The following is a 44,392-nucleotide window of genomic DNA, read 5'->3' as shown; positions in this document are numbered from 1 at the left end:
AGGACATGATCGACGCCATGGACGCGCACCACATCCCCATCGGCGCCCAGAACTATCTGCTGTCCCTCCTCGCCCCCATGGAGCCGCAGATCGTCACGGCCAATGGGCCTCTGGGCTAAGATGGGCATAAAGCATTCCTCCTCACCCAGCTGAATTTGGGTTTTTAGAGGGCTTCGTGCCCTCTTTTTTGCATCCATCCCGAGCGAAATTTCGTAAACCGTGTGCTGGTTCTTTCTGACTGCAAGGAGAGTTGTGATGAAATCCGTATCCCGTCGTGAATGGTTGAAGTCTGCCGCCAAGATCAGTGCCGTTGCCGTTGTGGCTCCTCTTGTCTTTACCGCACGCGCCAACGCGGCCGACAGTGATCTGCAGAGCAAGGCCTCGGTGAGCTATCAGGACAAGCCTGAGGGTAAGGATATGTGCAGCAACTGCGCTCACTTCGTCCCGGGGCCGAAGCCGACTGCCGATGGCACCTGCAAGGTGGTGGCCGGTGAGATCAGCCCCCATGGCTACTGCTACGCCTATACGCCCATGGCGAGCTGAAGCAACGCTCCACGCTTGTGGTGCAGGGAAGGGATGCCCGGGGCATCCCTTTTTTTATGGCGATGGCATTGATCTCGGCGCTTGTCAGGCTGGCGGCGCAGGGTTAGGCTCCTGGCAGATACGCTGGAGACGAGCCTCGGTGAACCGGAGGCAAGGAGCCCGCGAGGCTGGGAAAAGGGGGCGTGGCGGTGAGTGATCTACGGGCGTGGCTGGAAGTCTTTTCGTGCGTGAGCCGCATTCCCTTTGCCGAAATGGAGCGTGTGGACGAATCCACCGATGAGGATTTCCTCGGGCGCATGGCCGACTGCCTGGAGGGAAGTCCCCTGTTGCACAGCGTGGCCATAGGGCGTGCCGATGCCGATGGCGTTTTGCGCCCCGTGGCGGCAGCTGGTCCTTTTCGGGCGCAGATTCTGGGTGATGTCCGGGTCTTTTTCGCGCCGGACCACCCTCACGCCCGCAGCGTCTCGGTGCGCGCGTTGCGCGAAGACCGCACCCTGGTCGTTTCGGACTATCTTCACAGCGAGTATCTGCAGCATCCAAGCCTTGCGGGTTGGCGCGAGACCCTCGCGAAAATCGGCATCCGCTGGCTGGCAGCCGCTCCCATCGGTGGGCAGAAGACACCCTGGGGGGTATTGGTATTGGCCGGCACCGGCAAGCTGCCGCCTGCGGAGCTGGAACTGGCCTCCACCATCCTCGCCCGTTTCATAGCCGATAGCCTCCGCCTGCGTGAGGCGCAGCGGCGAACCCTCGGGTTGCATCGACAGTTGCAGCAGGTGGCGGAACGCGATCCGCTGACGGATCTACCCAATCGTCGCGCCCTGCAGCGGGCGTTGGCTTTGCCACGGGCCCTGGACGGGGCAGGGCGTACGGCGGTGGTGATGCTGGATCTGGACGACTTCAAGGTCGTCAACGACGAGCTGAGCCATCAGGCGGGGGATCTCGTGCTGCTGACCCTGGCGGAGCGCCTGCGCGCCAGTCTGCGTCGGGGAGATTTCGTGGCGCGTTACGGTGGTGATGAGTTTGTGCTGATATTACAAGGCTGCGCCGAACGCAACGCCGCGGAGGAGGTGCTGGCACGCTTGGAGCAAGCTCTGCTGCAGCCTCTGTCGGTGGCGGGTCGAGAGTGGACTCTGAAGGCCAGCATGGGTGTCGCCCTGGCCGTGGACCATCCCGCCCAGGATGCGGAACGCCTGCTGCGGCTGGCCGATCTGGCGCTCTATCGAGCCAAGGCGCTCAAGGGTCAGCGCAGCCGCAGCTGGTGTTTCGCCAACGCCGAGGACTCGCCCAGGCAGGGTGCCGCCCTGTGTTCTTCCTCGCCCGCGGAGATAGACGATGACACACGCCCCTGACCCGATACTTCTGGTGCTCTGCAGCATCCCGGACTCCGATACCTTGGCACGCGAGATGGCTGGAGCGCTGCTGGAGCAGAAGCTCGCCGCCTGCGTGCACTGCCTTCCCCCAGGCCTGTCCCTCTACGTCTGGAAGGGGGAGTTGGAGGAGCAGCGCGAACGGACCTTGCTGATCAAGACACAGCCGCAGCGCTATCCCGAGCTGGAACGGGCTCTGCTGGCGCTGCATCCCTATGAGGTGCCGGAAATCCTCGCCGTGCGCGTAGATGCAGCGCTGGACGCCTACGCTGGCTGGCTCGGCGCCGCCTTGACCTGAGCGGTGCGCGACCCTTGGCGCAGTGGCGCGGATTTTGCTGCCGCTGTCGGTATCGTGCATAGTCGCCGGAATGGCGTTCAGGAGGCGTAGGGAATGGGCATAACGGGATCGTGGATATCGAGGGGGCGTGCCCTTTGGCACAACGGGCTGGCGATGCTTGCGCTCGTGGGGCTCCTGCTGATCCCCGTGCTCGCGACCGCCGGTTTTCTCTCCCCGGATCAAGCCTTTCAGTTTGCGGCCAAGGCCGATGGTCCAGGCCGTCTGCAACTCACCTGGACGGTGGCGCCGGGGTATCACCTCTATCGCGATCGTATCCGAGTCTCGCTGGCACCGAGCACCCTGCACCTGCAGAAGATCGACTTGCCCGCGGGCAAGGAACTGGATGATCCCGCCTTTGGCCGGGTGCGCGTGCTGGAAGGCCAGAACACCGTGATTGCCCATTACACCAGCGATGGCCCCCTCCCTTCGGTGCTTCAGGTCAGCAGTACCTTCCAGGGCTGCGCCAACGCAGGAGTCTGTTATCCGGAGCAGCACAAGACCATCGACGTCGATCTCGGCACGGTGGCAGCGCCCACGGCGAGCGCCGCCGCGCCCGCGACCACCTTGGCGCCGAGACCGCAGAGCAATGCCGGGGCGCTGGCCGGGGCGCTGCAGGACCGCTTCTGGCTGACGCTGGGACTCTTCTTCCTGTCGGGATTGGGGCTTGCCTTCACTCCCTGCGTATTCCCCATGATCCCCATCCTGTCGGCCCTCATCGTCGGTCAGAAAGATCACCCCGGTCGCGCGCGCGCCTTTTTCCTGTCCCTGGCCTATGTGCTCGGCATGGCCCTGACCTACACCCTGGCGGGTGTCCTCGCGGCCTTGACGGGCGCGTATTTTCAGGCCTTCTTTCAGAGCCCCTGGGTGCTGGCGGCCTTTGCCGGGATATTCGTGCTCCTGGCCTTGTCGATGTTCGGCTTCTACGAACTGCAGATGCCCAGCAGCATCCAAAGCCGCCTGTCGACGGTGGGTCGGGGCGGCCATCTCGTCGGTAGTTTCATCATGGGGGTACTGTCGGCCCTCATCGTCGGGCCCTGCGTGGCGGCACCGCTGGCAGGTGGCCTGCTGTTCATTTCCCAGACCGGTAATGTGCTCCTGGGGGCGCTGTCACTATTCGTGCTGAGCCTCGGCATGGGTATACCGCTCTTGATCATCGGCACTTCGGCGGGCCACCTGCTGCCCCGCGCCGGCCCCTGGATGGATGCCACCAAGGCGGTTTTTGGCGTCCTCATGCTTGGGGTGGCCATTTGGCTGCTTGCGCGGATCTTGCCGGGCAGCATCAGTCTACTGCTCTGGTCCGCCTTGGCCGTCGTGTCGGCCGTCTATCTCCGCGCCCTGGAGCCCCTGGGGCCCGATGCCCGCGGCTGGCACTATCTGCGCAAGGGCATCGCCGTGCTCGTGCTGGCCTATGGCCTCATTGCCGGCTACGGTGCCCTGACCGGCCACAGTGACCCACTGGAACCCCTTGGAAAGGGGACAGCCGCTGCGGCGGCGAGCTCCAATGCCCAGGTGGCGGCGAACGACGCGGCGCATTTTACCGTCGTTAAAAGTCCTCAGGCGCTGGATAGTGCGTTGGCGGCTGCCCAGGGTAAGCCGGTGCTCATCGACTATTGGGCCCAGTGGTGCATCGAGTGCACGCGCATGGACAAGGTCACTTTCAGCGACCCCAAGGTACGCGCGGCGCTGGCAGGCGATGTGCTGATCCGGGTCGACGTCACGGCCGACAATGCTGCCAGCAAGGCGCTCCTGGAGCGCTTTCACCTGGTAGGACCCCCGGCCTTCATCCGCTTGGACGCCCACGGCCACGTGGTGAAGGTGCAGGAAGGCTACCTCGGACCCGATGCCTTCCTGCGCTGGCTGAAGTCCTGACCTGCGCTGTAGCCTTCTCTTCCCCCTATAGCCGGCGCGGTGCAAGGAGAACCGTACTCCGGTCGGAAAGTGCGTAAGAGTTGGAGCCTGAACAACGATATCCGCAACGTGGCGACAGACCTCTCAGTGCCCGCCGCGAGCGAGGGCTCCGCCCTTGAGGATGTAAAGCGTACCGCAATAAGGGCAGCGCGCCTCACCGGTCTCCTCGATCTTCAGAAACACCCGCGGGTGGCCGTCCCAGCTCGGTGGGCGCGGGCAGTACAGCGGCAGATCCTTGGATTCCACCTCCACCAGCTTCTGGGCACAGCAGCGTACTTTCGAATCCATGTCAGCCTACGTGATGCAGCCACTCGGGGTGGTCGTCGCGCTTGCCAGAAACCGTATCGAAGTAGCGGCTCTGGAGCATGGTCGTCACTTCGCCGCGGCGGCCGTTGCCGATGATACGATCGTCGATCTCGCGGATGGGCGTCACCTCGGCCGCCGTGCCGGTGAAAAAGGCTTCGTCGGCAATATAGAACTCATCGCGGGTGAGCTGCTTCTCGACGATGGGCAGACCAGCGTCCCGGGCAAAGCGTAGGATGGTGTCGCGGGTGATGCCCTCGAGGGCGCTGGTGAGCGTCGGGGTGTAGAGCACACCGTCCCGCACCATGAAGACGTTCTCGCCGGAACCCTCGGCCACATAGCCCTCGCGATCCAGGAGCAGGGCCTCGTCGTAACCGCCGCGGTGGGCTTCGCTGTGGGCCAACATGGAATTCATGTAGTTGCCCGTCGCCTTGGCCTTGCACAGGTGGATGTTGACGTGGTGGCGGCTGTAGGAGCTCACCTTGACGCGGATACCGCGCTCCAGAGCCTCCTGTCCGAGGTAGCTGCCCCAGGACCAGGCAGCAATGAGTACGTGCGCCTTCAGACCCTTGGCAGCGAGACCCATGCCTTCCGCCCCGTAGAAGACCAGCGGGCGTATATACGCGGATTCCAGGCCGTTGGCACGTACCACTTCCTTGGTGGCGGCGTCGATTTCGGCCGGGCTGAAGGGAATCTCCATCTGCAGGATCTTGGCGCTGTTGAACAGGCGTTTGGTGTGTTCGGGCAAGCGGAAGATGGCCGCGCCGCGAGGAGTGGCGTAGGCGCGCTCGCCCTCGAAACAACCAAGACCGTAGTGCAGGGTGTGGGTGAGCCCGTGCACCGTGGCCTCGCGCCAGGGTAGAAGCTTGCCGTCCATCCAGATGAAACCGTCGCGATCTGCCATTGACATCCGTTAATTCTCCTCTGCGGCCCGCGGGCCAAGTGCTTCTCGCCAGACCTCGAGCACGCCCCGGGCGGCTTTGCGCAACGCTGCCGCCTCGGGATCGACGTCGGCCACGCTGCGGCTGACCAGGGCGAGCCAGCGGCGATTTTCGCTGTAACGAAAGAGGCTCAAAGCCTCTTCCAGGGTTTTTGCCCGGGCTGCAGTCCAGACCCCCGCCTCCTGCAATGCGGCGATGAGCTTGCGGGTGTTGCTGTGAGCACTGAGCTGCGGTGCTCGGGCACAAGTGGACAGCATAGCAAACTGCACGAGAAATTCGATATCCGTGAGGGCGCCGGGACTGAGCTTCAGGTCAAACCGATGCGCTGGGATCTGCTTGGCGTCCTGGATGCGTTGGCGCATCGCGATGATGTCGTGGGCAAGGTTGCCGGCTTCGCGTGGCCGGCACAGGATCTCACGGCGCAACTGGGCGAAGCGCTGACACAGATCGGGGCTGCCGGCGATGGGACGGGCGCGGCACAGGGCCTGATGCTCCCAGGTCCAGGCCGACTCCCGCTGATAGCGGGCAAAGGCGGTCCAGGAGCTGACCAGAGGGCCGGACTGGCCCGACGGGCGCAGGCGCATGTCGATTTCGTAGAGGATGCCTGCCCGGGTGGGGAGGGTCAGGATGTGGATCAGGCGCTGTCCCAGACGCGCATACCAGGCGCTGGCAGACAGTGGTATGCGGCCGTTGCTCTCGGCGTCCGGCGGAGCATCGTAGAGAAAGACGAGGTCAAGGTCCGATGCCAATCCCATTTCCCGCCCGCCAAGTTTGCCATAGGCGATGACAGCGAAAGCTGGCTTATGATCCTCGTCGCAACCGCCCGCTTCGACACCCAGCGATCCGTGCCGCTCCCGCAGGTCCGCCTCGGCCCATTGCAGCGCCTGCTCGATGGCGATTTCCGCCAGTTCGCTGAGGCGCTCGCCCAGCTGCATGCTGTCCAGTCGACCGCTCCAGAAGTCGGCGGCCAGCAGCAAATACTCGCTATTCTTGAAGCGGCGCAGCGCATCCATGCGCTCTTCCGTGTCCGTGGCGCCCGCAAGCTCCGCGGCGAGCTCCCGGCGCCACAGGGTAGGGTCGTGCTCCTGCCGACTGAGCAGGTCATCCAGCAGGATAGGATGCCGCACAAGGGCTTGGGCAAGCCAGGGGCTGTGCAGGAGGTCGGCAACGCTGGCGAGAAAGTCGGGATTCTCTGCCAGCAGTGCCAGATAGTGGGCGTGGGGCAAGAGGGCTTCCGTAAGATCCAACAGGCGCTGCAGACCGACGTCGGCCGGCTGGAAACTTCGACAAAGATCGAGGTATCGGGGTAGGAGCTGATCCAGGCGTTGGCGCCCGCGTTGGGACAGACGCAGTGCTACGTTGCGCGATTGGGCAAAACGTCGCAGACGCTCCCAGACGGTTTCGGGATCTTCAAATTGCCAGGGCGCCAGCAGGGCGCGGGCATCGAAGTCCGGCGCGGCAACCTGCGCCGTCTGCCATAGTTGGTGGGTGGGGTCGTCACGGTATTCCGGACCCTCCAGCAGCAGATCGTGAAAAAGCGCGTGGACCTGTTCTCGCCGCGCGCGAATCTCGTTCTGCAGATGGGCGGGGTCGGAGTAGGCCAGGGCGCAGGCCAGGCGCTGCCAGGCCAAAGCATCGTCCGGCAGTTGCTGGGTCTGACGGTCCTCGACCATCTGCAGGGCATGCTCCACCCGGCGCCAAAGCCGATAGCTGGACTCCAGGAAATCGGCATCGGCGGGTGCCAGGAGCTGCGCCGTGCGCAGGGCCTGCAGGGCTTCCAGAGTATTGGGCTGGCGCAGGCCAGGTAGGCGACCGCCGTGGATGAGCTGCAGTGCCTGGCAGACGAATTCGATCTCGCGGATGCCGCCGCGCCCTTTTTTGAGATTTCGGCTGTTGGGGCCCTGTTCCAGATCCATCAAGGCCTTGACCTCGCGCATGCCGGCAAGGGCGGTGAAGTCCAGATAACGGCGATAGGCGAAGTGGCGATTGTCGGCCAGCACCTGCTCGCCAAAGCGCAGATCGCCCGCCACGGGCCGAGCCTTGATCCAGGCAAATCGCTCCCAGTCGCGCCCGTGGGCCTGGTAGTACTGCTCCAGGGCGGCGGCGCTGACGCAAAGTGGGCCGACATCGCCAAAGGGGCGCAGACGGGTATCCACGCGAAAGACGAAGCCGTCGGCAGAGTTGCTGTCCAGGGCGCGGATGAGCCAGCGCGCCAGACGCTGAAAATATTCTCCGAGATCCAGAGGCAGGGGGCCATCGCTCTGCCCGCCCTCGCCGTAGACAAAGAGCAGATCGATGTCCGAGGACAGATTGAGCTCGCGTCCACCGAGTTTGCCCATGGCCAGAATAGTGAAGGGGACGATGGCACCGGCCGCGTTGCGTGGCTGGCCGTGGCGCTCTGTCAAGAGCTTCTGACCGAACTCCAGGGAGCGGCCAAGACAGGCCTCGGCGAGCTCGGTGAGGGCCGTGAGCGTGGCATCCAGGCGTTCTGGCCCCCAGAGATCCTGCCAGATGATCCGTGCCATGGCCCGCTGTCGGTCGCGACGCAGGGTCCGGAAGAAATCCTCCTCAGTGCTGGCGACGGCGCTGGCTTCCAAGACCACCGGTGCCGCTTCGAGGTCCAGGATCCAGAAGGGTTCACGCTCCAGCAGGCGACGCCAGTAGGGACTGGCGCAGGCAACGCGCGCCCAGTGGCCAGAGACTTGGTCGTCGAGGCGCGCCGAAAGAGTGGCGCGTGCCGGGTCGTCCAGCGCTTCCCAGATCGTCTGCATCGACGCCAGTACCAAGGACCCCTCCATGGCGAGGGCTTCGGCCGCGACACGGCAGGAAGGGGGCAAGGGAAGGCTGGGGGTGATCATGGAACTATCGTCGCAGGCAGACGCGCTGCGGGCAAGGGCAAGGGCTGCTGCTGCAGCGTCGATCGCTGTCGCCCGCATGGCGATACCGGCGCGCCCCGCCTTGTGGTAACGTCATTCCTTGATCTTGGCTCAGGAGAGGTCCAGCGTGCTCAAAAGCATGACGGGTTTTGCGCGAGTGGAGGCTCAAGGCCCCTGGGGAAGTCTTGCCTGGGAGCTGCGCAGCGTCAATCACCGCTTTCTGGAAGTCTCCATGCACCTGCCGGAGGCCTTCAATGCCCTGGAGGGGGAGCTGCGCAGTCGGGTGGGCAAGGCTCTGGCCCGCGGACGGGTGGATGTGTGGCTGCGTTATCAGCCGGCGGCGGGGAGTAATCTGCAGCTCAATACCGCTCTGGCGGCCGAGCTGCGGGGGCTGCTGGAGGAGCTGACGGATCTCTGGGATCTGTCGGATTACAGCGTGTCGCCTCTGGAGCTGCTGCGCTGGCCCGGCGTCGTGCAGTCGGGGAACTCGGAATCGTCCGAGCTTCCGGCCATGGCCCTGCGCCACTTCGATGAAGCCTTGGCGCAGCTGCAGGAGACCCGGATCCGTGAGGGACAGGCCCTGAAGGATTTGGTGCTGCAGCGTCTGGACGCCATGCGTGCTCAGGTGGTGGCGCTGCGCGCCGTGCTGCCGGAGATCGAGACGATCCTGCGCGAACGTCTCCGTGCCCGATTGCAGGAACTGGCGCAGCAGGTCGAACCCGGTCGCTGGGAGCAGGAGTTGCTCTTCTACCTGCAGCGTCAAGACGTGGCGGAGGAGCTGGACCGTCTGGACACCCACGTGGAAGAATTGGCGCGCATCTTGCAGCGGTCGGAGCCTGTGGGGCGGCGGCTGGACTTTCTGGTGCAGGAGCTCAACCGCGAGGCCAACACCCTGGGCTCCAAGGCCGGTGACCATCGGCTCACCCGTGCGGCGGTGGAGTTGAAAGTATTGATCGAGCAGATACGGGAGCAGATCCAGAATGTGGAGTGAGGGACGGGCGCTGCCATGGAACGCTGGCGCAGGATCGGGTGTGAGCGGGGGCGCGGGATCATGAGCCGCGCTGCCGGGATCCTATGGATATTGTCGGCGCCCAGCGGTGCAGGTAAGACCAGTCTGGCCCGCGCTCTGGTAGCGGAGGTGCCCAATCTGCGCAGCTCCGTCTCCTACACGACCCGGGCGCCGCGTCCTGGAGAGCAGGATGGGGTCGACTATCATTTCATCAGCAAGGAAGCCTTTGCGGCCATGGCCGAGCGTGGTGAATTCCTGGAGTATGCCCTGGTGCACGGCAACAGTTACGGTACCGGCGAAAGCTGGGTCAAACAGCAGCTTTTTCAGGGTGTCGACTGTCTGCTGGAAATCGACTGGCAGGGGGCGCGGCTGGTACGGGAGCGACTTCCGGACTACGCCCAGAGCATCTTCATCCTGCCGCCTTCCCTGTCGACTTTGGAGGAACGCCTGCGCGGACGTGGCCAGGACAGCGCCGAAGTCATTGCCCGGCGACTGGCGGCCGCGCGGGAAGAATTGCTACATTACGACGAGTTCGACTATCTGGTGGTCAATGCCGACTTTGCCGCCGCGCTGGCAGATCTGCGCTGCGTGATTCGGGCAGGGCATCTGCGCCGGGAGCAGCAGCAGTTCACCGAAAGAGAACGCCTCGAACATCTTTTGGGTGGTGCATAGCCACCCCTTATCTGTGGAGTAGTGGATCATGGCACGCATTACGGTAGAAGATTGTCTGGACAAGTTGGACAATCGCTTTGAATTGACCTTGGTAGCGGCACGCCGGGCACGGCAACTGGCCGCGGGCTCGACGCCTCTGGTGGACGTGGGGCGGGACAAGAATACGGTGGTAGCCCTGCGCGAGATTGCGGAGGGCCTGGTGGGTCGCTCGATCCTCGATGAGCAGGATCCGCCTCCTCTGAGCAGCTTCCCTGGTGCCAGTCGGCGGGAAGCCCTGCGGGTAGAGGATGCAGCCGGCGACTGAACGCCGCGATCCCGTGCCGCGGCCCGTGGAAACCGAGCCCGGTGCGGTGCTGCGCCTGCCGCCCGTGCGGCCGGTGCTGGACGATCCCTGCGCGCCCCTGCGCGAGCTGCTGCGCGGCTATCTCCCAGTGACGGAGGTACAACACGCCCGTGAAGCCTACGAGTTCGCGGCCAAGGCGCATGGCCAGCAGACCCGTCGCAGTGGTGAGCCCTACATCCACCATCCGGTAGCCGTCGCCTGCATCCTGGCGGAACTACAGCTGGATACCGCCAGTATTCAGGCGGCCCTGCTGCACGATGTCATCGAAGACTGCGGAGTCAGTAAGGAAGATATCGCCGCTCGCTTCGGCGCGGAGGTGGCAGAGCTGGTGGATGGTGTCAGCAAGCTCGGGCAGGTGCGCTTCGAAACCCGAGAAGAGGCCCAGGCGGAAAATTTCCGGAAGATGTTCCTGGCCATGTCCCGCGACATCCGGGTGGTACTCATCAAGCTCGCCGATCGCCTGCACAACATGCGCACCATGGGGGTCATGAGCGCGGAGAAGCGCCGCCGCATCTCCCGCGAGACCCTCGACATCTATGCGCCCATAGCCCAGCGTCTCGGCATCCAGGCCATCCGTATCGAGTTGGAAGAACTGGCCTTCTCGCACCTGTATCCCAAGCGCTGGCACGCCCTGGGTGAGGCGGTGAAGGCAGCGCGCGGCAACCGCAAGGAAGCCGTGCAGAAGATTGAGCAGATCATCGCCGAGCGCCTGCGTCAGGAAGGCATCGTCGGCGCGGTCAGTGGTCGCGAAAAGCACGTCTACAGCATCTACCGCAAGATGCAGGCCAAAGGATTGCCCTTCAGCGCCATTCACGATCTGCACGCTTTCCGCATCATCGTCAACGATGTGGATACCTGCTACCGAGTACTGGGTATCGTCCACAGTCTCTTTCGACCACTGCCCGGGCGTTTCAAGGATTACATCGCCATTCCCAAGTCCAATGGCTACCAATCCCTGCACACCGTGCTGCTGGGCCCGTTTGGTCACCCCGTGGAGATCCAGATACGCACCGAGGACATGCATCGCGTGGCCGAAGCGGGGGTAGCGGCGCACTGGCTCTACAAGAGCGGCGCTCAGAACGCCCACGCCGAGGCTCAGGCCCGGGCCTGGCTGCAGCGTCTGCTGGAACTCCAGGCCCAGGGTGGCGATTCCCAGGAATTTCTGGAAAACATCAAACTCGATCTCTTTCCCGATGAGGTCTACGTCTTTACCCCCAAGGGCAAGATCCTCAGCCTGCCGCGGGGAGCGACGGCGGTGGATTTCGCCTATGCCGTGCACACCGACGTCGGCAATCGGGCGGTGGCGGCGCGCATCAACGACATGTTTGCGCCCCTGCGCACCTTGCTCAACAACGGCGACAAGGTCGAGATCATCACCGCGGCCTCGGCTCGGCCGCAGCCCGGTTGGCTCGACGTGGTCGTCACCGCCAAGGCGCGCACGAGCATCCGCGCCTACCTCAAGACCATCCAGCAGGATGAGGCGGAGATGCTCGGTCGTAACCTCTTGGACAAAGCCTTGCAGAGTCTCGGCAGTAGCCTTGCCGATCTGGGCGAGGGAGCCCTGCAGGACCTGCCCAAGGCCTTTGCCAAGGCATCGGTGAGCGAACTGCTGGCGGCGGTGGGTATGGGCGAGATCTTTCCTCTGGTCCTCGCCCATAAACTGCAGCCGGAGGAAGACCAGGGCCGTCTCAAGCAGACGGCCAGGCGCCTGGGGCAGGCCGTCAGCCAGCTGTTGCCGGGACGGTCCGCCAGTGGGGGGGTGCGAGAGCCTTTACTCATTCGCGGCACCGAGGGACTGCCCGTCACCCTGGCCCGCTGCTGCCGACCCATTCCCGGCGACCCCATTCTGGGTTTCATCACGGCGGGCAAGGGCATCGTGGTGCACACGCACGATTGCCACAACATCCGCGAGTGGCGCAAACGCCGTGATCGCTGGGTGGACGTGCAGTGGGACCCCAAGGTGCAAGGTGAGTTTCCCGTCACCATCCGGGTGGTGGCCGAAAGCGGGCGCGGCGTGTTGGCGCGAATCGCCACCCACATCGCCGACGCGGACGCCAACATCGATCGGGTGGATATCGAACCGCAGGATGGACTCTACACCGGCATAACCTTTACCATCCTGGTCCACGACCGCAATCATCTGGCGCGAGTGGAGCGCAACCTGCGTACCTTGCCGAGCATATCGCGAGTACAGCGCATCAAGAGCTGAAACTGGGTCTGGCCGGTAGCTGGCGCTGCCGCCGAGACACCTATCCAGAGCACAGAGGAAGATCGTCCCATGAAAACACAAGCCATCACCACCAATCAGGCGCCTCAGGCCATCGGCGCCTACAGTCAGGCCATGATCCACGGAGACCTGCTCTATCTATCGGGGCAGATTCCGCTGGACCCCGCCACGGGCAAGCTGGTGGAGGGGGATATCGCACTGCAGATACGTCGAGTATTGGATAACCTGCAGGCGGTCTGTGTTGCCGCGGGAACCGAGCTGCAGGCGGCCATAAAATTGCAGGTCTACCTCACGGATCTGGCGCATTTTGCGGAGATCAATCAGGCCATGGAAGCGGTGTTTTCGCCTCCGTATCCGGCGCGGGCGGTGATTCAGGTGGCCGCCCTGCCGCGTGGAGCGCAGGTCGAGATCGACGGCATCGTGGCCTTGCCGAGCGCCGGATGATCCTGGATCCTGCGCAACTGCATCGGCCCATCGGCGAACTGCTGCAGGATTACCCGCAGCTGCGCGATCTGCTCGCCCGGCGCGGCATCCACTGTGAGGAATGCTTCATCGCCGACCGCGAGACCCTGGCCGGGATGGCGGCCATGCACGATCTTGATCTGCAGGAACTCCTGCGTGAGCTGGATTCTGGCTCGGGCGCGTCCACCGATTCCTGACTTCCGTGCCCCGTCGCGTGGCCTCGCCCTGCGTCCGTCTGGATAGCCCCATCACCGCGCTGCGGGGGGTCGGCCCGACTTTGGCGGCGCGTCTGACCCCTCTGGGTATCTCCCGGGTCGAGGATCTGCTCTTTCACCTTCCCAGCCGCTATCAGGATCGCCGCCAGCTGCACGCCATCGGCCAGTTGCGACCGGGACAGGAGGCGGCGGTGCTCGGTGAGATTCTGCACATCCGCCCCCAGAGCGGTCGCCGTCCGCAATGGTGTGTGGCCCTGGGCGATGACCGAGGCGGGGTCCTGCGTCTGCGCTTTTTTCACTGGGTTGGAGCCATGCGCAGCCAGTGGCGGCCCGGTCGTCGCCTCTGGTGTTTCGGCGAGGTACGCGGCGGTGCCTTTGGGCTGGAAATGGTGCATCCGGAGTGGCAGCTGGCGGATGGGCCGGACTTTTACCTGCCCGATCGTCTCACGCCTTTTTATCCCAGCGTCGCCGGCATCACCCAGACGCACTGGCGTGCCTGGACCGATGCGGCCCTCGCGCAGCTGGACGAACTGGTCGATCCCTTGGCAGAGCTGCTTCCCGCGGGCTGGCCCAGCCTCAAGGACAGTCTGTACCGCCTGCATCGCAGCGAGGAGGGCGTTCCAGGTGATGCCGACCCAGCGCGTCAGCGTCTGGCCCTGGACGAACTCACGGCCCACCATCTGGCCATGCTCCGTGAGCGCCGCGCCCAGCGCCATTTCTCCGCCCCTGTCCTGACGGCACCTGGCAGCTACTGGGAACGGCTGCGGCAGGCCTTGCCCTTTGCGCCTACGGCGGCACAACTCCGAGTCATTGACGAAATCCGCCAGGACCTGGGTCTTTCCGCGCCCATGCGGCGTCTGGTGCAGGGCGACGTCGGGTCGGGCAAGACCCTGGTGGCCGTCGCAGCACTGCTGCAGGCGGTGGAGGCAGGCTATCAGGTCGCTCTCATGGCACCCACCGAGATCCTCGCCCGCCAGTTGCACCATCGTTTGGAAGACTGGCTGCAGCCTCTGGACCTGCGTGCAGGACTGCTGCTCGGTGGCATTTCCGCCAAGGAGCGACGCGATCTGATCGGGGCCCTGGCTAGCGGTGAACTCGTCGTGGTCTGCGGTACCCAGGCGCTGTTTCAGGAGGGGGTGGAGTACGCACGTCTCGGTCTCGTCATCATCGATGAGCAGCACCGCTTCGGCGTCGAGCAGAGACGCCGGCTCATGGCCAAGGGTTCGATGCCGCACCTGCTCATCCTCACGGCGACCCCCATCCCCCGTACCCTGGCCATGACCCTGTACGCCGATCTCGATCTGTCCATCATCGATGCCCTGCCACCCGGGCGCACGCCCGTGACCACGGTGGTGATGCCCGACACGCGCCGCAGCGAACTGATCGCGCGCATGCGCAGCGTCCTGGCGGAAGGACGCCAGATCTATTGGGTCTGTCCTCTCATCGAGAACTCCGAACTGCTGGAGCTGCAGGCGGCCGAGGATAGTTACGCCGAACTGTGCCACGCCTTGCCGGATATCCGTATCGGCCTGGTGCACGGACGTCTTCCTGCCGAAGTAAAGCAGCAGCGGATGCAGGACTTCGTCACCGGAACCACGCAGATCCTGGTGGCGACCACGGTCATCGAGGTGGGCGTGGATGTGCCGGGCGCGAGCCTCATGGTCATCGAACACGCTGAGCGCCTGGGCCTGTCGCAACTGCATCAGCTGCGCGGTCGCGTGGGGCGGGGTGCGGAGCAGAGCACCTGCATACTGCTCTACCGTCCACCCCTGTCGCCGCGGGCACGCCAGCGCCTTGCGGTGATTCGCTCCAGCAGCGATGGTTTTTTCATCGCCCGCAAGGATCTGGAAATGCGCGGTCCGGGAGAATTGCTGGGGGTGCGCCAGAGTGGAGAACGCACTCTGCGCATCGCCGACCCCATACGGGACGAGGCACTACTGGAGATTGTCCCCGATTTGGGTGAGAATCTGCTGCGCACGCAGCCGGAGGCGGCCGCCGTCCTCATCCGGCGCTGGCTTGGCAGCACCGTCGCCTACGGCGACGTCGGGTAGACCCTGGGTTTGGAGGAAGATAGTCCATGAGCAAGGCCGCGCTCTGTTGGCGCGCACTATGGGTGTGCGCTTTCCCGGCACTTTTAGCGGGCTGCGCCAGTCAGATGCCGCCAGCGGAGGTGCACTCCGTCGCCTGGTATGCGGCGCGCATTCCGCCGCCGGTGGTACCGACGGTGAGTGCTCCCACGGTATCCGTTCAGCCGGCTCCGGTGCCTCAGGAAGTGCACATCGTGGTCGACACCCGTGATCGGCAGCTACGCATCTATAAGGGCGAGTCCCTCCTCGAAACCTTCCCTGTGGCCATCGGCTTCAACGGCGCCGCGCCGCGCCGTACCCGCGGTGATGACATTACACCGGTGGGGCATTACCGGATCGGCTATGTGCGTTTCGGCACCCGCTACGGCCCCTTCATGCTGCTGACCTACCCCAATCGTGAAGACGCCCGCTGGGGCCTGCGCGAGGGCATCATCAACCAGCGTCAGTACGATGCCATCATCACCGCCTTGGATCGCGGCGAGACTCCACCGCAGAACACCCCCCTTGGCGGCTACATCGGTATCCACGGTATGGGCCCACAGTTTTCGGACGATCCCGATTCCAAGGTCTTTCCGGGTCGCTGGACAGCCGGTTGCGTCGCCTTGTCCAACTGGGACGCCCGCCAGCTCGCCACACTGGTGCGGGTGGGGACTCCCGTTGAAATCGTTGGACAGGTCCCAGGCTATCGCGGCAGCACACCGGCCGAGCGGCGGCCCGCCGGTCTGCAGAGTGTAGCCGATACACCGGAGAAGCACCTGGACGATCTCCTAGCCTCTCTCCAGCACGGCGCAGCTCCCGCGCCTCAAGCGGCCCGTCCCTAGACACCCCGAGGATGTAGCGGGCTGCGGGACTCAGGGGGCTTCGTTCTGGCCGGTGGCCGTGCGTGCTTCCATAAAAGCCTTCTGGAAGGCATTGGCTTGGGCGACACAGTCCCCCAAGGCTACGCCGCCCTGCCAGTTGCCCAGCAGATCGAGATTGGGAAGTCGCCGGCAAAGCTCGTGAATGCGCGCTATGCGCTCCCCATGACCCAGGGCGTACTGGGGGATTGCCCGCGGCCACAGAGCACAACGGTGATAGCTGGGGTCGCCGCGGATACCCAGTATGGGGCGCAGGTCCCGCAGAGCCTGCGCCTCCAGTTCGGCAGGGCTGCGCTGCGATATATCCTGCTGCGCGCCGCCGAGAAAAGCCGTGAGCAGGACCATGCCCTCCGGCGCACGCTCCGGGAAAAGGGTAGAGGAGAACAAGACGCCGAGAGTCTCGATGCCGAGACGGCGTGGAATGAGCAGACCGAATCCATCCAGGGGATGCGCCACCGCCTCGCGGGGAAAGCCCAGGGCAATGGTAGCCACTGCGGGATAGAAGATGGAGTCCAGTTCATCGGCGAGCTCTGCCGCCAGCGGCCGCAGCAGACGGGCAATTTCTGAGGCGGGCAGGGCGAGCACCAGATGTCGGCACTCCAGCTCCCCGCCCGTGGTCTGCAGCCGCCAGCCCTCTTCACTATGCTGAATCCCGATGACGGCCCGCGACCGCTGTAGACGGTCCGGTGGCAACGCGCCCGCCAAAGCCATGGGGAGTTCCTGTAGACCAGAGCGAAAGGAGACGAGGCGACTGCCAGTGCCTTTCTTGCCAGTGCGTCGGTTGCGCAGGGCGGCCCGCAGCAGTGAGCCCGACTCCGCCTCCATGGACGCAAGGCGGGGCAGGGCCGCCGATACAGAGAGTTTTTCCGGGTCACCGGCGAAGACCCCAGAGACGAAGGGGTCCACCAACCAAGCGAGGGCCTCGGGGCCCAGGCGTCGACGGACAAAGTCGGCGATGCTCTCGTCGTCATGAGATGCTGGGCGGGCAGCCCGCCAGGGCTCACTCAGCAAGCGCAGGCGTGCCGACAGGCTCAGCAGGGACGAGGACAGGAGCACCCCCGGTCCCAGGGCCACCGGGCGGCGCTTGCGGTTCAGCACGAAACGGCGGCGGGCCAAAGGGTTGGCCTCCACCACCCGGTCTTCCAGACCCAGCCGCCGAATCATATCCGGCAGAAGCTCGCCCTTCACCATCAGCGAGTTGGGTCCCAGATCGCGCAGGAAGCCACCTTCGGCGCGGCTGCGCACGTTGCCGCCTACCTCTCCCTCGGCCTCTAGCAGCAGGGCGGGGATGCCGCGCTGGTGCAGGTACCAGGCGGCGCTGAGCCCGGTGAGACCAGCGCCGACCACGATCACTTCTTCTCTGGGCACGACTGCGCCTCCTCTGTCGCCTGGGCCGAGCCGCGATACCAGGGGCTATCCAGATACCAGCGTTGTGCGTGGCGCAACAGGGCGATGAGCACCGCGGTCACCGGCAGGGCGAGGAGCAGCCCGGCAAAACCGAAGAGTTCGCCGCCCGCCAGCACCGCAAAGATCACGAGCACCGGATGCAAGCCGATGCGCTCGCCCACCAGATAGGGAGTATAGACCATGCTTTCGAGAATCTGCCCTATGCCGAAGACCACCCACACCCCGACGATGGGCAGAAAGGCGCCTGTCTGCACATACATCGCCAGGGTTGCCATGCTGATCCCGCTGATGACCCCGAGGTAGGGCACGAAGCTCAGAAAACCCGCCAGCAGGCCGATGAGTATGGCCGTCTGCAGACCGACGATGGACAGACCGATGGCGTAGCTGGTGCCGAGGGCCAGCATGACCAGGATCTGCCCGCGCAGAAAGGCCATGAGCATGGCGTTGGCGTCGCGGGCCAGGAGTTCGACCAGAGGTAAGCGACGGCGTGGGATCAACTCGCGGATACGCTCCAGCAGACCGGGCCAATCGCGCAGCAGATAAAAGCCCAGCACGGGAATGAGCACGATATCCAGGAGAGTGGCGAGGATCCCACTGCCCGAACTGACGGCTATGCGCAGACTTTTTCCCAGCCAATCCGCGAGTTTCTGCGCATTGGCCGAGGCGTAGTGCGTGACCGTCTGGCTATCCAGGTGGATGCCCAACCGCGCCGACAGCTCTGGAATGATCTGGCGCTGCAGCAGCTCTGCATACTGGCGGGTATAGTCCAGAAAAAGCAAAGCCTGGTGGCGGATGGCCGGAAGCAGTGCCGTGACGACTCCAGCCACCAGCAGCACGACCAGCACAAAGACGAGGGTGGTGCCGGCACTGCGGGGCAGGCCCCAGCGCTGCAGACGGCTGACCAGCGGATTGCCCAGATACGCCAGGATGCCGGCAATCAGGAAAGGTGTGAGGACCGCACTCAGGCGGTAGAGCACATAGGCCCCGGCCACAAGACCTGCCATGACGTACAGACGTTGCAGAACGCTTGCCGAATTCACAGCCTCGCCCGCCGATGGCGCGTCCCTGGTCATGGGCACCGCCGCTCAGTGCAGACCGTGGCCGGCAGCTTCCGCGGCCGCCAGCATGATCTCACGCACTTCCGGCGTGTAGTCCCCTTGCAGTACCTGCTGCCGTCCCTCCTGAAAGAAGAGGGGCGCATCGGCGGGCAGATAGCGTTGCAAGGCCGCAAAGGCGGTTCGCATCTGTTCGGGGTCCTGGGCGCGGGTGGCGGCGATGGCCCAGTTGAACAGCAGAATCCGCCACGGACGCTGTGGGTCCTGACTTTCCAGGTCCGCGGCATAGTCCGTGGCCGCGGCTTCGGCAACGGCTCCCATGAGACGCGCGAGGCTTTGCAACGGTTCCGGATCCTTTTCGGCGTTGGCCAGGATCGCCAGCCCGTTGACCACCGGCTCGAGGGTGTGGATGGGCTGGCCCTGCTGCACCAACCAGGCAGCAACGGCGACGCTCACCACTTCCATGGCCGCCTTGGCCGGACGCTCACCCAGGCGATCGGCCCAGGTCGCCAGATCCAGGAGCAGGCCGATGGTCAGGTCACCAATCCGCTCCGGTTCATCCTCGGGCAGGGACGGGTCCCAGCTGGCTACGTCTTTCTCGAGGACCAGGAAAAGTTGACGCAGAGCATCCACCAGCTGCGGTGGAGTGACTTGCTCACCCGTTGCAATCTTGCTCTCGGCAAACTTGGCCAAGAGGGGCTGGGCAAACTGCTCGAAGCGGGATTTGGCTGCAGAAATATCCAATACGGATGCCACGTCATGCTCCTTTGCTGCGACGAGGTCGAGACACCTCGCCATTGTGTCAGGAAGGAAGGGATTATGGCTAGACGCTGGGTAATGGTATCCTTGGATCCTGTACGAATCTTGGAAAGTCTGACCCGCCCATGCAGCTCACCCACACCACCGACTCCTCGCCGCGCTCCCGCGTGGATCTGCACATGCACTCCACTTTCTCCGACGGTAGTCTGCCGGTGGACGAATTGGTGGCCCGAGTGGCGGCCGCCGGAGTCGAGGTCATGGCCCTCACCGACCACGACAACACGGCCGGTGTGGCCTTGGCCGCGAAGGAAGCCCAGCGCCACGGCCTGCGCCTCATCCCCGGCGTCGAGATCTCCAGTGTCTGGGAGGAGCAGGGGATCCATATCGTCGGTCTCGCCATGGATATCGAACATCCGGCCTTGCAGCGGGGTCTGGAGCGTATCGTCCAGCTGCGCGACCAGCGGGCCCTGGAGATTGCCGAGCGTCTGCAGCAGCAGGGTATCGCCGGAGCATGGGATGGCGCACGCGCCATTGCCGGCAGTCCGTTGGTGGGGCGCGCCCACTTTGCCCAGTGGCTGGTGCAGGCAGGTCATTGCAAGGATAGTCAGGACGCTTTTCAACGGTATCTAGGGCGTGGCAAGCCGGCTTACGTTCCCAGCGACTGGATTCCCATGGCCGAGGCCGTGGGTTGGATCCGGGCGGCGGGCGGCGAGGCGGTGCTGGCGCACCCGGGTCGCTACAAGCTGAGTGGAGCGCGTCTCAAGCGCCTGCTGGAGGATTTTCGTGCCGTCGGCGGCGCGGGCCTTGAGGTCTGCTCTGGCTCCCAGGCCGCTGCAGACCGCGAGCATCTTGGACGTCTCGCCATTCGTCTCGGCATGGCAGGCTCCGTCGGTTCCGACTTTCACGGCCCCAAACTCGGCCACGCCGAGATCGGCCAGCTGTTGCCCCTGCCCGATGGCGTCGAGACCATCTGGGATCGTCTCGGGGTCCCCGTGGCGGTTCCTTTCCCCACCCACTGAGTGAGGAATCTCGGGAGGACGCGGTCGTGAACGCCGGGCATGTCCGCACGGGTCCCTGGGGGACCTTGGTGCTTCTTTTGATCTATGCCGGGGCAGCCTATGCTCTCAGCCCCTTTGCCGGGCCGCTGCTCATGGGCGCCGTGCTGGCGGTGGTCGGCTGGCCCTGGCAAGTACGTCTGGAGCGCTACCTGCATCTGCCGCGCTGGTTTGGAGCGCTCCTGCACGCCACCGCCTGGGTTGCCGTCATCATCATTCCCGCCGTGGCCATCGTCGATTCCGTCCTACCCGAACTCCACCTGTTGGTGCTGCGTTGGCAGACCGGCATGCCCCTGCTCACCTTGCCCATCAGCCTGCAACAGCTCCCCTTCGTTGGAAACTGGCTGTCCGCGCATCTGGCCGAGATCAATGGCGCATATCTGTCCAATTTTTTTCGCCAGCATGCCGACATCATCACGAGTTCCCTCGGGCAGCTCTGGTTCTTTACCCTGCATACCTTCTTTGCCGCGCTGACGGTATTCGCGCTGACCTTGCATGGCGAACGCATCCACGAGATGCTGCAACTGGCTGCCAGTGAACTCTGGGGGCGGGATCGCGGCGAACGCTTTCTGCGCGCGGCACGAGAGGCGGCACGTTCGGTTCTCATCGGCCTCATCGGTGTGGGGGTGATCGAGGGAATCCTCATCGGCGCTGCCTTCGCTGTCGCGGGCCTGAAGATGTGGCCGCTGTGGCTGGTGGCGACGGCTCTCATCTCACCCATCCCTTTCGGCGCGACCACCGTGGTCGGGGCGGCGACGCTGTGGCTGGTGTTCTCCGGCCATTGGCTGGCCGGACTCATCATCTTCGCGTGGGGTCTGGTGGTGATCACCGTGGCCGATCTCGTGATCCGCCCCCTGCTGACGGGATCTCAGGCCCAGGCCCCGTTTTTTCTGGTGTTCTTCAGCATCCTCGGGGGTGCCGAGGCCTTCGGCTTGATTGGGCTGATCATCGGCCCTATTTTAGTATTGTTGGCCCGAGGTATCTGGCGTTCCTGGGAGCGGCGGGTACGGCTCGGCGCCTGAATTCGATTCGGCAAGACGCTTTTGCAAGGGGGTGTGGCCGTGGATTATCAAGTGTTGGATCAACAGTACAATCAACTCCAGCAGCAGACGCAGAACAACATCCAGGCGCTGCAACAGGTGGCGCAGCGGGTTCAGACCGTAGTCCCGGACAACACCACAGCGCGCGAACTGATCCTGGAGCTGCGCAATCTGGCCATGAATCTGCAACAGCAGCAGCAGAGCACCGCCATGCTCCTGCAGCAGCTCAGCATGCGCATCCAGCAACTGGAGATGCAGCTGCAGTCCATGGGCCAGGCTGGGGTCAACCCCAATCCCATGGCGCAGCGGGCCTGGAACCAGCCCATGCAGCCCGGCATGGGTAGCGGCTTCCTGGGCAACGTCGTGACAGGCCTGGGGCTTGGTGCCGGATTTGGGATTGCCGAAAACGTCGTCAACGACATCTTCGATTCCTTTTGATGTACTTACTCCGCCGTAGCGCCACGCATGTAGCCGGTGTCGTAGGCCAGCGTGGCTGAAGACTGGGCGGTGGGCGTGCACGCCGTCGCCGCCGCCATCGACGCCGGCGAAGTAGAACAGCTTTGGCTAGCCAAAGAGCGTGCCGGCGATCGGCGTATCCAGGACGTCCTCGCCGCTGCCGAGCGGCAAGGTACCGCCCTGCGTTGGGCGGCGGCGGCAGAGCTGGATCGCCTGGGTGTTGGCCACCAGCATCAGGGTCTGGCTGCCCGCCTGCTGCCTGCACCGGCGCGCAAGCTCTCGGAGGTGCTGGAGAGTATTCCCGCCCCTGGCCTGTTGCTGATTCTGGACGGTATTCTCGACCCCCACAATCTCGGCGCGTGCCTGCGCAGTGCTGAAGCCGCCGGGGTACACGCCGTGCTCCTGCCCAAGGATCACGCCTGCCCCATCAACGCTACGGTGCGCAAGGCGGCCGCCGGCGCGGCCTCCCGTCTGCCCGTCGTGGTGGTGACCAATCTCGCGCGTAGCATCGCAAGCCTCAAGGAACAGGGATACTGGATCGCTGGACTTGCCGGGGAGGCCAGTGCGGATCTGTACCAGGCCGACCTGCGCGGCCCCCTGGCGCTGGTCCTGGGCAGTGAAGAAAAAGGTCTGCGGCGCCTGGTCCGGGAACACTGCGATTTTCTCTGGCGCATTCCCATGTCCGGGGCGATAGAAAGTCTCAACGTCTCCGTCGCCGCTGCCCTGGCCCTTTTCGAGGCGCGCCGGCAGCGGCAGGCGCAGGCAAAGACGGACGAACTGCGCTAGAATAGAGTCCCCGGCACGGAGGAGCATGGTCTTGCAGGCGGCTCTGGTAGATTCCCATTGTCATCTGGATTTCGACGATTTCGCGGAGGATCGTGAGGCGGTACTGGCGCGCGCTCGCGCCGCTGGCGTCGAGCACCTGCTCATCGCCGCCGTGACTCCCAGCCACTGGTCACGGGTGCAGGCGCTGGCAGCGGAACAGGCGGGCATCTGGGCCGCGGCCGGGGTACACCCCAACGAAGACCCGGCGTCCACACCGGAACTCGAAGTCCTTCTGGATGCACTGGCGGCACCCAAGGTGGTAGCAACGGGGGAGACCGGACTGGACTATTTCCGCAGCGAAGGCGACCTGTCCTGGCAACGGCGCCGCTTCGCCCTGCATATCGCTGCCGCACGGCAAAGTCGCAAGCCCCTCATCGTCCACACCCGTGCTGCCGCCGCCGATACCCTGGAGCTTCTGCGCAGCGAGGGCGCTCGAGATGTGGGCGGGGTGATCCACTGCTTTACGGAGGATTGGGATTTCGCCCGTGCGGCCATGGACCTCGGCTTCTACATATCCCTATCGGGGATCGTCACCTTCAAGAAGTCCACGGAGCTGCAGGAGGTCGCTAAAAAGATCCCGGCGGATCGGCTGCTCATCGAGACCGACGCCCCCTATCTGGCGCCCGTACCGCAGCGTGGCCGGCGTAACGAACCGGCCTACGTGGTCCACGTCGCGGAATTTCTGGCGCAGTTGCGCCGGGAGGATCCGCAGGCGCTGGTTGCCCAGACCTACACCAATTTCTTCCGCTGTTTTCCCGCTGCGGGAGTGGCGGCGTGAGCCTGCGCGTACGCTTTCTCGGTACGGGTTCCAGTGCCGGTACCCCGCAAGTAGGCTGCGACTGCGCCGTCTGCCGCAGTGACGATCCGCGCAACCGGCGTAGCCGTGCCAGCATTTTGGTGGAGGCCACGGATGTAGCACTGCTCGTGGACACCGGTCCCGACCTGCGCCAGCAACTGCTGCGAGAAAACATCCGCGCCCTGACGGCGGTGCTCTACACGCACTTTCACGCCGACCATATCAACGGTATTGACGACCTGCGAGCGTTCAACTTTCTGCAAAAACAGGTGCTTGACTGCTACGGCGACGCGCGCACGGGCAAGGAGCTGGAAGAGCGTTTCCGTTATTGTTTCCTGCCGCCAGATCCGGCCTGGGCCAAGCCCTCTTTGCGTATGCACCCCATTGAGGGTCCGCGGGACTTCGGGCCGCTGCGCGTGACTCCGGTGCCCGTGCTGCACGGATACCTCCCTATCTACGGCTACCGCTTCAACGACGTCGCCTATCTCACCGATCTCAAGAGTATACCCGACAGCAGCATGGCCTTGTTGCAGAATCTGGATATCCTTATTCTCGACTGCCTACGCGAGGACGAACACCCAACCCACATCAATGTCACCGAGGCCATAGCACTGGCCCAGACTATCGGCGCGCGGCGCACCTATTTTACCCACATGACCCACGACCTCGGCTTTACCGCCCTCGCCGAGCGGCTACCCGCGCGCATGTGGCCTGCCTACGATGGTCTTGAGCTCTACTCCGACATCGGGATTTCTTGACCCTCAGGCGGCGAGTGGGTATGCTACGCGGACTTTTCCCCGGTAGCTCAGTCGGTAGAGCGGGTGACTGTTAATCACTAGGTCGGCGGTTCGAGCCCGTCCCGGGGAGCCAGAAAAACAACGGTGAAACAAGCACAGGCGCCATCCAAGTATGGATGGCGCCTTTTTGCGTTACCCATCCCACCAGGTTTTTTGATCGTGTCCAGCCTAGGTATGGCTCGCCATACACGAAGGGGCGGAAGACACCGACGCGCGGACGTGCCCAAGCCATGGGCGCACTTCCTGGACGGATTAGCCACAGTCGCCATGCCGATCTGAGTGGCCCCGCCAGCCCGACTCCCCGGTCATCCGCGTAGCGATGTACGAATTAAACTGCTATAACATTGATTAATAATAACTTTTTATATAGAACGCGTTTCATAACAGTGTCATATTTCGCTGTTACGCTAAGTGGATAGGGTGATTGCGAAGATAGTAGAGGGAGCGTTCTACATGACGGACTACTGGCTCCGCCTTTTTGGCAGAGGCGGATCGGATCCGAAGGATTCGGTCAAAAGCATAGCACTGAGTCTCACGCCGCCCAAGGGGGTGGACGTGTTCTATCAGTCGCCCAGCCTTGACCGCCGCTATCTGCGCTCCGTCACCGTTTACCGGCTGCGGCGACAGCGTGGAGTCGGACAGTTTGTGCTGGAGCCATGGTGGCGTAAACCGAACTCTTCCTGGCCACGTCTGCCGCGCGAATTCATCACCTGGGTGCAGCGTTCCCCGATGGGTGATACGCGTCGGTGCTGGCGCGATGACCAGACCCTTTGGCAGATTCGGTCGGTCAGCAACAGTGCCGCCTGTCTCGCCGCCATCGTCCGGTTCCGTGAGGGCTTGCCGCCAGCGCTAGCGCAGGAGGCCGCCGATGCCATACTGCGCGACGTCTGTCAGCACGTGCCCTTCCTGCCCGAGATCGAAGCCTGCGAGCTCCCCATACTGCGTGCCTACATGCAGGGACAGGAGCCCGCGCAGATCGCGGCCAGCGGTGCCTACGACGAGAAGACCGTGCGCAGCTGTCTTCGGCGAATGCGCGCGCGCCTTGCCTTGCCATCCCGCGCCGACCTGCGCGGCGCGCTCTGGGCGGTCTACGCTCGTCGCCGCAAGCTGTTTTTTGCCGACGAGGTGGCCAGATATGTCCTCCTCTCCGGGCTCGCCTTGATGATCTGCCTCAGCTCCGCGTCCCCGGCCTTGGCGGGCGACGAGGACGCACCGGAATGCCGCAGTGAGCGGATCGCCCGCGACGAGGGTCGACCGGAGGGCCGAGATGGTCTCCGCCGCTCTCAGCCAGAGGCATCTCACGCCGAGTCCCTTGCTTTCCGAAACTCGCCCGGTTTTTCAGGGGCCGCGCCGCGGCCGTAAACGTACCGACACAGTGCAGGAGGGAGTAGTGATGTTCATTGGTTTCATGAAATCGACCCGCAACCAGCGCGGTCAGGGGATGACAGAGTATCTCATCGTGGTGGCCCTTATCGCCATCTCCGCCATCGCCGTGTTCTCCAACTTTGGTCGCACCATGCGCAATCAGGTGGGTGGGATTGCCCATGAGCTGGTGGGAACGGATTCCACCAAATATGGCGTGAAATTCGCCAAGAAAGACGCCGGCTATGCCAACGACGCGGCGAGCAAGCAGAAGACCATGGGGGACTATTCCTCGACCAATATCCTCAGTAAGCAGAAGTGATTTTTGTCTTGCGTAAGCAAGGTCCTGTTGTACTCCCACATCGTTCTATGGAGGTTGTCATGAAGCAGAAGTTTATCGCTGTGCGCAAGTCCGTTCGGGAAGCCGGTCAGGGCATGACCGAATACCTTATCGTGGTGGCCCTCATCGCCATCTCCGCCATCGCCGTGTTTTCTTTCTTCGGCCAGACCATGCGCCATCAGGTGGCTGGTATCGCTTCGGAATTGGCGGGTGATGACTCCTCAACGAGCGTCAGCAACGCCAAGGGCACGGCGAGCAAGGCCAATAGCCAAGGTACCCTGCCCAAGAACATGGGCGATTACAGTTCTGCGAAGGTTCTGAACACCAAGTGATCGAAGCAGGCGTGTAGAGACGCAGAAACGTGGCGACCGTTCGTGCGGTCGCCCTTTTGGAAGAGGAAGCACTGCCTGAGCTTTCTGCTCCAAAAAGGCGGCGATAAGAGGCTCGCGAGGGATGACGATGAGCAAGCTTAAACCGCGGTTTTTCGGGAAGAAGACCGCATCAAGGGAACACGGTCAGGGCATGACCGAATACCTCATCGTGGTGGCCCTCATCGCCATCGCGGCCATCGCGGTATTTTCCCGCTTTGGTCAGACCATGCGCTACCAGGTGGCAGGGATCGCCGGCGAATTGGTAGGCAAGGCCCCACCGGACGCCGGCAAAAGCGACAGCGCCCAGGGCAAGGCGCGCAAGGCTGCGGAGGCGGCCAACATCCAGAAGAGTATGGGCAACTACGGGGCGACGGCCGACCTCGGTAAGGCCGGAAAGAATTGAGTTGGTCAAGCGGATGGCAGGATTGGATGGACGGAGGAGAACCGATATGGCATGGATGCGATTGCTGAGGAAGAGGTTCCGATCTCGGGGCGAAAGGCGGCCGGTCGCGGCGGACGAGTCCGGTCAGGCGGCCTTGGTAGCGGTCTTGCTCATCCCCGCCGCCATCGCCGGTGTGCTCCTCGTCTTCAACACCGGCCAGCTCACGGCCAACAAACTCAAGGTCCAGAACGCCGCCGACGCCGCCGCCTTCTCTGCCATGGAACTCCAGGCCCGGCAGATGAACCTCGACGCCTACCTCAACCGCGCCATGCTCGTGAACGAGATTGCCATCGGTCAGGCTGTGAGCATTGTCTCTTGGTCCCGCTACCTCGAACACGTCGCGGACAACATCAAATATCCATTTGCTGCTTACAAAGGTGCGGCGCGACTCCTTGACATCGTTCTTCCTGGAGCGGGGAGCGCGTTGGTACGACTCTTGGATTTTTACCAGAAAGCGATCGAGGACACCGCAAAATTAACCGCCGAGGCAGGAAACCGTTATGGTAGCTTTTACGTTGGCGCGGGAAATACCTACGACGCCATTTATGCCGGCGCGTCCCAAATCCTCAACGCCACTTTTAACGTGTCCACTCCCGGTGGACCTGTGGCCAAAACGGTGGAGCAGATAGTACGGCTGAATGCCGGAGACAGGGCGCGAGCGCTGAACTACACCCCGGCAGGGCTAGTCGCATTGAATGCGCCTTATTGGAACGCGCGACGCAACTACGTGACGACCTGGGGTGGTAGCGCCGACGGCGGCCGAAATGACCCCGGCGGGCGCGCACGAATGGCCAGTATGATCAACGAGGGCCGCGGCGAATTTACCAGAAATCGTAGTCACCATGTAGGTCCTCCCTTGTCTTTCCCTCCCATCCTTGGTTTTAGAGCGGGTACCGACAAGCAGGGCGGCAGTCAGTTTGCCAAGGACGAAAACGGCAACTACGTCTGGTCTGGCGCCGATACCATTAAAACGCAGATCCAAATGCGCAAGTTTATCCTCTTCGGTGGATGGAAAACTTTGTACGGAGAAAGTTGGGGCTGGGGTGGTACCTGGTCCTTCCCCGGTCGGGGGTCTTTCGATTATTACCAGTCTGCGGACCGCGCTTGGTCGTATCCGTATATGGAGGGTGCCCAGAGTGCAGACAATAAGACCATGCTTCAACGTGATGGTCAGGTATACAACGACGCCTGGCGTCAGGACTCGCGCGGCATGAATCGTGTGGTGGCCGACTATAGCGATCGCTTGGTCGGGGATTATATGCCGAGTTTTGGAGTTGGCCGGGGTGCTCATAAAGGGATAGCGACATATCGCGATCTCAAGTGGGAGACGACGGATTCCCAGGGCAAACGGGTCACCCGAGAAAAGGTGGATCTCACGGACACCGCCCCGCGCTTCGTGGTGGTAGTCGACCTGCCACGCGGCGCGGTGCGCGATTCTGTCACGGCGCTAGGGATTAGCAGCGATCCAGACGCCGGCAACGCCCGCCTCGGCTGGCTCAACATGCACCTGGAGACCAAGGGTGCCGGCCAGAACGAGGGCGTTCGCGCCGCCGCCGCCGCCCAGGTCTACTTCCGTCGCCCAGCGGAACTCTGGCCGCGCAGCGACGGCTTGGACGAGCGCGCCAACCTCTTCAGTCCGTTCTGGTCGGCGCGGCTGGTCGATCTCACGCAGCAAGAGCGTGCTGCCATTGCCGCTTTGAATCTGGCCGAGTGAGAGAGACTAAGAGGACAGAGAAGCATGCGGCGTAAAGCGTTCCTGGTGCGGGGGTTCCTGTTAGCGTCGCTCGCCGCCGGCGCGTCGGCTCCGGCATGGGCGTCGCCTTATCAGGAAGAAATTGCCAAAATGAAGGCGGAAACGGACGCGATCATCGCGTCTTTGCAGAGTATTCCCACAGCGGCACCGGAGAGTGCCATCCGTGTGAAGAGCAAAGGTGTCGGCGATCCCTACCCAGCCGCCGATCGCCTCGTCCGCGAGAATGGAAGCCGTTACCTGGATGAAAGACCCGAGGCGATGCAGGGATGGGATCACTCGGGCGCTTTTTTCGTGGGGTCTGCGGACCCCAAGTTCGACAAACTCGTCGCGCTCTGGGAAAACGACGCCCGTGATTGCAGGCCTTTTGCGGCCCATCTCCCAGGCGTGGAAATCAGTTCAGACCTACACGACTTTGTGGTTCCCCTGAGGGAATTGCAGGCCTATCTTGCCTTACAAGGCATTTTGTTCGCGCCCTTCGGGATGAGAGACTGGGAAACGGTTCGTTTTTCCGCGTATTTGGAAGCGGATTTCTACAAGACAAATCCAGTGCGTCGGGAACATGTGAAAAGTAAACTCCAAACCTTTTATCGAATCATTCCGTTTGTGACCACGGGAACGCCCGAGCAAGTGACCAAGGCTATCGTCAAGTTGGCGGAACAGCGTGGTTACGAGGATGTGACCCCGCGCAAAGCAAAAGGATGGGTGGCGGGTTATCATGCTTCGCTTTTGAAACAAAGAGTCACTCCAAATGTCCATAATGGCGCGTTGTTAAGCATTAATGAGTACGATGACACCCTCCCGATAAAAAGCATTCATTGCTTGGTGACTGACGATTTTGGTCGTTCCTGGCTGGACAAGCGTAATCCAAAGACCGGCGAACCATACGCCCAGCGCGACCTTTCATTTGGGTACGTCGTGCAAACTTCGGCGATCCCGCTGGGTAAGGGAACGGAGTTCTTTACCAACGCCTATATCGACGAGCGTCTGGCTCGTGAAAGGAAGATGACTCCAGAGCAGGTGATGGCGGAACGCGAGGCGTTAGCAGAGAGAACTTTCCGCGAAGCGGCAAAGAAGGCGCCCAACTTTCAGCGCTTTTGGGCGGAAGTTCGTGACCAATATAAGAAAGTGGAAAAAGTCGCGGCACAGGCCGAGATAGTCCAACCTGATCTCATTCGTCGGGAGCTTCCTAAGGCGGGTGTGCCCATGGACTTTGTCAATGGGCTAGCCGACTACGCTCGGGAAACTTATCGCGCGGTGCAACGCGCTTCCCACGCTGGAGCGGAGTACGTGGAAAAGCTGCTGCAGTCGATCTGGCAATGAGCGCGCGCGAAGGGGAAGCGCGGGCAAGGAGTCAGCTGGAGATGGGAGCTGGGCGGGTCGATGGGGCAAAAGAGTTCGGGGAGTGGAGGCGCTCGTCGTGCCTTAGTGGGGAGAGTTTCCTTGGAGCTCGCGTTCGAGGCCGTTCCGGGCGCGGGGAGCATGGGGAGGTTTCGGGCTGTGGGTAAAGGATTGGGCAGGAGGGGGCGATGTCTTCTTTAGGGCTGGTAAAGCGTTTGTCGTGGCGCTGTGCGTCGCGGCCCGGGCCGCTTCTTGGCGGAGAAAAGGGTCAGGCGCTCACGGAAACCGTGGTCGTTGCGGGGTTTGTTCTCGTACCGCTGCTGATTCTTGGGGTTTACGTGGGTAAGTGGGCCTATCTTCAGGATCGTACCATCGAGGCCGCCCGCTACGCGGCGTGGGAGCGGGTAGTCTGGCGGACGGAGCCACCAAAGAATCGGGAATGGATAGCGTTGAAGTCCGACGCCGATCTAGCCAATGAAATTCGTGTCCGCTACTTCGGTGGCACCCGCGAGCGCATAACGGCCGTAGCGGGCAGCGCCAATGGCGCGGACGCCGCAAAGGGCTCAAGCCGCGATCCGCTTTTGCGCAAGCACGACGGAGATCCTCTCTTGGTAGAGCGGGAACAGAACGTCACCGTGGCGACTCGTCAAGAGGCTTTTGACGGAGGATGGACCAACGGAGTGATGAACACCTTGAATAGGGTTACCGGTAATCCCATGGAGATGACTGGGCCGACGGTGGCCACCGTTAGCGCCACAGCGGCGGGGCTACCGCAGAGGCTTTTCGCACAGGTAGGACTGGGTAATCCGCTGACTTTTCGTGCCCAGGCGGCGGTGTTGACCGATGCCTGGACGGCCAACGGTAGTCGGGAGGAGGAGAAGCTTCTTCGGGACGGGTTCATGAAACGCCTGGAGACGGTGTCCCACGGAAAGATCCCCTTCACCGTGCTGTCCCGATTCCTGTACGTCCTTGGTGTGCCGCTTGGATATTTGTTTCGCGAAGCGCAGTATCATTATTCCGATCCGGACGCCAACCGTTTAAAAATAGATACAGAGCTTCAGTTTGGCGATCGCTTGCAGCCGGCGCCAAAGATACCCAATTACACGGGTCCGTGAGCCATGCGGCGTAGGCGATACGTATTTCTGGCCAGCCTGATGGGCGCGATCTTCCTTTGGTCCGGTGCCTTGCGTGCGGAGGAATTGCCGCTGTGGCCCCTTCCGGAAGGTTTTCGTACGGCAAGCATCGGTGATGATCTGCGCCTCAACGGCGTACCGGTGCGCGTGGCCCTCTTCAGCGGCATCGCCAGCGAGCGGGATTTTCGCCGGGATATGGAGCGCGAGTGCCGACAGCGACGGGGCGTCTTCCAGGCGCTCCCGGACGGTTTCCGGCGGCTGTGGTCCTGCGTGCGGGAGCCTTATTCTCAGACCTTGCGCTGGCAGTCCAAAAGCGGACGCATCGAGGGTGAGCTCTCCACGATGCGCCTCGATGCCAGCGTCAAAGAAAGCCCACTGCCTATCGCTTTGCCCCAGGACGCCCAGGTGATCTCGGACCTCGAAAGCCGCGATGGCTCCACCCGAGGTCGGGTGATCCTGGTGGAGAGCCGCTTGAGTGTTCCGCAACTGCGCGCGGAGCTGCTTCGCAACGCGGCAAGCCAAGGTTGGAAACCTGTCGGGGATCTGAGCGAGCAGCGCGAACGCCTGAGTCTGCGCAAGCCCGGGGCCTCGCTGGATCTCGCCTTCCCCAGCGATCACTCGAGGGGCACAAAGGTCGTCTTGGTGTGGCAGAACCGTTGATTACTGAGGAGTTCTCATGTTGAAAAAGTCTATCCCTGTGAATTGCACCAGCAGCCAGAGCGGACAGTCCATAGTCGAATATCTCGTCGTGCTGCTGGCCATCATCGTTGCGCTTCTCGCCCCTTTACCATCGCTCGTCCCCGGCAAACTTCCCGGCGATGCCTCGGTGCTGACCCAGCTTTCCGTGGCCTTGCGCGGTGCTTATGCCGATTATTCCTGGGCCGCCTCACAGCCCGTTGTCGACTGATAAGAAAAAGGAATCCGAGTGTCTACCCAACTACCTAACGATTTTGATGGCGTCAATGTGCAGAAAAAGCCCGCGCGAGCCCTGGGCGGCTGGTTGATCCTCCTGGTGGCCGTGTTGGCCGGGCTTGGCGCTGCTTATCTGGCAGTACATACCTTGCGCTCGCGCGAGGAAGCCGCCCTGGAGAACATTCGCGCCAGCCAGAAGCAAGCCACCATCCGTGTCGTGGTTCCCACCCGCGATGTCCCGGCCGGTGCGATCCTCGATCTCAGTATGGTCGCGGCCCGTCCCATTCCTGCCGACACGGCGCCCAGCGATGTCATCACTCCGGAAAGCTTCGACAGTTTTGCCGGTCACCGGGTCAACGTTCCTTTGCAGGAGGGGCGGCCCATTCTGGCCTCCTATCTGAGCGGCCGCCGAACCTTGGCCGATCTCATCGCTCCGGACAAGCTTGCCATGACCTTTTCCGTGGACAACCTCAGTAGTCTCGATGGCATGCTGCAACCGGGCGATCACGTCGATGTTCTGTGGTTTTACACCGGGGAGGGCGAGAACGGGCGTGGCGATGGCCGCATGTCTGGCCGCGCGCTACCCGCCTCCTGGCCTAATGCCGGTGGTTCCTATGGCGGCATGGAGGGCGCGCCGGAGGGACTGGAGTTTGCCGGTGCGCAGACGGGTGGACCGCTCTTATTCCGGGCGGGTGGGAACACAAGCGAGAGCCAGCTTCCCAAAGAAACCGTGCGCTATCTGGAGCGCGACCTCAAGGTCATCGCCACCGGGAATCGCACCGTCGGGGACGATTCCGCCGCCAACTTGAGTAGCGATCCCGCAGAAGCAGGGCGGCCCGCACAGTTCGGCACGGTGACTGTCGAGTTGACACCGGAGCAGATTCAGAAATTGGCGATGGCCAAACGCCTGGGTTCGCTGCAACTCGTATTACGCAGCCACGATTCCAAGGTAGTGGCTCCGGCAAAGGTGTACAGCGTCCGAGATATCCTGGGAATCCGGGGGCGTTCGGGAGGCAGCCTCTATGCAGCCGACGCCATAGAGTACATCGTCGGCGGAACCGGCACCAATGGCCAGCTCACTGCCCGCCTGGACGTCCGCAATCTGCGTCGCATTGCGGAAGCCACTGGACGAGGAGCCGGTCGTCCTGGCAGCGACTCATATGGGCTAAGGCAAGCTGCGGGCCCCAATCGTCCGATTCCCATCGACGAATTACTACCACCGGTCAACCCCAATGCTGGACGTTAAAAAAGGAAGTCTCATGCAACCCGTGAAAAAACTCGTAGCCCTCCTCCTGCTCCTCGGTTTCGGTGCCTCTGCCAGTGCAGCGGAGGATCCCAACATCGACCTCTACGCCGGTCAGGTCAAGGTGCTACCGACCAAGCCCGTGAAGCGGGTGGCTATCGGTAATGGCAAGGTGGTGAGCAGTACGGTGGTGGATGGTAAGGAGCTGCTTTTGCTGGGCGAGGCCGAAGGGGAAACCAGTCTGCGGCTATGGTTCAAAGATGGTAGCGAGGCAGCGTATCGGGTGATGGTGGCACCCAAGAATATCGGACGTGCCGCCGAGGAGATGCGGGAGCTCCTGGGCAAGGAGCACAAAGACGTGCAGATCCGTATCGTCGGCGACAAGATCGTGGTGGACGGCAAAAATATCCCGCCCGCCCTTATGTCGCGCATCTCAGCCTTAGGAGGGCTGTACCCCAACACCATCGTCCTGGCCACGGCCTCGCCCTTCCAGATGGAAAAGATGGTGTGGTTGGATGTGAACATACTGGAGATTCGTAAGAGCCTCCTGGAGAATTTTGGCGTAGACTGGACCAAGCAGATTGCCGGTCCCTTTGTGGGTTATGGCAGAGACTTTATTGGGCCAAGAAATGTGCCGACGATTCCGCTCGGTCAGGATCTCACGCAGCCGCCGGTGGCGGGATCCGGCATACGTCTGACGCCGCCCCCCCCGGGCCTGGATGGCGTAATAGATTTGGCCAATCTCGCGCGGCCCATCGGCGGCGCGCTGAACGTCGGCATCATCACCGGTATGCTTTCCAAGATCAATTTTGCCCTCAGTAATGGGGATGCCTACCAGATCGCCAATCCACAGCTGAGCGCCCGCAGCGGTGGAAAGACGAGTTTTTTGGCGGGCGGCCAGATTCCCATTCTGCAGGCCTTGTCCACCGGTGGCGCCGCGTTCCAAAACGTGACCTTCAAGGATTACGGCATCCAGTTGAACTTTGCTCCCCAAGTTGACGACAACAATAACATCACCATGAAGGTTTTGGCCGATGTGTCGGAAATCGATCCGGCGACCAGTGTGGTACTCAACGGGTTTTCGGTACCCGGATTCACCACTCGGCGCAGTGAGGCCGATATCAACGTCGGCGATGGACAGACCATGGTTATTTCCGGCTTGGTCAATCCTAAATCGGCAAAAAATGCCTCCAAGCTCCCCTGGCTGGGAGATATCCCGATCCTCGGTAATCTCTTCAAATCGACCGAATTTCGGTCCGGTAACACGGATCTCGTGATTCTGGTGACACCGCGTGTGGTGAGTGCGGCGTCGCTGGAGAACATTCGCCAGGTATCTCGTGCCGTGGAATTGAAAGAGGAGTACCGCAAAAGTCTGAGCAAGGACTCCGTGACCCGCGAGGCCGTGGATCGCACTTTGGGGTCCAAAACGCCTTATCCGGAAACCCAGGCTGTCCCAGCGCCGAAGCCCTCGCTTCCGTTGGTGGTCACCCAGCCCCCTAGTAATGGCGACACACAATGAGGAGTAGATCATGTTTCGAGTGATTGCCGAGCATGCCAAACATGGCCCGCTGCAGGTTCGACCGCACGAGGGCGTCTGTCTCATCGGACGATCGGCGGAGGCACACGTTCGTGTCGAGGGTTGGAACATCGGCAAGGAGCATGCGCGCATCTTGCGTCGTGCAGATGGTCCCTATGTCGAGGCCATAGGTCCCTTGGCATCCATCAGCGTCAACGGTGAGAAGGTGCGCTGGTACGGCCCCTTGAAAGCGGAGGACGTGATCGAGTTGGCCGGAGTTACCCTGCGCATACACCACGAGGCGGAGTCGACGGAGCCGGCACGGGAAACGGTGACCGCCCCTGTCGAAGCCATGGCGTCGGATGGAGTCGGTGCCTCTTCCGACTCGCCTGCCACGAGCAGGGCAACAACGACGATGGGAGAAACGCCGCCCCCGGCGGCGCGGACGCAGGAGATCGCGAAGACGCCGGTCGATCCCCAGTGGATGCGCTGGCGTCTCGCACTGGAAGAGCGGGTGCGGGCGCAGATGGATCTGCGCCGTATGGATCTGACGGCCCTCAGTCGAGAGGAGTTGCAGCGCGTGGTATCGCAGTTGGCCACAGACACGCTTCAGGGCATGCGGGTTCCGCCGGAACTGAATCGCGAGCGCCTCATCAAGGAGGTGGTCGATGAGGCGGTCGGTCTTGGACCATTGGAGGACCTCTTGGCCGACGAGACCATCACGGAAATCATGGTTAACCGCTACGACGAGGTATTCATAGAGCGGGGAGGGCGCCTGGAGCCGGCGCCGACGGTTTTCAGCAGCGAGCAGGCGGTGCGCAATATCATCGACCGTATCGTCGCGCCCATTGGCCGCCGTATCGATGAGAGTTCACCTTTGGTGGACGCGCGTTTACACGACGGCTCTCGCGTCAACGCCGTGATTCCACCCGTTGCGCTCAAGGGTGCCAACATCACCATCCGAAAGTTCAGCAAGAAACGTTTACAGATGGAGGATCTCATCCGCTTCGGTTCGGTGGAACCGCGCATGGCGCAGTTCCTTCAGGTGGCGGTGGAGCAACGCAAGAACATCATCATCTCCGGTGGTACGGGTTCGGGCAAGACCACTCTTTTGAACGTGCTCTCTAATTTCATTCCGCCCAATGAGCGCGTCGTGACCATCGAAGATGCCGCCGAACTGAAGCTGTATCAGCCCAACCTGGTATCCATGGAAGCGCGCCCCGCCAACGTGGAGGGGCGGGGGGCCATACCCATCCGAGAGCTGGTGCGTAATGCCTTGCGTATGCGGCCTGATCGGATCGTTGTCGGCGAATGTCGTGGCGGAGAAGCCTTGGACATGCTTCAGGCCATGAATACGGGCCACGACGGCTCCCTGACCACGGCACACGCCAATAGTCCTCGGGATATGCTCTCGCGTATGGAAGTGATGGTCATGATGGCCGGCATGGAGCTACCCCTGACCGCTATCCGCGAACAGATTGCTTCGGCCATCGACATCATCGTACAGATCACGCGTTTTTCCTGCGGCTCCCGCAAACTGACTGCCATTGTCGAGGTGACGGGCACCGAGAGCGGCGTGATTCAGCTACAGGAGCTGTTCAGCTTCAAACAACAGGGTTTTGGCCCCGACGGCAAGGTGCGTGGCACCTTCCGCGCTAGCGGCAGCATGCCGGAATTCTATGAGGAGATGCGCGCCCGCGGCCTGCCCGTCGACACCAGCATTTTCCTGGAAGCCGATCATGAACGCGCCTGAAATCGGTTTTGCGCTGCTCGTCTTCCTGGCGGTGAGCGTGTTGCTATACGTTGTAGTCGAGAGCTCCCGGCGTGTCTTGCAACGCCAACGCCAGAGCTTCTCGACGGAAACTCGCCGAAGTCTGGCCGACATGTTCATCTTTGCGGATCCGGCACTTCTCTGGCGGATCAATCTGGTGGCGGTGCTTTTGATCCCCTTGCTGGTTTTTTTTCTGGTGGACTCCCTGCCCGTCGTGGTGCTCTCTGCCGTTCTGGTGGGCCTCGCGCCGCGCTGGATCATCGCTTTCCTCAAGAAGCGCCGATACAACCAGTTACACAATCAGTTGCCCGATTCCCTCTTGATGATGGCATCGGCCCTACGTGGCGGTGCCAACCTGGGTCAGACTCTGGAGGGCCTGGCCAAGGACATGAGCCCGCCCATGAATCAGGAGTTGGCCCTGGTCGTGCGCGAGCAGCGCCTGGGGGTGCCCTTTGAGGACGCCATTAGCCACCTGGCAGAGCGTGTGGGTTCACAGGATTTCGATCTGGTGGTCTCGGCGCTGCGAATCAATCGGGAGGTGGGCGGCAACCTGGCCGATACCCTGCAGCGCCTGGGCGAGACGGTGCGTCGACGGCTGATGATGGAGCAGAAGATCCAGGCGCTGACCTCTCAGGGTAAATTGCAGGGTCTGGTCATGACCGCTCTGCCCGTACTTATCATCCTGGCGCTTCTGCGCATAGAGCCCGCCGCTACCGGGGCGCTATTCGATACCTACCGCGGCTGGGGTGTGCTGGCCATCGCCATCGTTCTTGAGTTGTTGGGATATTGGGGTATCCGGAAGATCGTGAGCATCGAGGTATGATATGAACGTTCCGCGCGCGTCATCCTTTGCAAGCAGAGGTAGGGGCTGGCTAATCTGGCTGATCGGGGGTCTCATCCTGCTCCTCGGCGGTATATTTTTTGGAGCGTGGATTCTGGATGCCCTGGCCCAGAGCGGCGGGCAGATCCCTTATATCCTGGTTGGTCTTTTGGTGGCGCTGGTCGTGGCCGGAATCGTCTACGGTCTCTCCACGCTATTGACGGTGGTGGAATCCCAGCCTCGCGAGTACTTTGATCCACTCCCCAAGGGCCTGCGGCGAATCTGGCCCGTGGTGCGTTTTATCGACTCTACCATCGTTGCTTTCATCCCAGAGTCTATAGTTTACCGCAGTGCTCCGCGCATTCAGAGGGCGGGGCTCAACTACATGATCACGCCGCGCGATTTTTTTGCACTGAAGATCCTGTCCTCTCTGTTTCCTTTGCTTTTTTCACTTTTTGTCTACATGGCCCTGCACGTATTTCGTTGGGAGCTCGTGCTCTTGGGCATGCTCTTGGCCAGTTTCTATCCCGATCTCTGGCTAGTGGAGCAGTCCAAGAAAAGGAAGAAGCGCATCTTGAAAGATTTGCCGGTGTACCTGGATTTCATTACGCTGATGGTGGAGGGTGGCCTGAATCTGACGGGCGCCATTCAGATCGCCGTGGACAAGGGACCGGAGGGTCCCCTACGCAACGAGTTTCGGATGATCTTACGGGATCTTCGCTCTGGTATGCCCCGAATCGAGGTATTCCGCCGATTTGGCGATCGCGTCGCGATGCAGGAGCTGCGTAGCCTGGTTACTGCCATCATTCAATCGGAGGAACGGGGCGGCAGTCTTGGCCCTGTGTTGAAGGCCCAAGCGGAACAGCGCCGCGAGGAGCGTTTTCTGCGTGCGGAAAAAGCGGCGCTCGAAGCCCCGGTGAAGCTGCTGGCGCCACTGATCATGTTTATCTTTCCCATCGTATTCATCGTGTTGACCTTTGTTATCTATATGAAATACGTACAGGAGGTGGCATCGTGAGTCGGCCGGGTGGCATCTGGCGTGGTGGGGAATGTCTATGGCCCCAGGCGCGCAAGGCCGACGACTTTTTGGCGCGCGCGTGGGGGCTGCTGGGCAAGCGGGGTCTGGAAGAAGAGCAGGCCCTGTGGCTGAGTCCATGTTCGTCGATCCACATGTGGGGAATGCGGATTCCACTGGACCTCATCTGGTTGGACGCACAGGACAGGGTCGTCGCTGTACAGACGGATATCCGACCCTGGCGCTGGGCCTTTCCCGGACGTCGTAGCGGCGCGTGCGCAGTGATCGAGGCAGCGAGTCACAGTATAGTCCGTCTGAAGATTCAGCCGGGCCAAGCGCTCACCTGGCAGGATGCCCATGCCACGGAGGCGGGAGACTCCGCTGCAGAAAACCGAAACCCGAACCTCGGCTATCACACCGAGGATCGGGTTGCGATCCGGATGATCCGGATACGGAGTGGGTGAGGATTCAGTGCATGGAGCGCAGCGCCGCTTCCGTGCGCTTGGCAAAGTTTGGATCGGTTTGGGCCTTGCGCAGAAGGGTCTCATAATCGACGGGTGACAAATGGTGCCGATGCAATATCGTCACGATCTCCTGGTCGTAGCTCGTCAGCTTGGCCTTGCGGGCGTTTTCCGAGAGCGATTTGTCGGTCAGCACCTTATGAGCCTTCTGGTCGATGGGCTGTATATCCTTGATGGCGGCTGCAAAATCGTGCAGCTTCCGGTGACTCACGTGGGGGCCGGTGCTCGGCGTGTTCATGGGCATCCCGCTCTGCGCTCCCCCGGGGTTAGTCCCCTGCATGGTTGCGCCGGTTGACCCGTTCCCCATGGCGGAGGGCCCCTGTCCCATGTTGTTTCCCATCGCTCCGTTGGCGGTCCCCTGATTCGGACCCATCATCCCGCCGGAACTCGATTCAGCGCCATTACCGGTCATGGCAGGTGCCGTGCTGGCGAAGGCAAGACTACTGCCGGCGCTGAAAAGAATGAGCCCGATCAGTGTGTCGCGTAGAGAGGGTAGCATCAAAGACATCTCCTTGGGTTGAATATCCGCGTTGCATAAGAATGCTGTGACATAAAGCATAATGAAATATGCTCTTTTCACCCTAACAAACCTGTTTCGCCGATGTCAAATGCTTCGGTAATCGTAAGCAGTTAACGAAGAGCAATGTGTCGCATAAATACCGAATTATATAATCTGCATAAGTAGAATATAAGAAATATAAGGGTGTTCCAATCGTCCACGCGATTAAGTCGAAAAAAATCCTATGGAAAATAATTAGGCTCCTTAATCAGGATCTTGGGATTTTCCGATGGAGTTTTATCGCCAGGAGAGGACGCTCGGAAAGAGGGATGAATCCAAGCGTTCCAAATGTTGTTTCGTGACCACATAGCCCCAGGTCAAGCGGATGGAGTCCTGCCGCGTGCTCACAAAAAAGCCGCAGCACAATGGCTGCGGCTCGGGGGCGAGGCTTGGGCGCAACCGTGCCGCCCGTGACTATCTTGCGATCAGGCCTTGGGGATGTAGATGTTGCACCAGCCATCGGGACTGATAGCCCCGGCCACGGCTTTGCAGGCGCCCGGTCCTTTGGGGTTGGAGCCGGGAATGTAGAGGCGGCAATTGCTGCACATCTCTTTGCCTTTGGGATGATCCTGATAGTCCACCGCCGTCTTGGCCATCTTGCTGGCAGCATCCGCATTGCCGACGAAGACAAGCGGTGCTGCCGCGCCAGCGGCCACCATCAGCGCCGTGCTGCGAAGCCAGTGCCGACGGGAAATTTTCTGCTGCTTATGCTCGGAATCCTGCTGTGCCATGAATATTGACCTCCACATGAGCCATTGGTCTACTACCATTTTGAGTATAGACCTCCGGAGTGGTGCTGTACCACCCCGGCCGGTTCCGGGTGTTGCGTCAGTGGGTACCGGCTTGCCGGCGTGGATGCCGAGGGTGCTCGGGTGCGCGCCCTCGACCGTGTGGCGGAACCGGCTTGGCGGCGCGGTCCGGACCCGGTCCTTTCACCTCGAATCCCGGCACCTGCTCCGTTTCGAAACGGCGACGTAGCAGCCGTTCGACGGCCTGCAGCTGGCCCCGTTCCTCGCTGCTGACCAGGGAAATGGCCTCGCCATCCTCTCCAGCACGCCCCGTACGGCCGATACGATGTACGTAATCCTCGGCGACCTGCGGCAGCTCGAAGTTGACCACACGTGGCAGCCTCTGAATATCGATGCCGCGCGCGGCAATGTCCGTGGCGACCAGCGCTCGTAGGCTACCGGCCTTGAATTCCGCCAGCGCGCGCGTGCGTGCGCCCTGGCTTTTGTTACCGTGAATCGCCATGGCTTGGAGTCCGTCCCGCTCCATTTGCCGCGCCAGTCGGTCGGCACCGTGCTTGGTGCGGGTGAAGATCAGCACCTGGTGCCACTGGTGTGCATCCATCAGATGCAGCAGCAGATCGCGTTTGCGCTCCTGGTCGACGCGAATGACTCGCTGGACGATGCTGTCCACAGTAGCGTTGGCAGGTGTGACTTCGACGGTGACGGGCTGGTGCAGCAGGCTCTCGGCCAATTGCCGGATTTCCGGCGAGAAGGTGGCGGAGAAGAGCAGGTTCTGCCGCTTTGGCGGCAGCATGCCGATGATTCTGCGAATATCGCGGATGAAGCCCATATCGAGCATGCGATCGGCCTCATCCAGAACCAGGGTCTCCACCCGATCCAGACGCAGGCTGCGCTGCTGCAAGTGATCCAGCAGACGTCCAGGCGTTGCCACGATGATGTCCGCACCGTTGCGCAAGTGTTGCATCTGCGGACCAATCTTGACGCCGCCGATGAGCATCAGGGAGCGCAGAGGCATGGATCCTCGATAGAGGCGGATATTGTCTTCCACCTGCGCTGCCAATTCTCGGGTCGGTACGAGAATCAAAGCGCGCACGGGGCGCGGGCCCGATGACACGGGGGTCTCGGACAGGCGATGGAGAATGGGCAGGGCGAAGGCTGCGGTCTTGCCGGTGCCTGTCTGGGCCGCGGCGAGAAGGTCGTGACCTTGCAGGATTTCGGGAATGGCGCGCGCCTGTATGGGCGTGGCTTCCTGGTAACCGCGCGCAGCGGCAGTGGCACAGAGGGCCGGATCGAGGCCCAGTTCGGTGAAAAGTGTCAAGGGAATCTCCGTGGTAGGATCGGCCGCGCCTTGCCGGCGCCAGTCCACGGCAGATCTCAGGCTGAGGATAAAGTACTCCGCGTAGACTGAGTCGCGGCGCTTGCATCATAACAGATGGATAGCCCTAGTCCTAATAGTAACGTCCGGCCTGCGCGGACAGAGAGTTTGTGGCTCCCTGGAGTCCCAATGGGTTGGTACGCGCGCCGAGTCGCGCTCCCCGTTCGCTACGGTCCGATCCTTCCCCGACGCTGGCGTGAGCGCTTTGACGACAGCGGCAGGATTCGTTGGATAGCCCAGCGCCCTTCGCATTTGCCCGTCTGTGAGGAAGGCAGATGCCAGCGCAGATCCGGGAGGGTCGGGGCTCCGGGCCCGGCGGCGCGGGGTGCGTCTCCGCTGGTGACGTGTGTGGGCGCTTGGCTTGACGCACAAGCGATCAGTGGCGCGCCCAGCAGGAATCGAACCTGCAACCTACGGCTTAGAAGGCCAAAAAAATGCCATCTTTGCCTTTTTCGCATCAACAGGTTAGACATGAAAATATATATAAATCAGAAAGTTGTATAGATTCTCGTGCTTCACCATTCTCTAATGTTCCCTGTCGTTCCCGTTTCAAGTATGGCGCCAGGGTGGCGCCAAGATCAATGGGTTACGGATCGCACCCTTGACCGTAACTCCCGGATATAGTGGGCGGACTGAGCGGTGACGACAGATCGCCCACGGCCGGACAGAGGACCTTTGCCGGAGAGCCCGGCTTTTCGCGCCTCCGCAAGCAGACCAAGCGCGAGCGCTTCTTGGCGGAGATGGATGTGGTGGTTCCCTGGGGCAGACTTATGGCCTTGATCGAGCCGCACTATCCCCAGGGTGGCAGTGGCCGCAAGCCCATGCCTTTGGAGCGGATGCTGCGGATCCACTTTCTTCAGCAGTGGTTCGGCTATTCCGATCCGGGGATGGAGGAGGCCCTCTATGAGATTCCCCTGCTGCGCCAATTCGTGGACATCGACCTGGGTCGGGACTTCGTGCCCGATGAGACGACGATTTTGAAGTTCCGTCGCCTGTTGGAGCGCCATAAGCTGGCCCAAGCCCTCTTCGCCGAGGTGCAGTCGGTGTTGCGGGAGAAAGGGCTTTTGCTGCAGGAAGGCAAGACCGTGGACGCTACCCTCATCCATGCCCCGAGTTCCACCAAGAATCGGGATCGCCAGCGGGATCCGGAGATGCGTTCTACGAAGAAAGGGAACCAGTGGTACTTTGGCAGGAAAACGCATGTGGCAACCGACCTTCAGGGTATCGTACAGGCCGTGGATCTCACCGCCATTCAGCCGAGATACTATGTTCGACCGGGAGATGGAGCGACGGTTGTTTTGCGAGTGCTGCCGGGTGGTAAGAAAGCGATGCTGGGCAATTTGAATGGGTATCAAGGCATGGGTTGCAAACCCAAGCCCATAACGCTAGAAATGGCGAAAAATTCTGGAACGGCCGGAGGCTACTCAAAAATTGGTGACCTGAAACGGGTTGGAAGAAACCAATACACCCTTACCGTCAACTTTCCTTAATGATGATTACCTCTCTGCATCAGCAAGGTTATTGTCACGCCGCAAGGGTTGAAACTTGGGGAAGATCACCCATTAGGAAACTGCATCTATTACCATGGAGCATCGTGGGGATACGGACTCGATATGAGGAATACCCTAAAACCCTAAAAGGTGAACTGAACATACCCGTCTTGCTCCATCATGCTTTATTTCAGGAAGCGAAACGGTTAATCCACGCCAATATGTCCTGTGCGAACTCCAGAACTGGGCGGACGAAGCCCGTGCCTGCAACGAGCTGGTCCCAGCCGCATCGGTTACGCCGGCATACAGATCCCGTTTGACATATGAGGAGGACTTTATGTGGTATGTCACGATCTCTAAAGAAGACAACCAACCCAATCAGTGCGAATGGAAAGATCTGAAAATTGACGACAAACCTATCAAGTTCTTTCAAGCGCCCATCCTAGATAAGTTTAAGGGTTACATGTGCAAGAGTGAAGGGTCAGAGTTATGGAAGCTTACTTTTTTTAATCATAAAAGCTATTCGGAAAAATTATTCGTGCGATTTTCTGATACACAGCCAAGGAGCGATCCAAATTATTTATTCAAGGCGTTTTGGGATAAAGTTTCTGATGGTGAACCAAATAACGATCAATTGGAAACGGCGTCCCAATGGTTGCGTGGATCAAAGTCTATCTGCATCGAAAATTATGTGGCAAAGCATGGGAGTTTCCTTTTTGTCGACGGTCGCGGCATAGCTGTGTTTTCCACAAAATGTTTTGGCAATTTCTCGGAAAATTGTCCAGTGTTTTTTCAGCGATATATCCTGCTCCTTTGCCTTTGTGCTGCTTATAAGCTGCGTATAGAAAAGCTTATAAACGAGCTTGCCAATGCACCGGATGACTGTACTACTCTCAACCAGATGATCAAGGAATCCTACGAGTTTTCTGCCCGATACTACTTTAGGCACCCGGTGCGCATGGAAAATACAGAGTTACCTTTTGTATGGGATGAGATTCGCGATCGCATGCGGCTGCAGGAATATCTCGACGAATTCCTCTCTCAGGCGAGTGCCCTGCGTCACGTGGTGTTGGAAGCGGAACAGGAACATCAGCGCCTGCGTCAAGAAAAACTGTCCAATCTGATGACGGTGGCCTTGATCCTTCTTGCGCTTTTGACCTTTTTGGAAGCGCTACCCCTTTTTGGATCCCATCCATGAATCTCAGACCCTAGCGCGAAATCGCCGTCTCCCACGCAGACGTGCTCAATGGAGGTAAGCGCTGGGGTATGGTCAAGCCTGGTGTATGAGCTTTTGCTAACATGACTCAGGCGGCGTCCTGTTGAGGGTCCCGCCGGGTTTCGTTGG

The 44,392-nt window shown here is 61.8% G+C and carries 43 protein-coding genes, 1 tRNA gene and 1 pseudogene; 36 read left to right on the top strand and 9 right to left on the bottom strand.

Features of this window, described 5'->3' with window-relative positions:
* Positions 1–255 precede the first annotated feature (255 nt).
* The 4 genes from Q0C23_RS08185 (at position 256) to dsbD (ending at position 4,116) form a co-directional block, all read left to right on the top strand.
* Positions 256–543, top strand: coding sequence for an iron oxidase (locus Q0C23_RS08185; RefSeq protein ID WP_291511879.1), 288 nt, complete (start codon positions 256–258; stop codon positions 541–543).
* Between the two features lie 188 nt (positions 544–731).
* On the top strand, positions 732–1,892 hold the full coding sequence (locus Q0C23_RS08180) for a sensor domain-containing diguanylate cyclase (protein ID WP_291511878.1): 1,161 nt from the start codon (positions 732–734) through the stop codon (positions 1,890–1,892).
* Positions 1,876–2,208, top strand: a complete 333-nt coding sequence (gene cutA / locus Q0C23_RS08175) for a divalent-cation tolerance protein CutA (RefSeq protein WP_291511877.1) — start codon at positions 1,876–1,878, stop codon at positions 2,206–2,208. The genes Q0C23_RS08180 and cutA overlap by 17 nt, the downstream gene beginning before the upstream one ends.
* Before the next feature lie 153 nt (positions 2,209–2,361).
* Positions 2,362–4,116 carry a protein-disulfide reductase DsbD gene (gene dsbD / locus Q0C23_RS08170; protein WP_291511876.1) on the top strand — a complete coding sequence of 585 codons (1,755 nt, stop codon included), beginning with the start codon at positions 2,362–2,364 and terminating at the stop codon, positions 4,114–4,116.
* A gap of 123 nt (positions 4,117–4,239) precedes the next feature.
* Here dsbD and Q0C23_RS08165 read toward each other — a convergent pair whose 3' ends face one another.
* The 3 genes from Q0C23_RS08165 to glnE are packed head-to-tail and all read right to left on the bottom strand — an operon-like array spanning position 4,240 to position 8,335.
* Entirely contained in the window at positions 4,240–4,443 is a 204-nt protein-coding gene (locus Q0C23_RS08165) for a zinc-finger domain-containing protein (protein WP_291511875.1), read from the bottom strand.
* 1 nt (position 4,444) lies between these two features.
* Positions 4,445–5,368: a branched-chain amino acid transaminase gene (locus Q0C23_RS08160; RefSeq protein ID WP_291511874.1), complete on the bottom strand. Its 924-nt coding sequence runs from the start codon at positions 5,366–5,368 to the stop codon at positions 4,445–4,447.
* 3 nt (positions 5,369–5,371) lie between these two features.
* On the bottom strand, positions 5,372–8,335 hold the full coding sequence (gene glnE / locus Q0C23_RS08155) for a bifunctional [glutamate--ammonia ligase]-adenylyl-L-tyrosine phosphorylase/[glutamate--ammonia-ligase] adenylyltransferase (protein WP_291511873.1): 2,964 nt from the start codon (positions 8,333–8,335) through the stop codon (positions 5,372–5,374).
* Positions 8,336–8,402: 67 nt separating this feature from the next.
* On the opposite strand from glnE, the gene Q0C23_RS08150 reads away from it, so the two are divergent.
* The 8 genes from Q0C23_RS08150 to Q0C23_RS08115 all read left to right on the top strand — a co-directional run bounded on the left by Q0C23_RS08150 (position 8,403) and on the right by Q0C23_RS08115 (position 16,111).
* The gene (locus Q0C23_RS08150; protein ID WP_291511872.1) at positions 8,403–9,266 is read left to right on the top strand and encodes a YicC/YloC family endoribonuclease; all 864 of its coding nucleotides are present in this window, start codon (positions 8,403–8,405) and stop codon (positions 9,264–9,266) included.
* Positions 9,267–9,326: 60 nt separating this feature from the next.
* Positions 9,327–9,956 (top strand): guanylate kinase, encoded by a 630-nt coding sequence (gmk, locus tag Q0C23_RS08145; RefSeq protein WP_291511871.1) that lies wholly within the window; start codon positions 9,327–9,329, stop codon positions 9,954–9,956.
* 28 nt (positions 9,957–9,984) lie between these two features.
* Positions 9,985–10,260 (top strand): DNA-directed RNA polymerase subunit omega, encoded by a 276-nt coding sequence (rpoZ, locus tag Q0C23_RS08140; protein WP_291511870.1) that lies wholly within the window; start codon positions 9,985–9,987, stop codon positions 10,258–10,260.
* Positions 10,244–12,508: a bifunctional (p)ppGpp synthetase/guanosine-3',5'-bis(diphosphate) 3'-pyrophosphohydrolase gene (locus Q0C23_RS08135; RefSeq protein ID WP_291511869.1), complete on the top strand. Its 2,265-nt coding sequence runs from the start codon at positions 10,244–10,246 to the stop codon at positions 12,506–12,508. Before rpoZ ends, Q0C23_RS08135 begins: the two co-directional genes overlap by 17 nt.
* Positions 12,509–12,577: 69 nt before the next feature.
* Complete coding sequence (locus tag Q0C23_RS08130; RefSeq protein WP_291511868.1) at positions 12,578–12,970, top strand: Rid family detoxifying hydrolase; 393 nt, start codon at positions 12,578–12,580, stop codon at positions 12,968–12,970.
* Entirely contained in the window at positions 12,967–13,185 is a 219-nt protein-coding gene (locus tag Q0C23_RS08125) for a DUF1858 domain-containing protein (protein WP_291511867.1), read from the top strand. The genes Q0C23_RS08130 and Q0C23_RS08125 overlap by 4 nt, the downstream gene beginning before the upstream one ends.
* Before the next feature lie 5 nt (positions 13,186–13,190).
* Positions 13,191–15,254, top strand: coding sequence for an ATP-dependent DNA helicase RecG (gene recG / locus Q0C23_RS08120; protein ID WP_291511866.1), 2,064 nt, complete (start codon positions 13,191–13,193; stop codon positions 15,252–15,254).
* A 26-nt stretch (positions 15,255–15,280) separates the two neighbouring features.
* On the top strand, positions 15,281–16,111 hold the full coding sequence (locus Q0C23_RS08115) for a L,D-transpeptidase (RefSeq protein WP_291511865.1): 831 nt from the start codon (positions 15,281–15,283) through the stop codon (positions 16,109–16,111).
* Between the two features lie 30 nt (positions 16,112–16,141).
* Here the strand turns inward: Q0C23_RS08115 and hemG are convergent, their stop codons facing one another.
* The 3 genes from hemG to Q0C23_RS08100 are packed head-to-tail and all read right to left on the bottom strand — an operon-like array spanning position 16,142 to position 19,365.
* The gene (hemG, locus tag Q0C23_RS08110) at positions 16,142–17,515 is read right to left on the bottom strand and encodes a protoporphyrinogen oxidase (protein WP_291511864.1); all 1,374 of its coding nucleotides are present in this window, start codon (positions 17,513–17,515) and stop codon (positions 16,142–16,144) included.
* Complete coding sequence (locus Q0C23_RS08105) at positions 17,497–18,627, bottom strand: AI-2E family transporter (protein ID WP_291511863.1); 1,131 nt, start codon at positions 18,625–18,627, stop codon at positions 17,497–17,499. Before Q0C23_RS08105 ends, hemG begins: the two co-directional genes overlap by 19 nt.
* 12 nt (positions 18,628–18,639) lie before the next feature.
* On the bottom strand, positions 18,640–19,365 hold the full coding sequence (locus Q0C23_RS08100) for a hypothetical protein (protein ID WP_291511862.1): 726 nt from the start codon (positions 19,363–19,365) through the stop codon (positions 18,640–18,642).
* Between the two features lie 128 nt (positions 19,366–19,493).
* Between Q0C23_RS08100 and Q0C23_RS08095 the strand changes: the two genes are divergently transcribed.
* From Q0C23_RS08095 to Q0C23_RS07990, 22 genes are all read left to right on the top strand, one after another.
* The gene (locus Q0C23_RS08095; RefSeq protein WP_291511861.1) at positions 19,494–20,387 is read left to right on the top strand and encodes a PHP domain-containing protein; all 894 of its coding nucleotides are present in this window, start codon (positions 19,494–19,496) and stop codon (positions 20,385–20,387) included.
* Positions 20,388–20,413: 26 nt separating this feature from the next.
* Positions 20,414–21,445, top strand: a complete 1,032-nt coding sequence (locus tag Q0C23_RS08090) for an AI-2E family transporter (RefSeq protein WP_291511860.1) — start codon at positions 20,414–20,416, stop codon at positions 21,443–21,445.
* Between the two features lie 39 nt (positions 21,446–21,484).
* A complete protein-coding gene (locus Q0C23_RS08085) occupies positions 21,485–21,901 on the top strand; it encodes a hypothetical protein (protein ID WP_291511859.1) in 417 nt (138 codons plus the stop codon).
* Between the two features lie 51 nt (positions 21,902–21,952).
* On the top strand, positions 21,953–22,705 hold the full coding sequence (rlmB, locus tag Q0C23_RS08080) for a 23S rRNA (guanosine(2251)-2'-O)-methyltransferase RlmB (protein ID WP_291511858.1): 753 nt from the start codon (positions 21,953–21,955) through the stop codon (positions 22,703–22,705).
* 25 nt (positions 22,706–22,730) lie between these two features.
* Complete coding sequence (locus Q0C23_RS08075) at positions 22,731–23,522, top strand: TatD family hydrolase (RefSeq protein ID WP_291511857.1); 792 nt, start codon at positions 22,731–22,733, stop codon at positions 23,520–23,522.
* Positions 23,519–24,298: an MBL fold metallo-hydrolase gene (locus Q0C23_RS08070; RefSeq protein WP_291511856.1), complete on the top strand. Its 780-nt coding sequence runs from the start codon at positions 23,519–23,521 to the stop codon at positions 24,296–24,298. Before Q0C23_RS08075 ends, Q0C23_RS08070 begins: the two co-directional genes overlap by 4 nt.
* Before the next feature lie 36 nt (positions 24,299–24,334).
* Positions 24,335–24,410 (top strand) — tRNA-Asn (locus Q0C23_RS08065).
* Between the two features lie 380 nt (positions 24,411–24,790).
* Entirely contained in the window at positions 24,791–25,699 is a 909-nt protein-coding gene (locus Q0C23_RS08060; RefSeq protein WP_291511855.1) for a hypothetical protein, read from the top strand.
* Between the two features lie 31 nt (positions 25,700–25,730).
* Entirely contained in the window at positions 25,731–26,021 is a 291-nt protein-coding gene (locus Q0C23_RS08055; RefSeq protein ID WP_291511880.1) for a pilus assembly protein, read from the top strand.
* Positions 26,022–26,080: 59 nt separating this feature from the next.
* Entirely contained in the window at positions 26,081–26,371 is a 291-nt protein-coding gene (locus Q0C23_RS08050) for a pilus assembly protein (protein WP_291511854.1), read from the top strand.
* Positions 26,372–26,561: 190 nt separating this feature from the next.
* Positions 26,562–26,813, top strand: a complete 252-nt coding sequence (locus tag Q0C23_RS08045) for a hypothetical protein (protein WP_291511853.1) — start codon at positions 26,562–26,564, stop codon at positions 26,811–26,813.
* Positions 26,814–26,946: 133 nt separating this feature from the next.
* A complete protein-coding gene (locus Q0C23_RS08040; RefSeq protein WP_291511852.1) occupies positions 26,947–28,566 on the top strand; it encodes a pilus assembly protein TadG-related protein in 1,620 nt (539 codons plus the stop codon).
* Between the two features lie 24 nt (positions 28,567–28,590).
* Positions 28,591–29,925, top strand: a complete 1,335-nt coding sequence (locus Q0C23_RS08035; RefSeq protein WP_291511851.1) for a hypothetical protein — start codon at positions 28,591–28,593, stop codon at positions 29,923–29,925.
* 206 nt (positions 29,926–30,131) lie between these two features.
* On the top strand, positions 30,132–31,058 hold the full coding sequence (locus tag Q0C23_RS08030) for a hypothetical protein (RefSeq protein WP_291511850.1): 927 nt from the start codon (positions 30,132–30,134) through the stop codon (positions 31,056–31,058).
* Positions 31,059–31,061: 3 nt separating this feature from the next.
* Positions 31,062–31,736, top strand: coding sequence for a hypothetical protein (locus Q0C23_RS08025; protein WP_291511849.1), 675 nt, complete (start codon positions 31,062–31,064; stop codon positions 31,734–31,736).
* Positions 31,737–31,752: 16 nt separating this feature from the next.
* Positions 31,753–31,983 (top strand): hypothetical protein, encoded by a 231-nt coding sequence (locus Q0C23_RS08020; RefSeq protein WP_291511848.1) that lies wholly within the window; start codon positions 31,753–31,755, stop codon positions 31,981–31,983.
* Between the two features lie 18 nt (positions 31,984–32,001).
* On the top strand, positions 32,002–33,234 hold the full coding sequence (cpaB, locus tag Q0C23_RS08015; protein ID WP_291511847.1) for a Flp pilus assembly protein CpaB: 1,233 nt from the start codon (positions 32,002–32,004) through the stop codon (positions 33,232–33,234).
* Positions 33,235–33,247: 13 nt separating this feature from the next.
* A complete protein-coding gene (locus tag Q0C23_RS08010) occupies positions 33,248–34,750 on the top strand; it encodes a pilus assembly protein N-terminal domain-containing protein (protein ID WP_291511846.1) in 1,503 nt (500 codons plus the stop codon).
* Between the two features lie 10 nt (positions 34,751–34,760).
* Entirely contained in the window at positions 34,761–36,500 is a 1,740-nt protein-coding gene (locus tag Q0C23_RS08005) for an ATPase, T2SS/T4P/T4SS family (protein WP_291511845.1), read from the top strand.
* Complete coding sequence (locus Q0C23_RS08000) at positions 36,487–37,341, top strand: type II secretion system F family protein (RefSeq protein WP_291511844.1); 855 nt, start codon at positions 36,487–36,489, stop codon at positions 37,339–37,341. Before Q0C23_RS08005 ends, Q0C23_RS08000 begins: the two co-directional genes overlap by 14 nt.
* Position 37,342: 1 nt before the next feature.
* A complete protein-coding gene (locus Q0C23_RS07995; RefSeq protein WP_291511843.1) occupies positions 37,343–38,356 on the top strand; it encodes a type II secretion system F family protein in 1,014 nt (337 codons plus the stop codon).
* Entirely contained in the window at positions 38,353–38,817 is a 465-nt protein-coding gene (locus Q0C23_RS07990; protein ID WP_291511842.1) for a DUF192 domain-containing protein, read from the top strand. Before Q0C23_RS07995 ends, Q0C23_RS07990 begins: the two co-directional genes overlap by 4 nt.
* Before the next feature lie 4 nt (positions 38,818–38,821).
* On the opposite strand, the gene Q0C23_RS07985 is transcribed toward Q0C23_RS07990, so the two are convergent.
* The 3 genes from Q0C23_RS07985 to Q0C23_RS07975 all read right to left on the bottom strand — a co-directional run bounded on the left by Q0C23_RS07985 (position 38,822) and on the right by Q0C23_RS07975 (position 41,548).
* Positions 38,822–39,433, bottom strand: a complete 612-nt coding sequence (locus tag Q0C23_RS07985; protein ID WP_291511841.1) for a DUF4168 domain-containing protein — start codon at positions 39,431–39,433, stop codon at positions 38,822–38,824.
* A gap of 425 nt (positions 39,434–39,858) precedes the next feature.
* A complete protein-coding gene (locus Q0C23_RS07980; protein WP_291511840.1) occupies positions 39,859–40,164 on the bottom strand; it encodes a high-potential iron-sulfur protein in 306 nt (101 codons plus the stop codon).
* 97 nt (positions 40,165–40,261) lie between these two features.
* On the bottom strand, positions 40,262–41,548 hold the full coding sequence (locus Q0C23_RS07975; RefSeq protein WP_291511839.1) for a DEAD/DEAH box helicase: 1,287 nt from the start codon (positions 41,546–41,548) through the stop codon (positions 40,262–40,264).
* Positions 41,549–42,297: 749 nt separating this feature from the next.
* On the opposite strand from Q0C23_RS07975, the pseudogene Q0C23_RS07970 reads away from it, so the two are divergent.
* Both Q0C23_RS07970 and Q0C23_RS07965 read left to right on the top strand, forming a co-directional pair.
* A pseudogene (locus tag Q0C23_RS07970) lies at positions 42,298–42,807 on the top strand (IS5 family transposase); the annotation flags it as partial.
* Between the two features lie 577 nt (positions 42,808–43,384).
* On the top strand, positions 43,385–44,245 hold the full coding sequence (locus tag Q0C23_RS07965; RefSeq protein ID WP_291511838.1) for a hypothetical protein: 861 nt from the start codon (positions 43,385–43,387) through the stop codon (positions 44,243–44,245).
* Positions 44,246–44,392: the final 147 nt, after the last annotated feature.

The sequence above is a fragment of the Acidithiobacillus sp. genome, from assembly GCF_023256195.1.
GTDB lineage: Bacteria > Pseudomonadota > Gammaproteobacteria > Acidithiobacillales > Acidithiobacillaceae > Acidithiobacillus_A.
Note: the sequence above shows the minus strand (reverse complement) of the source record. Positions and strands in the feature narration are given on the sequence as shown.

What these genes read in the sequence shown, in the direction of transcription:
- Q0C23_RS08185 (WP_291511879.1), top strand. Translation starts at nt 256, where the DNA reads ATGAAATCCGTATCCCGTCGTGAATGGTTGAAGTCTGCCGCCAAGATC.
- cutA (WP_291511877.1), top strand. Translation starts at nt 1,876, where the DNA reads ATGACACACGCCCCTGACCCGATACTTCTGGTGCTCTGCAGCATCCCG.
- dsbD (WP_291511876.1), top strand. Translation starts at nt 2,362, where the DNA reads ATGCTTGCGCTCGTGGGGCTCCTGCTGATCCCCGTGCTCGCGACCGCC.
- Q0C23_RS08165 (WP_291511875.1), bottom strand. Translation starts at nt 4,443, where the DNA reads ATGGATTCGAAAGTACGCTGCTGTGCCCAGAAGCTGGTGGAGGTGGAA.
- Q0C23_RS08160 (WP_291511874.1), bottom strand. Translation starts at nt 5,368, where the DNA reads ATGTCAATGGCAGATCGCGACGGTTTCATCTGGATGGACGGCAAGCTT.
- glnE (WP_291511873.1), bottom strand. Translation starts at nt 8,335, where the DNA reads ATGCGGGCGACAGCGATCGACGCTGCAGCAGCAGCCCTTGCCCTTGCC.
- gmk (WP_291511871.1), top strand. Translation starts at nt 9,327, where the DNA reads ATGAGCCGCGCTGCCGGGATCCTATGGATATTGTCGGCGCCCAGCGGT.
- rpoZ (WP_291511870.1), top strand. Translation starts at nt 9,985, where the DNA reads ATGGCACGCATTACGGTAGAAGATTGTCTGGACAAGTTGGACAATCGC.
- Q0C23_RS08135 (WP_291511869.1), top strand. Translation starts at nt 10,244, where the DNA reads ATGCAGCCGGCGACTGAACGCCGCGATCCCGTGCCGCGGCCCGTGGAA.
- Q0C23_RS08130 (WP_291511868.1), top strand. Translation starts at nt 12,578, where the DNA reads ATGAAAACACAAGCCATCACCACCAATCAGGCGCCTCAGGCCATCGGC.
- Q0C23_RS08125 (WP_291511867.1), top strand. Translation starts at nt 12,967, where the DNA reads ATGATCCTGGATCCTGCGCAACTGCATCGGCCCATCGGCGAACTGCTG.
- Q0C23_RS08115 (WP_291511865.1), top strand. Translation starts at nt 15,281, where the DNA reads ATGAGCAAGGCCGCGCTCTGTTGGCGCGCACTATGGGTGTGCGCTTTC.
- Q0C23_RS08105 (WP_291511863.1), bottom strand. Translation starts at nt 18,627, where the DNA reads ATGACCAGGGACGCGCCATCGGCGGGCGAGGCTGTGAATTCGGCAAGC.
- Q0C23_RS08095 (WP_291511861.1), top strand. Translation starts at nt 19,494, where the DNA reads ATGCAGCTCACCCACACCACCGACTCCTCGCCGCGCTCCCGCGTGGAT.
- Q0C23_RS08075 (WP_291511857.1), top strand. Translation starts at nt 22,731, where the DNA reads ATGGTCTTGCAGGCGGCTCTGGTAGATTCCCATTGTCATCTGGATTTC.
- Q0C23_RS08060 (WP_291511855.1), top strand. Translation starts at nt 24,791, where the DNA reads ATGACGGACTACTGGCTCCGCCTTTTTGGCAGAGGCGGATCGGATCCG.
- Q0C23_RS08055 (WP_291511880.1), top strand. Translation starts at nt 25,731, where the DNA reads ATGTTCATTGGTTTCATGAAATCGACCCGCAACCAGCGCGGTCAGGGG.
- Q0C23_RS08050 (WP_291511854.1), top strand. Translation starts at nt 26,081, where the DNA reads ATGAAGCAGAAGTTTATCGCTGTGCGCAAGTCCGTTCGGGAAGCCGGT.
- Q0C23_RS08045 (WP_291511853.1), top strand. Translation starts at nt 26,562, where the DNA reads ATGACCGAATACCTCATCGTGGTGGCCCTCATCGCCATCGCGGCCATC.
- Q0C23_RS08035 (WP_291511851.1), top strand. Translation starts at nt 28,591, where the DNA reads ATGCGGCGTAAAGCGTTCCTGGTGCGGGGGTTCCTGTTAGCGTCGCTC.
- Q0C23_RS08030 (WP_291511850.1), top strand. Translation starts at nt 30,132, where the DNA reads ATGTCTTCTTTAGGGCTGGTAAAGCGTTTGTCGTGGCGCTGTGCGTCG.
- Q0C23_RS08025 (WP_291511849.1), top strand. Translation starts at nt 31,062, where the DNA reads ATGCGGCGTAGGCGATACGTATTTCTGGCCAGCCTGATGGGCGCGATC.
- Q0C23_RS08020 (WP_291511848.1), top strand. Translation starts at nt 31,753, where the DNA reads ATGTTGAAAAAGTCTATCCCTGTGAATTGCACCAGCAGCCAGAGCGGA.
- Q0C23_RS08010 (WP_291511846.1), top strand. Translation starts at nt 33,248, where the DNA reads ATGCAACCCGTGAAAAAACTCGTAGCCCTCCTCCTGCTCCTCGGTTTC.
- Q0C23_RS08005 (WP_291511845.1), top strand. Translation starts at nt 34,761, where the DNA reads ATGTTTCGAGTGATTGCCGAGCATGCCAAACATGGCCCGCTGCAGGTT.
- Q0C23_RS08000 (WP_291511844.1), top strand. Translation starts at nt 36,487, where the DNA reads ATGAACGCGCCTGAAATCGGTTTTGCGCTGCTCGTCTTCCTGGCGGTG.
- Q0C23_RS07995 (WP_291511843.1), top strand. Translation starts at nt 37,343, where the DNA reads ATGAACGTTCCGCGCGCGTCATCCTTTGCAAGCAGAGGTAGGGGCTGG.
- Q0C23_RS07985 (WP_291511841.1), bottom strand. Translation starts at nt 39,433, where the DNA reads ATGCTTTATGTCACAGCATTCTTATGCAACGCGGATATTCAACCCAAG.
- Q0C23_RS07980 (WP_291511840.1), bottom strand. Translation starts at nt 40,164, where the DNA reads ATGGCACAGCAGGATTCCGAGCATAAGCAGCAGAAAATTTCCCGTCGG.
- Q0C23_RS07965 (WP_291511838.1), top strand. Translation starts at nt 43,385, where the DNA reads ATGTGGTATGTCACGATCTCTAAAGAAGACAACCAACCCAATCAGTGC.